At 38.5% G+C, this 57,671-nt stretch carries 44 protein-coding genes (1 of these 44 only partly in view); 15 read left to right on the top strand and 29 right to left on the bottom strand.

All coding sequences use genetic code 11. The features are described from left to right. Positions 1-100: 100 nt before the first annotated feature. Positions 101-1,015 (top strand): bile acid:sodium symporter family protein, encoded by a 915-nt coding sequence (locus JR347_RS03875; protein WP_317192620.1) that lies wholly within the window; start codon positions 101-103, stop codon positions 1,013-1,015. Continuing rightward, positions 1,015-2,040, top strand: coding sequence for a lysophospholipid acyltransferase family protein (locus tag JR347_RS03870; protein ID WP_205722735.1), 1,026 nt, complete (start codon positions 1,015-1,017; stop codon positions 2,038-2,040). The genes JR347_RS03875 and JR347_RS03870 overlap by 1 nt, the downstream gene beginning before the upstream one ends. Before the next feature lie 6 nt (positions 2,041-2,046). On the opposite strand, the gene JR347_RS03865 is transcribed toward JR347_RS03870, so the two are convergent. The 3 genes from JR347_RS03865 to JR347_RS03855 all read right to left on the bottom strand — a co-directional run bounded on the left by JR347_RS03865 (position 2,047) and on the right by JR347_RS03855 (position 7,106). After that, complete coding sequence (locus JR347_RS03865) at positions 2,047-5,190, bottom strand: AsmA-like C-terminal region-containing protein (RefSeq protein ID WP_205722734.1); 3,144 nt, start codon at positions 5,188-5,190, stop codon at positions 2,047-2,049. Between the two features lie 91 nt (positions 5,191-5,281). After that, on the bottom strand, positions 5,282-5,641 hold the full coding sequence (locus tag JR347_RS03860; protein WP_205722733.1) for a hypothetical protein: 360 nt from the start codon (positions 5,639-5,641) through the stop codon (positions 5,282-5,284). Positions 5,642-5,678: 37 nt separating this feature from the next. Continuing rightward, the gene (locus tag JR347_RS03855) at positions 5,679-7,106 is read right to left on the bottom strand and encodes an aldehyde dehydrogenase family protein (RefSeq protein ID WP_205722732.1); all 1,428 of its coding nucleotides are present in this window, start codon (positions 7,104-7,106) and stop codon (positions 5,679-5,681) included. Positions 7,107-7,235: 129 nt separating this feature from the next. Here JR347_RS03855 and JR347_RS03850 point away from each other — a divergent pair, with 129 nt between their 5' ends. Then, a complete protein-coding gene (locus tag JR347_RS03850; protein ID WP_205722731.1) occupies positions 7,236-8,123 on the top strand; it encodes a hypothetical protein in 888 nt (295 codons plus the stop codon). Between the two features lie 3 nt (positions 8,124-8,126). On the opposite strand, the gene JR347_RS03845 is transcribed toward JR347_RS03850, so the two are convergent. From JR347_RS03845 to JR347_RS03830, 4 genes are all read right to left on the bottom strand, one after another. Continuing rightward, positions 8,127-8,813, bottom strand: a complete 687-nt coding sequence (locus JR347_RS03845) for an OmpA family protein (protein ID WP_205722730.1) — start codon at positions 8,811-8,813, stop codon at positions 8,127-8,129. A gap of 11 nt (positions 8,814-8,824) precedes the next feature. Next, a complete protein-coding gene (locus JR347_RS03840) occupies positions 8,825-10,840 on the bottom strand; it encodes an OmpA family protein (RefSeq protein WP_205722729.1) in 2,016 nt (671 codons plus the stop codon). A 109-nt stretch (positions 10,841-10,949) separates the two neighbouring features. Further along, complete coding sequence (locus tag JR347_RS03835; RefSeq protein WP_205722728.1) at positions 10,950-13,211, bottom strand: patatin-like phospholipase family protein; 2,262 nt, start codon at positions 13,209-13,211, stop codon at positions 10,950-10,952. 127 nt (positions 13,212-13,338) lie between these two features. Further along, positions 13,339-14,628: a peptidoglycan DD-metalloendopeptidase family protein gene (locus JR347_RS03830; RefSeq protein ID WP_205722727.1), complete on the bottom strand. Its 1,290-nt coding sequence runs from the start codon at positions 14,626-14,628 to the stop codon at positions 13,339-13,341. Between the two features lie 153 nt (positions 14,629-14,781). Between JR347_RS03830 and JR347_RS03825 the strand changes: the two genes are divergently transcribed. Continuing rightward, the gene (locus tag JR347_RS03825) at positions 14,782-15,579 is read left to right on the top strand and encodes an NAD(P)-binding domain-containing protein (protein ID WP_205722726.1); all 798 of its coding nucleotides are present in this window, start codon (positions 14,782-14,784) and stop codon (positions 15,577-15,579) included. On the opposite strand, the gene JR347_RS03820 is transcribed toward JR347_RS03825, so the two are convergent. The 8 genes from JR347_RS03820 to JR347_RS03785 all read right to left on the bottom strand — a co-directional run bounded on the left by JR347_RS03820 (position 15,571) and on the right by JR347_RS03785 (position 26,829). Then, a complete protein-coding gene (locus JR347_RS03820) occupies positions 15,571-17,676 on the bottom strand; it encodes a protein-disulfide reductase DsbD family protein (protein ID WP_205722725.1) in 2,106 nt (701 codons plus the stop codon). The genes JR347_RS03825 and JR347_RS03820 overlap by 9 nt on opposite strands. Positions 17,677-17,679: 3 nt before the next feature. Then, positions 17,680-18,933 (bottom strand): DUF3570 domain-containing protein, encoded by a 1,254-nt coding sequence (locus JR347_RS03815; protein ID WP_205722724.1) that lies wholly within the window; start codon positions 18,931-18,933, stop codon positions 17,680-17,682. Continuing rightward, entirely contained in the window at positions 18,918-19,139 is a 222-nt protein-coding gene (locus JR347_RS03810; RefSeq protein ID WP_205722723.1) for a DUF4266 domain-containing protein, read from the bottom strand. Before JR347_RS03810 ends, JR347_RS03815 begins: the two co-directional genes overlap by 16 nt. Then, entirely contained in the window at positions 19,126-20,166 is a 1,041-nt protein-coding gene (locus tag JR347_RS03805; RefSeq protein WP_205722722.1) for an FAD:protein FMN transferase, read from the bottom strand. Before JR347_RS03805 ends, JR347_RS03810 begins: the two co-directional genes overlap by 14 nt. A 12-nt stretch (positions 20,167-20,178) precedes the next feature. Continuing rightward, positions 20,179-20,622 (bottom strand): thioredoxin family protein, encoded by a 444-nt coding sequence (locus tag JR347_RS03800; RefSeq protein WP_235689750.1) that lies wholly within the window; start codon positions 20,620-20,622, stop codon positions 20,179-20,181. 605 nt (positions 20,623-21,227) lie between these two features. Next, on the bottom strand, positions 21,228-22,127 hold the full coding sequence (locus tag JR347_RS03795) for an efflux RND transporter periplasmic adaptor subunit (RefSeq protein WP_205722721.1): 900 nt from the start codon (positions 22,125-22,127) through the stop codon (positions 21,228-21,230). Between the two features lie 4 nt (positions 22,128-22,131). Then, the gene (locus tag JR347_RS03790; protein ID WP_205722720.1) at positions 22,132-26,463 is read right to left on the bottom strand and encodes a CusA/CzcA family heavy metal efflux RND transporter; all 4,332 of its coding nucleotides are present in this window, start codon (positions 26,461-26,463) and stop codon (positions 22,132-22,134) included. Between the two features lie 42 nt (positions 26,464-26,505). Further along, entirely contained in the window at positions 26,506-26,829 is a 324-nt protein-coding gene (locus JR347_RS03785) for a hypothetical protein (RefSeq protein WP_205722719.1), read from the bottom strand. A 16-nt stretch (positions 26,830-26,845) separates the two neighbouring features. Here JR347_RS03785 and JR347_RS18400 point away from each other — a divergent pair, with 16 nt between their 5' ends. The 7 genes from JR347_RS18400 (at position 26,846) to JR347_RS03755 (ending at position 37,592) form a co-directional block, all read left to right on the top strand. Further along, on the top strand, positions 26,846-26,971 hold the full coding sequence (locus JR347_RS18400; protein ID WP_262897030.1) for a hypothetical protein: 126 nt from the start codon (positions 26,846-26,848) through the stop codon (positions 26,969-26,971). A gap of 126 nt (positions 26,972-27,097) precedes the next feature. Next, entirely contained in the window at positions 27,098-28,768 is a 1,671-nt protein-coding gene (locus JR347_RS03780; RefSeq protein WP_205722718.1) for a proton-conducting transporter transmembrane domain-containing protein, read from the top strand. A 19-nt stretch (positions 28,769-28,787) separates the two neighbouring features. Next, complete coding sequence (locus JR347_RS03775) at positions 28,788-31,244, top strand: YbcC family protein (protein WP_205722717.1); 2,457 nt, start codon at positions 28,788-28,790, stop codon at positions 31,242-31,244. Positions 31,245-31,383: 139 nt separating this feature from the next. Continuing rightward, a complete protein-coding gene (locus JR347_RS03770) occupies positions 31,384-31,719 on the top strand; it encodes a hypothetical protein (RefSeq protein WP_205722716.1) in 336 nt (111 codons plus the stop codon). A gap of 105 nt (positions 31,720-31,824) precedes the next feature. Next, positions 31,825-32,910, top strand: coding sequence for an efflux RND transporter periplasmic adaptor subunit (locus JR347_RS03765; RefSeq protein ID WP_205722715.1), 1,086 nt, complete (start codon positions 31,825-31,827; stop codon positions 32,908-32,910). A 25-nt stretch (positions 32,911-32,935) separates the two neighbouring features. After that, a complete protein-coding gene (locus JR347_RS03760) occupies positions 32,936-36,181 on the top strand; it encodes an efflux RND transporter permease subunit (protein WP_205722714.1) in 3,246 nt (1,081 codons plus the stop codon). Beyond that, positions 36,171-37,592: a TolC family protein gene (locus JR347_RS03755; RefSeq protein ID WP_205722713.1), complete on the top strand. Its 1,422-nt coding sequence runs from the start codon at positions 36,171-36,173 to the stop codon at positions 37,590-37,592. The genes JR347_RS03760 and JR347_RS03755 overlap by 11 nt, the downstream gene beginning before the upstream one ends. Positions 37,593-37,740: 148 nt before the next feature. Here JR347_RS03755 and JR347_RS03750 read toward each other — a convergent pair whose 3' ends face one another. From JR347_RS03750 to JR347_RS03710, 9 genes are all read right to left on the bottom strand, one after another. Next, a complete protein-coding gene (locus JR347_RS03750; protein WP_205722712.1) occupies positions 37,741-39,111 on the bottom strand; it encodes a dipeptidase in 1,371 nt (456 codons plus the stop codon). 70 nt (positions 39,112-39,181) lie between these two features. Next, entirely contained in the window at positions 39,182-41,086 is a 1,905-nt protein-coding gene (locus tag JR347_RS03745) for a PAS domain-containing sensor histidine kinase (protein ID WP_205722711.1), read from the bottom strand. A gap of 35 nt (positions 41,087-41,121) precedes the next feature. Then, positions 41,122-42,219 (bottom strand): acyloxyacyl hydrolase, encoded by a 1,098-nt coding sequence (locus tag JR347_RS03740; protein ID WP_205722710.1) that lies wholly within the window; start codon positions 42,217-42,219, stop codon positions 41,122-41,124. Next, on the bottom strand, positions 42,216-43,394 hold the full coding sequence (locus tag JR347_RS03735; RefSeq protein WP_205722709.1) for an aminotransferase class V-fold PLP-dependent enzyme: 1,179 nt from the start codon (positions 43,392-43,394) through the stop codon (positions 42,216-42,218). The genes JR347_RS03740 and JR347_RS03735 overlap by 4 nt, the downstream gene beginning before the upstream one ends. 3 nt (positions 43,395-43,397) lie before the next feature. After that, on the bottom strand, positions 43,398-44,228 hold the full coding sequence (locus tag JR347_RS03730; protein WP_235689794.1) for a hypothetical protein: 831 nt from the start codon (positions 44,226-44,228) through the stop codon (positions 43,398-43,400). Further along, entirely contained in the window at positions 44,179-46,836 is a 2,658-nt protein-coding gene (locus JR347_RS03725; protein ID WP_205722708.1) for a triple tyrosine motif-containing protein, read from the bottom strand. Before JR347_RS03725 ends, JR347_RS03730 begins: the two co-directional genes overlap by 50 nt. Positions 46,837-46,918: 82 nt before the next feature. Then, the gene (gdhA, locus tag JR347_RS03720) at positions 46,919-48,268 is read right to left on the bottom strand and encodes an NADP-specific glutamate dehydrogenase (RefSeq protein WP_205722707.1); all 1,350 of its coding nucleotides are present in this window, start codon (positions 48,266-48,268) and stop codon (positions 46,919-46,921) included. 65 nt (positions 48,269-48,333) lie between these two features. Continuing rightward, positions 48,334-51,150: an excinuclease ABC subunit UvrA gene (gene uvrA / locus JR347_RS03715; RefSeq protein ID WP_205722706.1), complete on the bottom strand. Its 2,817-nt coding sequence runs from the start codon at positions 51,148-51,150 to the stop codon at positions 48,334-48,336. A 47-nt stretch (positions 51,151-51,197) separates the two neighbouring features. After that, the gene (locus tag JR347_RS03710) at positions 51,198-51,494 is read right to left on the bottom strand and encodes a hypothetical protein (protein WP_205722705.1); all 297 of its coding nucleotides are present in this window, start codon (positions 51,492-51,494) and stop codon (positions 51,198-51,200) included. A gap of 280 nt (positions 51,495-51,774) precedes the next feature. Between JR347_RS03710 and JR347_RS03705 the strand changes: the two genes are divergently transcribed. From JR347_RS03705 to JR347_RS03690, 4 genes are read left to right on the top strand one after another with little or no spacing between them, the layout of a single operon-like run. Beyond that, positions 51,775-52,374 (top strand): RNA polymerase sigma factor, encoded by a 600-nt coding sequence (locus tag JR347_RS03705; protein ID WP_205722704.1) that lies wholly within the window; start codon positions 51,775-51,777, stop codon positions 52,372-52,374. Continuing rightward, entirely contained in the window at positions 52,349-52,585 is a 237-nt protein-coding gene (locus JR347_RS03700; RefSeq protein ID WP_205722703.1) for a hypothetical protein, read from the top strand. The genes JR347_RS03705 and JR347_RS03700 overlap by 26 nt, the downstream gene beginning before the upstream one ends. Positions 52,586-52,588: 3 nt before the next feature. Then, positions 52,589-53,242, top strand: coding sequence for an endonuclease III (gene nth, locus JR347_RS03695; RefSeq protein ID WP_205722702.1), 654 nt, complete (start codon positions 52,589-52,591; stop codon positions 53,240-53,242). Then, complete coding sequence (locus tag JR347_RS03690) at positions 53,239-54,393, top strand: glycosyltransferase family 4 protein (protein ID WP_205722701.1); 1,155 nt, start codon at positions 53,239-53,241, stop codon at positions 54,391-54,393. Before nth ends, JR347_RS03690 begins: the two co-directional genes overlap by 4 nt. Here JR347_RS03690 and JR347_RS03685 read toward each other — a convergent pair. The 5 genes from JR347_RS03685 to JR347_RS03665 all read right to left on the bottom strand — a co-directional run. Beyond that, positions 54,382-54,909 carry a DsrE family protein gene (locus tag JR347_RS03685; protein WP_205722700.1) on the bottom strand — a complete coding sequence of 176 codons (528 nt, stop codon included), beginning with the start codon at positions 54,907-54,909 and terminating at the stop codon, positions 54,382-54,384. The two genes, JR347_RS03690 and JR347_RS03685, sit on opposite strands and share 12 nt — an antisense overlap. A 128-nt stretch (positions 54,910-55,037) precedes the next feature. Next, on the bottom strand, positions 55,038-55,220 hold the full coding sequence (locus tag JR347_RS03680) for a hypothetical protein (RefSeq protein ID WP_205722699.1): 183 nt from the start codon (positions 55,218-55,220) through the stop codon (positions 55,038-55,040). A gap of 105 nt (positions 55,221-55,325) precedes the next feature. Continuing rightward, a complete protein-coding gene (locus JR347_RS03675) occupies positions 55,326-56,813 on the bottom strand; it encodes a Do family serine endopeptidase (protein ID WP_205722698.1) in 1,488 nt (495 codons plus the stop codon). A 157-nt stretch (positions 56,814-56,970) separates the two neighbouring features. Beyond that, complete coding sequence (locus tag JR347_RS03670; RefSeq protein WP_205722697.1) at positions 56,971-57,399, bottom strand: Hsp20/alpha crystallin family protein; 429 nt, start codon at positions 57,397-57,399, stop codon at positions 56,971-56,973. 134 nt (positions 57,400-57,533) lie between these two features. After that, positions 57,534-57,671, bottom strand: partial view of a toxin-antitoxin system YwqK family antitoxin gene (locus JR347_RS03665; protein ID WP_205723833.1) — the end only. Its footprint extends 441 nt past the window's final position; 138 of the gene's 579 nt are visible here — the last part of the coding sequence; its start codon lies beyond the right edge, outside the window — the gene reads right to left on this strand; the stop codon is at positions 57,534-57,536.

The raw sequence follows: 57,671 nt of genomic DNA, 5'->3' as shown, positions 1-57,671 counted from the left end.
AAAAGAAACCCCGTTTTAGAGGAAAAAGTTGCTTTAGGCTTCATTCTAAGCGAAACGAGACTACTTTTTGAAATATTAAAATGTATCTTGGCTAGCTGAAATTACAATTCTGTCACTCGACTCCGTACATATCGCTTTTGATGAAGACTCGCTCTGGCTGCTAAACATTTGTCTGGCCATTATCATGTTTGGGGTTGCTTTAGACATCCGGCTAGCTGACTTCAAGGCTTTGTTCAAAAGTCCAAAACCTATTATTGTTGGGCTTTCATCACAGCTTATTTTACTTCCGGTACTCACATTAATTCTCATTTATATTGCAGAACCTTTGCCCAGTTTGGCATTGGGAATGATGCTGGTAGCAGCCTGCCCGGGAGGAAATATTTCCAACTTTATGTCGTCAATGGCCAAAGGTAATATAGCTCTATCAGTAAGTTTAACTGCCTGTACCACCATTTCAGCAATTATTTTCACTCCATTAATATTTACATTGTTGGGCACTTCCTATGCGCCCACCAAAGAGTTATTGAAAACCTTTAGTGTCTCGATTAGCGAGGTAGCTTTTACAGTCACATTTATACTTGGTATTCCGCTAATATCGGGCATAATGTTTAATCACTATTTACTAAAATGGACGAAAAAACTGAGGGTTGTAATTAAACCTTTGTCAATAGCAATTTTTGTTGCCTTTGTAGGTGTAGCATTTTATAAAAACAAAGAAATATTCCTTAATTACTTTCAATACATTGTATACCTGGTGTTTGCCCATAATGCTATCGCTTTTCTTGGTGCCTATCTTTACTCGGGATTATTCCAACTTTCATTATATGATCGAAGATCTATTACGATAGAAACAGGTATTCAAAATTCAGGCTTGGGGCTTATATTAATTTTTTCTTTTTTTGATGGATTGGGTGGAATGGCAATGATTGCCGCCTGGTGGGGAATCTGGCACATTCTTTCCGGCTTAACATTAGCTACTTTTTGGTCTTACAAACCCGTTAGCCTTACTACATAATGCTTTATAATTTACTCAAGGCATATATTACCTTAGGGCTTAATACGTTCTTTAAAAAGCTTAAAGTATTTAATCAGGAGAACATTCCTGATAGTGGCCCCATCCTTTTTGTAGCTAATCATCAGAATGCATTGATTGACGCCTTACTTATTGTTACTCACAACAGGCGCAAAACCTATTTTCTAACTCGTGCGGATGCCTTTAAAAGTAATCTTGCAAAACCTTTTTTGAAATCGTTGAAGATGCTTCCGGTCTATCGTATGAGGGATGGCATTGCTACTGTGAATCAAAATAATGAAATATTCGAGCGGTGCTACGATTTGCTAAATAATGGCGATTGCTTGGGCATTTTCCCCGAAGGAAACCATGATTTAAGAAGAAGGCTTAGACCGTTAAGTAAAGGGTTTACGCGTGTTGCTCTAGGAACTGTAGAAAGATTCCAAACCCAATTGCACATTGTGCCTGTAGGAATAAACTATTCAGATCATCAAAAATTCCGGGGAAGTGTAAGCGTGTATTTTGGCAAGCCCATTAGAGTGAATGATTATTATTCAGGGGACTTTAACTCTGACAGTGTTAAGCTCAAAGAAGCAGTTAGTGAGAAACTTAAAAACCTGATTATACACATTGAAGACTTGGAAAAGTATGATGAAAGAGTTTCGGGGCTCAAAGCAGCAGGTGCAGACTTGCTAAATCCATTTGAATCAAATTTACGCTTAAAGAATCTTGCTGATTCGAAGCCTGTGGCAAGAACTAATGAAAGTGGCAATAGCTTTATTGCCAATATAGTCAGCATCAATAACCTGTTTCCTTTGTTGTTCTGGAAGTTAGTGCATAAAAAAATAAAAGACCCTGTTATGATTGCAACTTATAAGTTTTGCATCGGGGTCTTTATATTTCCAGTATTTTATTTATTCCAAGCCCTTACTCTCACTTTTTTTGTGAACGAATGGATTGGACTTATTTACCTAATTTTGAGTGTTTTCTCCGCCCCATTGTTAACGAGCAGAACTTTACTCAAATAATTTAAGTTATACAGCGTCTGCCTTTTTCCTGGCTTCAGCCATCAAATCATCTGCCTTCTTTTTGCTCTCTGCCTCAATTTTAGCGGCTTTTTCATCTGTTTCTTTTCTCAATTTTTTAGCAGCCTCTTCAGCAATCTTTTTCTTAATTGGATTACTACCTGCTTCTTTCACAAGATTATCAGCTTGTGCGTACCCTTCTTTACGAACCTTCTCAGCTGCCGATTTTCCCTCTGCAACAATCTTATCTGCCTTTTCTTGCGCTTCCGCCATTATTTTAGCACGCTGCTTTTCTTTTTCTTCTTCTACGCTGTTGCCAAGTTGCTTCTCAACCTGATCTTTAACCACCGCACCGGCTACATCTGTGGCTTTTACTGTTCCTCCAGTTGGTGCCATTAGCTTGTATTTCGGGTCATCATAGGTACCGCCAACACCAATAGGTAAGTTAATAGTAGAAGAACCAGCCGAGCCAGCACCATACTGACTAAGTAAGCTGTTTACCTGAGTACCTATTGCACCTGCTGGTAATTGCATATTCAATTTATAGTCCAATTTACCATCAACCGTTGTGGTACCTGAAACATTCGTAGTATAACTACCAATGTTAATGTCAAAAGGCTTTACTGTTAAGTTACCATTTTCAATGGTTGCGGATGTGGCTACATCTTTTAAGGTTACTTTATCACCACCGCTTTTAACCTTAGTAAGGCTACTGATTTCAGATACAAATTTTGGCTTATCCATCGCTGCTTGAGCCACCTCCAATAATCCGCCACCATTAATTGACTCGTACACTGGCATCATATCCTCACCTAACAATCCGGCAATTTTAAAATCTGTTGAGACGTTGCCACTCATGTTTTTAGCCAACGGCACATAGTTTTGAATCACGCTAAATGCCTCATAAGATTGACTAATGGACATGTCTTTAATGCCGAGTTTAAAATCATACATTGGCTTCGTAACATCTTTAGCATTATATGAACCACTCACGGCAAATTTTCCCCCTAGCGTATTAAATTTCAAATCGGAAAGATTGGCTACTCCATCTCTAATGATTACATCTCCTGATGCATTTGTTAAGGTTAAGTCCATAACCTTTACCGTTTGTATTTTGGTGTTCAATGTGAAATCAATGTTCTCAGGTATTTGTACTACTTCCATGGTTGAACTATCAGATTCGCTCACTGGTTCCGCTGCTTCTTCAGAAGTAGCACCCTCTTCCTCAGCCATAAATTCGTCTAGGTCAAGAAGGTTAGAAGTAAAATTCAAATTACCTTTTAACACCTCATTTTCATTTAATACATAACCTAAGTAATTGGATAGTGATCCTGACATAACCATATCACTCTTGCCAACAGTACCTACGTATTTATCTAATGATACTCTTTGCGGATTAAATGAGGCTGTGGCACTAGATATGGTAACATTGTAGGGTAATTCTGCGTCCTCATATCTGAAATCCGCAATAGTAAGCTGTCCACTAGTTGGCAAATTAGCATAGCGCTCCGCTTCCACATCGGCCATATTACCCTCCGTACTTATATTAGCTCTTATTTTACCAGCAAGTGTCATCCCTTCTAAAGGAAATACTTTAGTAATTTTTTTAAGGTCAATACCACCAGAGGCATCTGCTTTCCAGGTATAATTATCCAGGTTAGAGAAGGCTAGATTTGCACCAAACTTTTCGCCATCCATTGTCATGGTAAAGTCTTTGACGTTGGCTTTAAAATCTTTCATTACACCTGTTGGACTATTAACATCTGCCCTGAATCCCATTGCTTCCAATGCATAAGGGAGATCAGCCGATTTGATATACCCATCTTTTAACTCCATCAGAGCAGTTATGGCTGGTGTTTTACCACTAATGCTGTCATATACACCCCTGGCAGTAAGGTCAATAGTAAACACCCCTTTCATTGATAATCCTTCTACAGGAAACATGGTACTTAGTTGATCAAGATAGAGTGCGCCTTTAACCATCGCATCCATGTCGTAATCAACTAGATTAGCTACATATAATTTGGCATCAAAAGGGTTCTTACCGAAGTCAATGTGGAATTGCTTTAAATTGATACTGGTATTTTCGATTACTCCATCTTTATTATCCACTAATAAATCCATACTTATATTTGATACAGAGGTAGGTAAGTCTGGATATTGAAACATACCATCACTTACCTGAAGGCCTAAACTAAATGCAGGCAATGAAAGGCTGTCATATTTGCCTTTTACTGTACCATCAAACGACAAATTTCCTTCCGTTTTTATCGATCCAAAATCTTCAGTGTAAACTCCTGGGACTAAAGACAGGAGACTTTTAAATGTTGTCTCTTTAGTAGCATACGATAAGTCCATATCCATGCTTCCATCTTCATTTAGTGCGAGAAAACCATTAAATCCAAGACTGAAATCATTTACAGAAACTGTATTTTCTTTGAATGTATACCTGCCGTAGTTTTCACTGATATTTAATGTAATATCAGCATTAAGCTGCTTTTCTGACATATATTCGATGCCATCAAAAGTAACGGAGACAGATTCTGCCTGTGTTAATGTAGAAAGGTCAAATTGGTCTTGATTGAAATCGCCACTACCGCTGTGGTTGAAGTTTTTAATGTCTAATTTGAAAGGTAAGGTAGCATCATCATAAATAATGTTAGCCTCAACGATAGCCCAATGGTTAATGCCCACATTAAATTTTGAGGGTTCAGCAGACTCTGGCTCTGGTTCTGGAGTTTCCGTTTCTTCAGAAGGAACTGCTATATCATAATTGGCCGTTCCATCCTCCAATACTTTAATGTCAATCTGCGGTTTAATTAGCTCTATGCCATTCACTACAATTTGTTCCCCGAATAGGCTGAAAATATCAATCTCCACTTCAAACGACTCCACAGCAAACAATACGTGACCTTCGAAAGGAGCCCGGTTTACAACACCAAAATTTGATAGCTGTGCCGTGGCATTTGGAAAGTTGGTAAACAAGGAAATGCTAAAATCTTCGGGCGCCCATTTAATATCTGCATTCACTGATTCAGCCAGCACATCGTCAATCGCCTTTTTAATATCGTCTTTGTATATTATTGGAATTGCGACAGCTGCTCCCAGGATTAGAACTATAACTACACCGAGGATGATTACTAGCTTTTTCATCTATTTATTATTTACCATTAAATTGAATTATTCTCTTACCAAATTTAGCAAACTATTTAGTACTTATTAAGTGGCGTGAGAGTGGAAAGTTTTAGCGAGCCAAAATTATGGTGATGTCATCAAGATAACGTAGCTCTATTCGATCTGATGACTGATTAACAATGCTATAATTTAACACAAAGTTATTGTCGAGTCGCTCTAGAATTAATTCGGATGGAGTGATTTTCCAAGTTAAAGTAACATTTTCATTGCCGGGCAAGATTTCTGAATTAGCATCTGCATAGAACTTCAGTAACCCGGTATTATCACTATTAAATTGTATAGTGCCTGATCGTGCCTCCTCAAAAGCCTCAAAAGTAATGTGCCAATCGCCTTGAATAGAAGTCACCTCATCAGAGGACTCACAAGAAGAAAGAATCAGAATTGCTAAGGTAAATGTGTGCCATCGCATGCATCCATTAACGTACCCATTACAACCACATTGTGCGTTATAAATATTTTTTCAAAATTCGAATTACGAGTTTTTTAAAGTTTGAATAGGGTGGGTATATAGATTTAGTAGAAGTTAATCCAATACGCTGCTTCAATACACCCTTTTCATTAGAGAAAGCCAGGAACCCGTAGTAACCATGAGCCTTACCTATCCCACTATTATTTACACCACCAAAAGGTAAGTTCGCATGCCCGAAGTGAATCACACAGTCATTAATACAAACATTACCAGAAGAAGTCTCTTTGAGTACCTTCTTTCTATTCTTACTACTTCTACCAAAATAATATAGTGCTAGCGGTTTGGGCTTACTATTAATAATACCAATGGCCTCTTCGAGATTATTATAGGAAATAATGGGTAACACCGGTCCGAATATTTCCTCTTCCATCATTCTTGAGTTCATTGACACATTGGTGAGTGCCATAGGTGGAATGAAATTATCATCGGAATTGGCATCTCCGCCAAACAATATTTCGGCTCCTGTAGATACTGCTTCATCAATTAATGATGTTAAACGTGCATAATGTTTGGCATTTACGATTCTTCCATAATCTGGAGAGTCTTGAATCTTAGTTTCATCAGCCGAAAAAAGTTCTTTCACCTTTGTGGTTAACTTCTCCTCGAATTTATCTTTGATATTTTCATGTACTAAAGCATAGTCGGGAGCTATGCAGGTCTGACCATTATTCAAATATTTACCCCAAGCTATCTTCTCAGCGGCATCAGAGATATCCGTGCGTTCGTCAACAATTACCGGTGACTTGCCACCTAATTCCAACGTTACGGATGTCAAATTCTCTGCGGCTGCCTTCATTACTACTTTCCCCACCTGAGGGCTTCCAGTAAAGAATATATGATCAAAAGGTAAGGCAAGCAGTTCTTGTGAAACTTCTACACCTCCGTTAATCACCGAAACAATCTCTTTATCAAAAAGGTCGCTGATCATTTCTTCAATAAGTATTGAAGTGTTGGGCGTCATTTCGGAAGGTTTGATCACTGCGGTATTACCTGCAGCCAGACACGAGACCAATGGTCCTATTGCGAGGCTAAATGGGTAATTCCACGGAGCGATGATTAAGCAGGCTCCTTTGGGTTCGTATTGTATATGGGAGGTAGTTCCTAATAGGCTTAGAGGTGCATCAATTTTCTTCGGCTTGGCCCACGATGTAAGACTTTCTAAAGCATGTTTTATTTCACTGGTAACAGGATAAATCTCACTTATATCTACTTCACTTGCCGGTTTTTTAAAATCCTGATAAACAGCAGCTTTAATTTTGCTCTCATTCTTACTGATCCATTGAAGCATCAGTTTTAATCGTTTCTTTCTTTCACCTATTGGCTCTTTCCTTGTTTTAATCGCTCCTGATTTAACAAAATCGAAAGATTGTTGGACACTTTGCTGTTGTATGGGTTGCTCAATCATAATACTATGAATATACGAACTTCAGCTGAAGTCTTAATGAAATATTATGGTTGTGTGAACAGAATGTTACGATAGTTTGTTTATTTGTTATCTTAATGTTACCTTAATGTTAACAAATGGGTTGAGGCTATGAAGAAGGCACTATTTTTTATCTTACTTACTGCATGTTGCTACACGCTTAACGCTCAAACAAACTTCAATTATCATAATGAGTTTGAGCAAAAAGTATTTACAGGATTTTTAAAGAACGATATATCTCTTGGTTTAGAACTACAGTTAATTGCTGATCCTTCGATGAGTTTGGATCGTTTTGAGTACATAAAAGACAATTACTCAGGTTTACTAACTACTTTGAGATCTAAGAAAGAATCATTCAAAAATGACGGAAGGTTTTTGTCATGGATGTTTTACAAAGTACATCGTAAAGCCTTAAAGAATTACCAACAATATACTTCTTTAGCCTCTACCATTGAAAGTGGTCATTACGATTGTCTCTCTGCCACTTCTCTGTACGCACTATTATTAAAAGATTTGGGTTACAGCCCCAAATTGGTAGAAACAACTTATCACATTTTTTTAATGGTTGAAGTGGATAGTAAGCAGTTCTTGTTTGAATCAACTGATCCTATTAACGGCTTTGTAGAAAGCGACAATGAAATAAAGAAAAGGTTGGAAGATTACTCTGATGAAAATAATGGCCAATTAGCTAATAGCAAGAAAAGTTATTACCAATACAACACTTCAGTTAATGAAAAAATTGGAATGGTTAAATTAGTTGGCTTGCAGTACTACAATGAGGCCGTTTCACATTATAACGCTCAACAACTTATTCCTACAATCGATTTGTTAGAAAAGGCTAGCTTCTTTTATCACTCCGACAGAATCACAGAATTTGGTTTGGTATTAGCTCAGGCCATTGTAAATGATGATACCTTAGAAGAAAAGGCAAAGCAGGAATCTATTAATAGAGTCAGTGGCTTTCTGAAATCAACCAAAGCCTCTCTTGCGGTTCGATAAGTATTAATTGGTTAGAATTCGAACTTCAACTCTTCTATTTGCCGCTCTTGATTCCGCATCTCCTTCTCGCGAAAGTGGCTGAGAACCACCAAAGGCTTTTGTTTTAATTCTTTTTTTATCAATTCCTTGCTTTACGAGATAATCCCGCACAGACTCCACTCGTTCTTCAGATAATTTAAAATTCTGCTTTTCATTACCTCTAAAGTCAGTATGCCCTTCCAGCTGTATGGTCATGGTTTCACTGTCGTTTAGCATGGCTACTATTTGATTTAACTCTTCATAAGATTCTGCTGAAATATCCGCTTTACCCAAGGCAAAGATTAACTTATCCAACCTTATAAGTCTATTCACTCCATTAGGCACTAACTCAATAACTTGTTCAATCTTTCCATCTACGCTTTCATCATTCTTTATGGTAGAACTATGTGTAGCATAGCCATCAGCACGAACTACTAAAGCATAATCATTACCTTCTTCCAAATTAAAGGTGAAGGTGCTGCCTGAAAACACCCCAATTTTGCTGCCGTAAGGTAGACTTTCATACTTCACTTTTGAATCAACTGCCTCTTTGCTATCAGCATCAATTACCTTTGCACTGTAAGTGATAATCTTGGGCTCCTGATCTTGCGCATAAAGACCTAAAACTCCAATATGCAACAAGCAGATAAATAATGAAATATGCTTTTTCATGTTTTTATCGTTTATTCATTCTTCAAAATCTTAAACTCAACCCTTCTATTTTTCTCACGACCTTCTCTGGAACCATTGTCTGCTGCCGGTTGAGTTTCGCCAAAGAATTTAACTGAAATTCTTTCCTTAGCAATACCTTTTTTAGTGATGTAAGAAGCAACAGCATTAGCCCTTCGCTCAGACAGCCCTAAATTGTATGACTCCGGTCCAGTCGCGTCTGTATGACCTGCTACTTCAATTTTTATACCAGACTTCGTATTTAATAATTCAACCACTCTGTCTAGCTCAGGGTATGACTCAGATTTAAGTTCTGCTTTGTCAAAATCAAAGAACACATTGTTAAGCACAACAACTGCCTCTTCTTCAATAGGAACAAGTTTCAAATCTTTATGGTCTACTTCATGCACATCATCCGGATCATAATTTCTCAAATCAATGTTGGCGCTTTCAGCCACGAAGCCTTCAGCCTCAGCCCTAATACCATAAACTTCACCTGCCGGCAGCAATAATTCATACTCACCGGTTTCAGCATTTGAAGTGGTGATTCCCATTTCTTTACCGTCAGATAATCTCTCGTATATAATTTTGGCATAAATAGGTTCACCTGTTTTTGCATCTGTCAGTTTACCCTTCACAAGAATAACTGGCTCCGGCCTCTTAAGCACGGGAAGTGCAACTCTGAAAATATCCAAGTCATCTTCACTCACACCTTGTGAATAATAGGCGTATTCACTGTTTCCCGGAATGTTAAAAAACAAATCTTCATATTGTGAATTGATGGTTGGTCCTAAATTTTCCGGCTCTGACCAGTTAGTCCAGGTATCATCCAATCTCTTTGTCATATAGATATCGCTGGAGCCGAAGCCACTGTAGCCATCTGATGAGAAGTAAAGAGTCTTATCATCAGAGGCCAAGAATGGAGATGATTCTTCTCCTGCCGTATTTACTTTATTAGACAGATTTAATGGCTCAGACCATGTGCTGTCTGAATCCAAAAAGCTTACGTATAAATCTCGACCCCCTTCTGTATCTTCTCGCATCACCGAGAGAACCAATGCTTTTCTTGATTGTGATAAGAAGAAATTAGCTTTTTCTGAATAGTTGTAATCGTTTTTAATTTGAATAGGAGCGGGTTTCGACCAGCTTCCACTTGAATTGCTACTTATACTCACACCGGCAGCCATTCTACCATTTTCTAGATACTGATTGCCTAAAACAAGCAATACTGATTTTCCATCAGGAGTAACTGAGCTCACGAAGTTGGGGCCAGCATTATTTAAGCCTTCACCCATATTTTTAGCCAGTTGCCAATTACCTGCTGAATCCAATTCAGAATACCATATATCTTCACTGTCTTTCTCCCCACCAACATTGCCTGGGTGATTCTTCCTTGAGAAATATAATGTCTTACCATCAGGGCTCAATAAAGGCTTATATTCTTTGTATTTACTATTTACGTTTTCACTTAATCGTTCTTTATCTATATCCGGATTGATAAATTCAGGGATGTCTATGCTTGCCACAATTGGTATATCAGAATCTGAAATGGCAACCGCGTCAATACTAAAATATTCTGGAAGAGCCGCGCCATCAAACTCCAACTTCACTGCTGCAACTTTGTAGGCAGTTTCTTCCATAAATACGTTAATCATTCTTCCTTTCAAAGGAATAGTTCTAGGACTAAAGGTCGTAACCAAATACTCATTACCTGCTTCATCATAAGCAAACACCTTAAACAAGGCGCTTGGGTTGTACGATTCTGCAATGGCTATTTGCCTTATCTTAATTGGATTGGCATAACCAATTTTAATGAATTCTTTTCTGTTAGGTCTTTCTGGAGTCCAGGCACTAGGGTTCTCACCACCAGCAGGAAGAACATTGGGCTTGCCCAATATTTGTCTTGCAGAATATTGAATTGGTGTTAATTCAGAAGAATACTCAATAACTTCAGAGGCCCACTGAACAACCTGTGCGTTTGAATATCCAATAAGAAATACTGCCAAAAACGCGAGTACAGCTTTTTTCATTAATAAGTGAGATTTGGTTAGACGTAATCAAGGTAAACATAGAAAAAAAAACACATTCAATCCAACGAATTGCGTTAATATAAACAGTAATTGATGCTCTGTTGGTCAGTTAGTTACCTAATGAATTGTTATTATAAAGCAGAAAGCCTACATGAAGTAGTGCTCCCCACTGATTTTCAGCATCATCATAGTAGTTCACGCTAACGCTAATTGGCCCAATTGGGCTTTTTAAAACCAAGCCTGATGTGCCTGCTAAATAAATTTGCTCCAAATCTTCTGTACTTCTCCCTAATCGACCACTTTCGATGTTTAGTCGTTCAAATGGTTTGAAAACATATCCTTCCAGTCTGAAATCTAAGTTGGATGTGATGGCTAACACATTTCTAATTCCTAAAGCTCCATAGCTGTAGGCTCTAAAATTTTGTAAAAGGAGCGTTCGGCTATCTTGCAATGGATTAAATGATGGCAAGTTGATGAGTGTTCCAAGATAGTTGGATAAATACTTCTGACTAGAGTAAGCCCCTTCAACTATATATCCGGTACTGAATTTTCCTGCTTTAAAATATTGTTCCCATCTACCCGATACTCTAAACCACTCATGATAATCCTTTACAAAGCCATTTACACTTGTTGTTCCAGGGATGTATTCCTCATCCAATGCAAAAAAGTCTGCTGAGATCTTCAATGATTTCCCTTGTTTTGGATATTGCTTTTCATCGAAGTTGTCCCTTCCAAAACTAACGCCTCCTCTAAAGCCGGTAAGACCCAAAACATCTAGTGTATCTGTTGAAGTAATACCAAGGTTATTGCCATATTCATCATCATTGTTTATGAATGCTCCACTGAACACAGCTTTAAACCTATTTCCGACAGGTATGCCTAAATTAAGGGCATACCTTCGATCGGCTCTGTCCAAAATTGTAGGAGCGTCATCGTCAATAAATATATCATCTGAGTTTAAGTAGTCCCAACTGTTATATACAAACTCCGGTTCCAAATAAAATGGAAATGCTTTTGTGGTTAAATAGAGTCTACTCCTTAATTGTGCAGATTTGTAGAAGCCTCCAGCATAAAAACTAACACTGTTTTTAAGTAGATAATTGTCAAAATAATAGAATTCTGAACCAAAGTAAATTTGGCTGATATTACGGGTAGCAATAGCTCCTCCAATCTGGACATTTAAATTATTTTTGGGTCGTCCATAAAGTTCGAGTGAGTAATTCTTTGTTGTTTTATCAAATTTAACATCCGGGAAAACAGAACTGAAGTAGTCTTCTGACACCATCTTGAAATAACCACGTTTAATATCTTCTAACGTTAGTTCCTGCCCTTCTTCAAACCTAAATAATTTCCTTATATACTTTCTTTGTTTTGAATTATAGCCATGAAAGTTTATCTGATTGAATGAGAAAGGGGTTTCCCTTTCGTGAAATTGTTCACGCTCTTTCTTTCTTGCTTCTTTATAAACTCGCTTTTCTATCCTTTTTTTAATGGAATCCATTTGGTTGATTGTAGCATTATAGCCACTATCTATTAGGGCTTTGGCTTTAGAAAAATCAAATGCGGTATAATCTGTAAGGTCTGGTTCTATATAAACCCCATCTTCCGGAATGCGTGTAGGATCCGACTTATCCAACAGCATAAAAAGCAAGGAGTTGTTTATTAGCTTATCGTCATCTTCATACGGGTATTTGTTAAATATTTTTGATGCTACATTGCTTCCAATAATAACATCGGGGTGAAACTCTCTTTGGGCTACATCTACCGGGAAGTTGTTGTAAATCCCTCCATCGAATAGATATTTATCATCAATTTTAATTGGCTTATAGAAAAATGGAACTGAGAGGGTAGTACGGAGCGCAAGTGGCAAACTGGCATTCTTTAGAGCCATCTCTGTTTGGGTGAATACATCAGCGGCAATTATTCTGGCCGGTACAAAAAGACTATCGAAATTATTGCCCGCTACAGCTGAGGCCCGTGATAAGTACTCCGGGAGTGCAAAGTTTAAAGTAATGTCACTTGCCAGGCTAGAGTTAACTGTTGCGTTAAATGTGGAGTCTAACGAAAGCTTTAAAGAAACAAATGAAGAATTTGGCTTGTCCTGATAAAGGTAATATTTATAGCCAGGTTCGAACTCACCATTTACCCATTTTAGAAATGAAGGTGAAAGCATGATATTCTCCACCTGAGCTGCTGAATACCCGGCAGCATAAATACCAGCCACAACGCCTCCCATCGAGGTGCCAACAACATAATCGATAGGTATATTATGCTCTTCCAGTGCTTTTATGACCCCTACATGAGCAATTCCCTTCGCTCCACCGCCACTCATTACCAACGCTACTTTTTGCGACTGCGCAACAGTTGCCATTAGCATAAGTAGTGTATAAATAAAAGTGCAAATGAATCTCATTGAGCTGCTTTTCTTTGACGGCTAAAACTAAACAAAAAATGGCAGGACAAAATTGCCCTGCCATTTCATTTTTATTAAGTTCTGATCATTTTGCACTTGCATAAAGAGGTTCTGTTTCCTCTTTAAATTCGATAGAAGCTAGTTGCGCCATCATAGACTGTATGCTAGCATTAAAATCTACCTTATTTTCTTCTTTAATTGGAGCCGAAGGAGGAAGGTCCACCTTAAGTGCATCTATTTGCACTCCATTTTTCCAGAATCTGTAGCATAAGTGATTTCCAGTAGCTAGACCAGTGCTTCCTACATAACCAATAATTTCACCCTGTCTTACTTTCTTTCCGGGTTTAACTCCAGATTTTATCGCTGACATGTGTAAATACTGGGTGGTGTAAGTAGCGTTATGCTTCAACTTCACATAATTGCCATTGTATTTTTGATATCGAGCCTCCAATATAATTCCATCGCCAACAGCTCTAATAGGAGTTCCTCTTGGTGCTGCAAAATCAGTGCCTCTGTGTGCTTTCCACCTCTTTTGTACTGGATGGTATCTGTTTCCAGAATAACGAGAACTAATTCTCGTAAAATCTAACGGGTATTTTAATAAAGCCTTTCTTAAGCTGTTACCATTCTCATCGAAGTAGTCGATGCCATCTCCCTGATCATAGTGGAACGCATAAAAGTCATTGCCAAAATGCTCGAAATAAATGGATTTAATTTTTCCTGTACCAATTGGCTGGCCTTCTACTAAATGATCTTCATAGATCAGTTTGAACTTGTCGCCTTTTTGAAGTCTGAAGAAATCGATTTGCCAGGCAAACACATCTACAAAAGCATCCGTTAATTGGGCAGAAAGACCAAGTTCACTCATGGTTGTTGCTAAATTGTATTCAATGATACCTGAGATACCTTTTTCAACTATTTCAATCTCTTTTTGCTTTTTCTCTACACTAATTGTGTCTTTCAAATTAAAGACTACATATTCAACAGGGTTATGTTCGTAAACAAATGCCTTGGCTGTTTTTAAGGAATCTCTCTCACAGATGAGAGTATATTTTTTGTTAGCTACCAACTTGCGCACATCAAATACTGATTTTGATGCCTTGGCCAATTTAAAAATTGCTTCGTTAGTTACATTATGAGCTGTTAGTATTTCGGCAATGTTTTGATTTCGCTTGATTTTATCTTCAATGATTACAAGCGAATCTACCACCATGCCATAAAGAATTTTTGGCTCGTATTTAGGTGCCACTTCTACTGAATCAATTTTTTCAACGATTGGTGGTTCTGGAACGGAATGATCAAACCTCGGCAAAATGAAATATAAAGCCGCAGTAATCAATAGCAATAAGAGAATGCTCAGATTTCTTTTAGACATGATTTTTGTAGTTTAAAAAATAGCTTTGATCAAAATTTGATGCAAAGTAGAACAAACAAAGGCTAATTATAGTCATTACGTAAGAAAAAAGCTAAAATTAAAGAGTATTTCATCAATAACTCTAAGTTTAAGAAGGTAACCCGCTGATTATATATGACTTACCAAAGAAAGAAAATATCTGTTATTGGACTCGGATGGCTGGGAAAAGCATTGGCAAAGCAATTTATAATCGATGGCGATACTGTGAGTGGTACTGTTTCCTCTCAAGAAAAGTGCGACAAAATGATCGATGAAGGGCTGAATTGCTTTGTTTATCAGCTGGGAGAAACACTAAACCAAAACCTAGTTGATTGCGATGTTTTGATTTATACAATACCACCAAGAGGTGAGGATTACCTCCAACTTCTTGAAAATTTTGTTAGGCAACTATCAGATAAACAACAGGTTATATTTGTAAGCTCTACATCTGTTTATCCTGATTTAAATAGAGTTGTGAACGAAGATGATGCTGTTGATCAGCCTTCTCCGCATACCGGTATTTCCATTTTGAAAGCTGAAGAAATCTTTCCGAAACAAGGTATTTCAGCTACTATCTTACGATTTTCAGGTTTATTTGGGCCAGGGAGAAATCCCGGAAAATTTCTTGCAGGCAAGGAGAATATTAAAGGAGCTAATACGCCTGTTAACTTAATTCATTTAGATGATTGCATCGGGCTAATTAAGGCAATAGTCAAAAATGAGATAGTAGGCGCAGCCATTAACGGTTGTGCAGATAATCATCCAACAAAAAAGGAGTTCTACACTTTGGCAGCAAAAAAGGCTGGTCTTAAGCCTCCTCAGTTTTCAGATGAAGAATCTGATTATAAGATTGTTGATAATACAAAGTCTAAAGAACTATTGAATTATCGCTATAAACATTCTGATGTGCTCTTAGCTTTGGACTCAATATAATTCTTTATACCGCTCTATACCTGTATTTAAGAACTCAATAAATTTTTGTGGGTCTTTATCATAGGCAACAGGCGATACCATTACCTGCTCATCTGCTCCTAGCAAAATATAAAATGGCTGTGCATTATTATTGAGCCTGCGTATTTGCAGATCGGCATTTTGTTTACCGATGGTCTTTTTTACCTTGTTATCGTACTCAGAAGTATACCATTGTTCTTCAGGTAGAACCGTTTTATCATCCACATACAAAGCCACAATCACATATTCTTCTTTAAGTATTTGAAGCACTTCAGGATGCGACCAAACAACTGCTTCCATCTCACGGCAATTAGTACAACCGTGGCCAGTAAAATCAATAAACAACGGCTTGTTCTGAGCTCTGGCGCAAGCTAATGCCTGATCATAATCAAAATAACCTTTGAGCCCATGAGGTAAATGCAGAAAATCGGCATACATAGGCTCATCACAAGTTTCGTAATTATCATCATCAATTTTCTCAGAAACGATATCGAAATCATGGGTATACATTGGTGGTAGATACCCCGCCAAAGCTTTCAATGGAGCGCCCCACAATCCTGGAATCAAATAGATTACAAAGGTAAATGTTCCAATAGCCATGATTAAGCGCGGCACACTAATTACCTCCATTGGGCTGTCGTGAGGTAGCCTAATTTTACCTAGGAGATAGAAGCCCATCAAACCAAAAATAACCACCCAAATGGCAATGTTAATGTCTCTATCTAAAATTCCCCAGTGAAACGCCTGATCGGCAATACTTAAGAATTTGAATGCCAAGGCTAATTCGATAAAGCCAAGAACAACCTTTACCGTATTCAACCAACCGCCTGACTTTGGCAACGTGCTTAACCAGCCAGGGAAGAACGCAAAAAGTGTAAACGGTATAGCAAAGGCTAATGAAAATGCGAACATACCAGCAATAGGCTTCACAAATTCACCGCCAGCAGAGCTCACTAAAATGCTTCCTACAATTGGACCCGTGCATGAAAATGAAACCAAAACAAGTGTAAAGGCCATGAAAAATACACCAATCATTCCACCTCTATCTGCCTTTTTATCCATGGTGTTTACCAATGAACTCGGCAAGGTGATGTCAAATAAACCGAAGAACGAGAGTGCAAAAACCACAAAAACAAGGAAGAATATTAAGTTTGGAATCCATTCAGTAGATAAGTGATTGGCCGTTTCCGGCCCCATAAGTGGCGCAATGGCGGAGCCTATGATGGTATAGATCAGGATAATTGACAGCCCATAAAGCAGTGCCTGAAACTTCCCTTTACCCTGACCTGTAAAAAAGCTTACCGTCATTGGAATGAGAGGAAACACACATGGCGTTAATAAAGCCGCAAGACCTGCTACAAAAGCAAATATCATAAACCAAATAATCGACTTATCCCTTTCTGTTTCTACAATAAGATTTGGATCGAGAATTGGGCCTTCGTTGGAAGTGTATTTTTCAATTTTTGATGACTTAGCCTGATCAGTTGAATCAAGGGTAGTTTCTACTTTTTCAACCTGCTCTTCCTGTTTTTCCTCCTTTACTGGATCGTTGATTTCTTCCTTTACTATTGGTTTAGCTTCTGATTTAGCATTTGCAGATGCAATTATTTTCAAAGAACTAAAATCAAACTCATCATCAAACGGTATGCATTTGCCATCTACATCTGAGCATACCTGATAATTGTATTCACCTATTAGTTTTAAATTATTACTTAAAACTTTAACCGCCTGCCTAAACTCACCGTGCTTTTTAAATATTCGTACATCACATTCAAAAACATCATCGTATTTGTCGATAGGGTTAATAGCACGAAGACCTCCAACAAGTTCATAGCTAGGGTCTGGCACAAAATCGAAGGTTGTAACTGTAGGGCCACAATCGGGATCAAAATCCGAAGAGTATAAATACCAGTCTTTATCAATAGTAGCTTGAAAAATTAATTCTACTTCTTCACCTACTTTAACTTCTTGCTTCGAAGTGGAAGTAGACCAAGTAGCTGGTTGCAGTACCTGTGCATTTGCCAAACCAGCCACTAATAAAATTGAGCTTGTTACGGATAGTCTTATTAAAAAATTCATTTCTTAAAATGTAAATGTCATATTAAAACTGAGTGAATATGCGTCCAAATCACCTCCGCCCGGATCATTGGCATTATTCCCTTCGCGGGTATAATCAGCATATCTCACTTCCACAGATTTAAACTTAGTTACTTTGCCCGTCTTTTTACTAAAAGGCCCCTTAAACCTTGCTAATCCGTAGATTGGTGAGTACTTAAATCCAAAACCTAAAGAGGTAGTATTTATTTCCGATAAATCATAATCAGAGGTGTAAAATTCATCGGTTAGCTCATGTTGACCAAAGGGCTTGAAATAATCAGCTGCTGTTTGAATATGGTACCGATAAAACGGATAGATCGTGAGCGTGCTGTGAATTTTAATAGGAGTTTCTATTTCAAAGGTATTGGCAGTAATACCAAAGTCATCGTAGTAATACCTGTAATAACCCCTAAGTACTACATAATCATTTAGGTAATAATTGAGTCTTAGACCCAATGGTATTTTAAAGCGAGTGTCAGGCAATTTCTCCGTTCTTCTTTCCTTTAAGAAAATGTTCGATTCACCATCATTAAAAAAAACTCGATGGAATGGTGTTGAGAGTCTACCCGTTTGGTAAACAAGCTCCCCCGAAATAGAAGCCTGGAGCTTTTTATTAATCACTTGCGAAAGGGTAGAAGTGAAATTAAATGATTGACGTTGTTTTTCATTGTTCAAGCCATCAGTACCTCTCAATTCAGTTGGAAAAATTAACTGCCAGGTATCGAAATAAGCCATACCACTCAGGCTCAATTCCCTGTTCTGATCTTTCGATTCCTTTGCAAAACCATACCCTGCCGAAATGGAAGTATAGTCATACTCCACAGAAACCCCAGCTTTATAGCTCTGGGTAACTTTAGCGGCATTATTCTTTCGTTGGTAGGTGATATTTGTATAAAATCTGGTGTCTGAGCTCGATGCTGTTGATAAGTTAATGTTTTCCAAGTATGGATCATCGATTCTATCGGTGCTGGCTGATGAATAATTATCAAAACCGATATAGGCAATCAAGTTTTTGACTGTATCTAAAGGTATATTCACTATTAATGAGGGTGCCACGTTCGACAATTCTTCTGTTCCTCGACCGCCTTGCACCGCTCCATTATCACCATCTTGTTCATAGTAGTTGAAAAGAAAATTAATTTCCGTTTCATCCAGTTCTTTAAACGTTTCCTGCGCACTAGTCATGCTGGTTAACCCTGCCAGCACAAGTACTAACCAATATTTCAGTTGCATCCGCATCCGCCTCCTGTTTTACCTCCATTGGCACCAGATGCACCTTCTCGGTATGCCTGAAAATTTGTTTCGTATACCGCCACTTTTCTGGCGTTTAGCTCCATATTCTCATCATTGAGATATATTTTTTGGTAAGCCTCTACCGATACACAGCTTTGAAAAGCCATTCCGGCTAGGATTACTATACCTATAATTAGACTATTTCTTTTCATGCCCTATTGTTAAATTATGAGCTGTTTGATTAATTGATTCTTCTTCGTAATAGTTCAGTTTTAATGCACTACTTGTATGAATTTCGTCTTTATCATCTACTAAAAATGCCTCAACGCCTTTCAGCTGATTCACCAGACTGAGCCCTTTTTCTTTACCCAGAATAAATACGCTTGTAGCCAGTGCATCCGCTAATTCTGCATCAGGACAAAAGATGGTTACACTTTTTAAACCTTTTACCGGCCAGCCGGTTGTTGGATCTATAATATGTGAATAATTCTCACCATTGATTTTGATCACTTTTTCGTAATTACCAGAGGTAACTACAGCTAGTTCTCCAACCGTAACCCATGCCAATACCTGACCTTTATTCTTAGGGTCGCCAATGCCAATGCTCCACTCCTTACCGTTTGCTTCTTTACCCCAGGTAATTAAATCACCACTTGCATTTACGATGCCGTTTTCAATTCCCATGGTTTGCATTATTTGCTTACCGCGATTAGCAGCATATCCTTTACCTATGGCTCCAAAACCAATTTTCATTCCTTCTTCTTTCAGAAAAACAGTCGAGTTTTCCTTGTCGAGTATGATATTATTGTAATTGATTTTTGAAACTGAGGCTTGTACTTGCTCCTCGGTGGGTAGCTGTGTTACCGAACCATCGAACTTCCATATTTTATCCATCGAGGCATAAGATATGTCAAAGGCGCCATTGGTAAGCTTAGAAATTTTCTTTGCTCTGCTAATCAAATCGAACAGCTCTCTATCAACCTTTACGGGCTGAATGCCTGCATTGCGAATTACTTCACTGGTTTGAGAGTTCGGGTCCCAGGAACTTATCAACTTTTCAATTCTTGTCACCTCGCTAATGCATGCTTCTACGGCTTGAGTTGCTAGGGTTTCATCATTATGAATAGCTGTAATTTCAAACCGAGAGCCCATTAATAGCAGAACTTTTTTAACAGGCTTAGGCGCTGAAAAACTCTGAATATTTATAAGGAGTACAATAGCGAACAAACAGTTGCGCATAAGTTTCATGGATTATAATACTGACTCTAAATACTGAATGAAATTGTCCGCTCCACCTTTCTGATAACCTGTTTTAGCTATCACTTTTCCATCACCATTTATTAAAACGACCAACGGAAATTCTCCAGTGGTGTTATACTGAGCAGCTAACTTTTCATTGTGCTGGGTTTGTTCATCACTCAATTTATTCTTTTTCAATCTTGGAAAATCGAGCAACAACAAAACAAGGTTTTCCTGAGCATATGCTTTGAATTTTTCATCTTCAAATACCTCTTTGGTAAGCATGATACACGGTCGGCACCAATCGGAGCCGGCAAAACTCATGAGTATGGGTTTCCCTTTTTCTTTGGCTAGAGTTTTAGCATCCTCAACATTGTTTAGCCAAAGTTGGCTGTCTTGTGCCGAAGCAGATATTGCTACAGCCATTAGCAAAGCCATTGAAATAAATTTTTTCATGATATTAAATTAACCTTCGAATACCGATTTATTGTAAATATTGTCTTTCAATTTAAGTCTGATAAGTAAAATCATAGACTTACAAGGAACTGAATTCCTTTTCATTGAAAGATTTGTGAGATTATACGAAGGCAGGCGGACCGCGAAAGGTTAGTAGTGAAATTTGATTGTTAAACGTGGGACTGAAAAAATCAGGAATCCACATTTTTTCAGGTTGAGAGATGTCAACTTGGGATAAGGAGTAATCGTCAGCTGTAATTGTTGCGAGGAGTAGTTTTGGAAAACTGGTGTCTTCGATTTCCAGATCCTCCAAATGATTTTCTCGCTCGTCCGATTCGAAGGCATGCCTAAGAAAGGCCAATATGCCTGACTCCGGTTGGCTACAGCTTTGAATGTACAAGCTGCCGTCATTCATGTTCACATGTTGGTGCTGAACCAGTGAGTGCAGCAACAACAGTGTTACAGGAATCGTGAGCAATATTTTAGCGAGCCTTTTCAACGAGTTAAATGTACCAAGTAATCATTTATTAAAAACTGACTTTGATCAGAGTTTAGACAAATTATTAACAGAATTAGTTCCTGTTTATTATTCGTTTAAGTATCAATTAATCTAAAATAATCTCGGCCTCCACAAACATGCCGGGCATAAGCTGAAGCGAATCAATTGAAGATTCAATATGAGCGTGTATGCTGGCTGTACGCCTTTCAGAGTCGATAATGCTGTTGATCAAATAAACTGAAGCCTGTAATGAGGCAGAAGAATACTCAGGAACTGCAAAGTTAATTGACTGTCCTTTTTTTAGTTTAGCGATGTCTCGCTCATATACTTCCAATTCCAGGTGTAAATGACCGGTATTTACAATTTCTACAGCAGGAACTTTTTCGTCTAAATACTGTCCGGAATTAATATTGATCTTCGAAATCATACCGCTAATGGGCGAGTAAATATTAACTGTTGGAAAAAAATCCCCTTCTTCCAACTTGTTGATATTGACGTTCAGAAGCTTCATTTGCTCCCTTACTGCTTGATATTTTGACTTTGCTGATCGAAAATCGGCCTCAACTTTGCTGAAGCTCTTGCCTGATGCTATGTTTTCATTAGCCAACTCTTTTTGCCTGTTATAATCACTCTGCAGAAATTCAAAATTCTCTTTTGCAGCCAAATACTCTTGTTGCATTTTGAGATACTCAGGATTAGTAAGTGAAAACAAATAATCGCCTTTTTTTACATGTTGCCCATTTAGTAGTGACAGCGATTTGACATAACCTCCATAATAAGCACTAATGATCGCTCTGTTCTCAGGGGGCACTTCAATAAAACCTCTCACCTGAATCCTTTTCTCTTCAACATTTTCTAAAGGCTCTATATTTGCCTTTGATCCCTCTGAGACCTTCGCTATTGATGAATCGACTTGATCCATCTGATCCGGTTGAGTTTGTTTGTCGGCACAACTGATAAAATAGACTGCCAGACTGCTTATGATAATTATATTAAGTGATTTCATTTCTTTAGTTCATTAAGTAGTTAAGTGATAATACTGTCATGTTATACTCCATCAGAGCATCAATCTTTCCTGTCCTGATTTCTATGACTCGCTCTAAAATTTGAATGTATTGCAAGTAGTCAATCTCGCCTTTTTGGTAAGATAGATCTGCTGTTTTTAGGAGTGTTTCAGCCAATTGACTTCCTGTATTTTCATAATATTCAATTGATTTTTTGTCGCTTTCTAATTCAGCTAGTAGGCTTCTTTTTTTCGCATTCAATTGTATGCTAAGGTCTTCTTTCTCTTTGTTTACAATCTCAGATCTAATTTTTGATTGTGATAATCTGGCCTTTTGAGCACCATAGAAGAGAGGAATTCCTATGCCCACACTAAAACCCGTGTATACTTCAGCCATTGGAGCACTGTTGGTTCCTCTGAAGTATTCAAGATTCACATCCGGAAGAAATTTGGATTGCTGCCATTTCGTTTCCTGACCAATCAACTTTTCCCTTTGATTATAAACCATTACTTGTGGGTTATTTAAAGAATCGATGATAATTAATGGCAGTTTTTTAAGTGACTCATCAGCAACAGAAAAGGCTTCATCCACTTGCACCTGTGCATAGAGTAACTCATAAGCACCTTTCAATTGTTGCCTTATTTCATTCATCTTTAAACTCACCTGATATTGTTTACTCTGGGCTGTCAGACTTTCCAAAGCGTTAGATTCACCTAGCTCATATTTTCTTTCAGCTGCTTTACCAAACTCAACATATATAGTGTCCAACTTTTTATATTCGTTAAGTAAGCTTGCCAGATAAACCACTTGCATGTATGACCTTGAAACTTGCTCTTCCAGCTTGTATAGCTCAAGATTATATTGCTGCTCTTCTAAATCTGTATATGCTTTATTGAGTTTGAGCTTGTTAGAGAAAACCGTTGGGAATTCGAAAGACTGCTGCACACCCCAAACACGTAGTGGATCACCATTTGGTGCAATGTTGTTTTCATCATAACTATAGTAAACCCCCGTTTTGTTGATTTCGAAAGCCGTCTTTTCCATTGCTTTTTGCTCTTCTACTTGCAGTGAGGCCCGCTGAGCATTGGCATTGTGTTCTCTGGCCAACTGAATAGTTTCTTCTAGTGAATAAACCTTTTCTTGTGCATGAGAATTGGCAGTAACTGACAGCATCAAGCTGATTAAAACGAACACAACAATGGGCTTAGGAGCTTTGATTGACTTCAATTCAAAAAACATTCTGTAAACGGCCGGTAAAACAAATAATGTAAGAAGGGTGGCCGTGATAAGTCCGCCAATTACTACTGTAGCAAGTGGCCTTTGAACTTCTGCTCCTACCGATGTAGATATGGCCATAGGTAAGAATCCCAGAGCTGCTGCACTTGCTGTTAATAATACCGGTCGAAGTCTGGATAATGTTCCGTGAATAATCAACTCGTCAACAGATTGGTATTTACCGGATTGTTGCAATTCCTTGTAATGCTCGATAAGCACAATACCATTGAGTACTGCAATGCCGAATAAAGCTATGAACCCAACTCCAGCGGAAATACTGAATGGAATATCTCTAATCCACAAAAACAATACTCCGCCTACGGCCGCTAAAGGGATGGCAGTGTAAATCAAAAAGGCATCTTTCAACGATTTGAAGGCAAAGTGTAACAGAATAAATATTAAGAACAATGCCACAGGAACTGCAATGTACAATCGCTTTCGGGCGCTTTGTAAATTTTCAAACTGACCACCATATTCCACATAATACCCGGAAGGTAGCGCCAATTTTTGATCAATAATTTTTGAAACATCATCAACCACTGACTCTAAATCCCTACCTCTGACATTTACGCTCACCACTATCCTCCTTTTTGCATTGTCACGCGAGATTTTTGCGGGACCGGTTGTATAGTTAATGTCAGCAAGCTGATCCAATGGTATCTGTTGCCCATCGGGGCTGGTAACAAAGGAATTTTTTAGATTATCAATATCCTTGCGATGTGCTTGATCATACCTGACGACCAAATCAAACCTTTTTTCTCCTTCATAAATACTACCTGCGACCTTACCTGCAAAACCTGCACTTATCACCTGATTTACGTCACTGATATTAAGGCCGTATCGGGCAATTTGTGAACGCCTATATTTCACCAACATTTGAGGCAAGCCATCAATTTTTTCCACGATGATATCGGAGGCGCCATCAACTTCAGAAATGATAGATTTAACGGCATCTCCTTTGGCAGCCAGTGTATCTAGATTTTCGCCAAATATTTTAATGGCAAGGTCTGCTCTCACTCCTGTAATCAGCTCATTAAATCGCATTTCAATGGGTTGGGTAAACTCGTAATCAACCCCTTCAATTTCACTTAAGAGTGCCGTTTTAATGCTATTTGCAAGTTGATCCTTCGATGTAGCATTTTTCCACTCTGATGGAGGTTTCAGAGTTATAATAACATCCGTTTCTTCCATGGACATTGGGTCTGTTGGAACTTCGGCAGCACCTATACGTGTGACCACTTGTTCAACTTCATCAAACCGACCCACCACCTTTTCAATGTGCGTGATTATTTTAATTGTTTCGCTAAGAGAAGTGCCTGACGGAAGCACAGGTTGTATCACGAAGTCACCTTCATCCAATGTCGGAACAAATTCACCTCCCAACCGAGAAAAAAGAATCCCTGCCATGACCAAAATTAAACTGGCTACAACCACAACTAATTTTCTTGCCATCAGCGCTTTTCTTAATAAGGGTTCGTAAATTTTCTTAAGTGTTTCAATCAAACGCATTGAAAATCTGAATTGCTTACCAGAGGGTTTCAAGAATAAGGCTGAGGCAACCGGCACATAGGTGAAACACAAAATCATCGCACCCACCAGTGCAAAACAAAAGGTGAGGGCCATGGGCTTAAACATTTTGCCCTCTACATTTGAAAGTGATAGGATAGGAATAAAAACTATCAATATGATCAATTGCCCGAATACGGCAGAATGCATCATTCTTGAAGCTCCGTTTAAAACTACTTTATCAATCTCTACCTTTCTGTTAGCTTTTGTTAAGGTCTGCAGCTCCATGCTTCGAGAGGTTATCTGAAATGCGATAAACTCTACTATAATCACTGCCCCATCGATGATGATACCGAAATCGATAGCTCCAAGGCTCATAAGATTCGCATCGACACCAAAAATGTACATGCAGGAAAGCGCAAAAAGAAGCGAAAGGGGAATCACAGAAGCGATGACCAAACCTGTTCTAAGGTTGCCTAATAAAAGCACTACTACGAATACAACAATCAGACAACCTAGAATTAAATTTTCAGAAATGGTAAAGGTGGTTTTCGCGATAAGACCACTTCGCTCCAAAAATGGGTTGATAGAAACTCCCGGAGGTAAGTTTTGCTGAATTTGATCGACTCTTTCTTTTACAGCTTCAATCACGGCTTTGGAATTGGCATCTTTCAGCATCATTACCTGACCCAAAACTTTCTCTCCTTCTCCATTGCCTGTAACAGCACCAAAGCGAGTAGCATGTCCAAGACCTACCTCAGCAATATCTTTGATATACACTGGAATGCCCCCACGCTGAGTAACTACAATGTTTTTGATGTCATCAATATTCTTCGTTAGTCCCTCACCACGAATGAAATAGACCCGGCTTGCTTTTTCAATATATCCACCTCCTGCAATATTATTGTTGGTGTTGAGCGCAGTATAAACACTATGAAGATCGAGGTTCAAGCTTCTTAATCTTAATGGGTCGATTTGCACCTCATATTGCTTTAAAAAACCACCCCATGTATTTATTTCAACCACACCTTCAATACCTGAAAGCTGGCGTTTTATTACCCAATCCTGCAATGTCCGAAGATCCATCGTGGAGTATTTATCCTTATAGGCAGGATCGACCTCCAACACATACTGATAGATTTCTCCCAGCCCTGTTGTAATTGGTCCCATTTGAGGAACCCCAAATCCATCAGGAATTTTTTCTGAGGCCGATTTGAGTTTTTCAGCAATTAATTGCCGGGGCAGGTAGGTGCCCATGTCATCTTCAAAAACCACAGTAACGACAGACAACCCAAATTTTGAAACGGATCTGAGCTCTTTCACTCCAGAAATATTCACCAGTTCCATTTCAATCTGACTGGTAATAAACTGCTCTACATCCTGTGTAGAGAGGTCTCTGGATGTTGTGATTACCTGCACTTGGTTGTTGGTTACATCCGGTACAGCACCTATTGGTATTTTTGACAATGAAAAACTGCCAAATACGATTAGAAAAAGTACAAATAGGAGTACGATTAATTTATTGGCCAGACTAAGGCCAATGATTTTATTTAACATGTGAGTAAGATTTAAGCTTTAATTAATCAACTAATGGCGAGATTAGGATTGCGTGGGCGGACCACGGAAGCTTAAATTAGGAATGTAAAAATCTGTTGGTAAAGACACGCTGTATTCAGGCCATGCTTTGATATAATCTGAAGAAACATTAACAATGGAAAATAATGCTATGACTACTGCCGCATTTTCAAATTGTATATTTTCGAACTGAGCTACTTCAAATTCTTCTAAATGATTTTGACGTTCGTCAATTTCAAAGGCATGTCTTATTAAACCAAAAAAATCTACTTCATGCTGGCAGCTTTGAATGTAAGGACTACCATCATTAACTACCACATGCTTATGCTGAACCAACGTATGCAGCATAAGAAGCATAACAGGTATGAAGAGCAATATCTTAGCGAGCCTTTTCAACGAGTTAAATGTACCAAGTTATCATTTATTAAAAACTGACTTTGATCAGCTTAAGTACGAATTCAGAGCAGGATTAGTTCCTGATATTGATTAGAGTCTAGCTCTAAAATTCCTTAAACGAATATTATAACATAAACAATATTTATGTTTATCATATAAATTATTAATTTTCATTTATGAATTGAGATTAGTTGCTTTGCATTAAAATATTCACAATATCATGCAAACGAACTTAATATCTCTGTTTCCAGCTCTTGCTCCACTAATTCTCTATGCCCTTTCATTGATACTCCTACTTAAAGTAGCCAAGCCAAAGCGTGGTGTTATTGAATCATTTGGATGGTTGGGCATTGTAATTGCGGTTACCAGTGCTTGCCTAACCTGGTATCTTGGAACAACACAAAGTGTTTTGCTCGGGTTTTCTGACCTGGGATTTTCCCTCAGGCTGGATGCTTTAAGTATGACTCTATTTGTCATGATTGCGTTGCTAGCCTTTGTCATATTGAAGTTTAGCATCAACTACCTCGATGGGGATAGCAGACATCACATATTCGTCAGCCGATTGGCAGCAACCATTGCTTCAGTAGAGTTATTGGTTCTTTCAGGAAACTTGTTTCAGCTTTTCATTTTCTGGATCATAACCAGCGTTTGCCTACACTACTTACTCACCTTTTACAGAACTCGCCCGCAAGCAATTGCTGCGGCTAGAAAAAAATACATAGTAGCCAGAATTGGAGATATCTGTCTAGGAATTGCATTCGCCCTTATCTTCTTTCAATTTGGCACTGGAGATTTGCAGTCAATCTTCGACCAGTTAGCAACATTTACCACGCTTAATTCTACCCTCACAACCGCAGCAGTTTTATTGGTGATCGCTGCGGTACTAAAATCGGCACAGTTCCCAACACACGGCTGGTTAATTGAGGTAGTAGAAACACCAACACCTGTTTCGGCCCTGTTGCATGCCGGTCTTTTAAATGCCGGTCCGTTTTTAATGGTACGATTTGCCTTCTTAATGCAATTATCTGAGGCCGCTTCTTTGGTGTTGATCATCATCGCAGGGTTTACGGCCTTGTTTGCTTCTGTGGTGTATCTGACGCAGCCAACCATTAAAGTTTCGTTAGGATATTCCAGTGTTGCGCATATGGGCTTTAGTTTGTTGATGTGTGGGTTTGGAGTTTATAGCGCAGCAATTTTGCACTTGGTAGCGCACTCTTTTTATAAGGCGAATTCTTTCCTTTCATCAGGCAGTGTTGTAGAGGTAGTAAAGGCAAAAAAGGTAGTTACGCCTAATCGCTTGGGAAGTATTCCAAGAATTTTACTTGGAGTTATATTTTCACTTGGCATCTATGCCTTGTTCTGCTACTGGTGGGGTCTTGATCCTGTTAATGAGTTTTCGTTAATGGCAGTAGGTGCAATCATCGCCTTAGGCGTTTCTCAGCTGATTGTAACAACCATTGATTCTAAAGGCAGTCTATCGGCCATCCTTCAATCAGGAGTAATGGTGTTTATTGTATCACTGGCATTCTTTAGTCTGGAAAAAGGGGCTCACGTATTACTCGCCTCACAGGTACCGGTATATACTGCACCTTCCTTATTAATTAAAGGAGTAATCATTACCACCTTGGTTCTTTTCGGATCGGTTGTATTCATTCAACTAATATCACCGGCACTAAAGTCGGGAAGTTTTGGCTACCGCTTGGGTGTGCACCTAAGAAATGGATTGTATGCCAATGTTATTTTCGACAGGATGATTGGTGCCTTGAAAAACGACAAATTCAAATGGGCGAACCTTACAGTTGAGGCAGAAGAAAACAACGAGGGAGTAAATGAGTATGCTCAAGAGAATGGAGAACTCATTTACAAGTCACAAACAATATCAAATCAATAAGCTTAATTCGATTATTATAATGCAATTAGCAGAAAAACAAAACATCAAAGAAGTAGAATCACTTCTTAAGAACACTTCAGCGAAAATTGCCCCGCTTTGGTCGTTGGAGAATTTCGTTGCGGTTAACCCTTATCTGGGCATGGCAAACCGCCCTTTTGGTGAAGTGATGCAGCAGCTAAAAATTACCGCTGATGCAGAGCCAACATTACCCATATCATTTTACCTGAAAGCTCTGGAAGAAGGTAGAATTTCAAAAGAGGATATCGCAAATGCTCTGAACAAGCATAAACAGGGAATAAATGCCGATGAATTTCTGGCTCAACTATTTGAGCAGACTGATGATCAAGCATTTAAGGTAAAGACAGTCGGTGACCTTGCCAGCAACCTGAAAGGTAAAGACTGGAAGAGGTTCATGATCGATCGAATATCACACTGGGCAGCAGCTTATTTCGATCAAAATCAGGCCACATGGAAAACAGCAAAGAAGCAAGACTCCTTATACACTGCCTGGAAAGAGGAAGCTGAAGTTGATTACAGCACTGAACTTATGGGACTTTCCGGATTTAAAAATCTGGTAAAAACCCTTCCTGAAAACTCACTGGAAGCAGCAAAGACAATTCTTGAAAAACTTAAGGTACCGGAAAATGCGTTAGAACTGTACTTGCAAAGACTGGCCATGACAATGAGCGGTTGGGCAGGTTTTTGTGCCAGAATTGATTTTGAAGCGAATCTGGCCGGAAACAAAGAAAGTAGAGCCACTTCAGAATTCATCACCATCTTGTTGAGTTGGGAATATTGCCTGCTAGAGCTCATTAAATCCGATGAGCTTAAAAGCGAATGGTCTGTCAACAAAAGCATAATTGTAACTTACAACCATGTTGAGGGCGCAGATAAGCAAGTGTTAAATCAGCTGGTTCTGCAAGATGCTTTTGACCTTGCAAACCAACGCACTATTATCAATAAAATCGCGAAAGATGGCAAAAGTGCTATTGAAGCCAAAACACCCAGAGCACAGGCTATCTTCTGCATTGATGTGCGATCAGAGCTGTACAGAAGAAATCTGGAAGCACTGGATCCTGACATTGCCACTATGGGCTTTGCAGGTTTCTTTGCCTTCCCTGTTAAGTATACACAAATGGGCCACGAGCATGGAAGTAACAACTGCCCTGTGTTGCTCAATACGTCACACACCATTAAAGAGACCACAGGTGATGCACAAGTTGATGCTAAAATAATTGCCAATAGAAGCTTGAAACAGCATGTTCAAAAAGCGTGGAGTACTTTTAAATCAGGGGCCGTCAGCTGTTTCAGCTTTGTTTCCCCGATAGGACTTTCTTTCTTACCTAAGTTGTTCACCAACTCATTTGGTTTAACGCGTCCTGTTATACATCCGGATCAGGTAGGTCTTGATGACAAAACAGTGGAGAAGAAAAGGGTGAGTCTCGAGGCCAACAAAGATGTAACTGGAGCTTATGGAATTCCTTTGGAAGAACGTATTAAAATGGCAGAAAACACACTGCGAGCCATGTCGCTCACAGAGAATTTTTCGAAGTCTGTGCTGATTGTCGGGCACGGGTCATCTACAGTAAATAATCCACACGCAACAGGCCTTGATTGTGGTGCTTGTGGTGGGAACACCGGTGAAGCCAATGCCAAAGTTGCAGCTACTGTTCTCAATGATTCAGATGTTCGTAAGGCACTAATAAATGTAGGGATTGAAATTCCTGAGACTACTGTGTTCATTGCCTGCAAGCATGATACTACTACAGATGAGGTAACATTATTTAACATCGATCTTATACCTGCATCACATAATGAGGAGATTTCGCACTTGAAGAAATATCTTCGAATGGCAGCAATTGCGGCTAGAAGTGAGCGTGGGCAACGAATGAATCTGAAAGAAGGCAATGTGGAACAACAAGTATTTGCAAGAAGCAAAGACTGGTCGCAAGTAAGACCGGAATGGGGTCTTGCAGGTTGCTCTTCTTTTATTGTGGCACCCAGAGAACGTACTCAGGGCGTAGATTTTGGAGGAAAAGCATTCCTACACAGTTATGATTGGAAGAAAGACAAAACGTTTGGTGTACTTGAATTGATCATGACTGCCCCGATGGTGGTAACTAGCTGGATCAATTTGCAGTACTACGCTTCAACGGTTGACAATAAAGTCTTCGGGTCAGGTAACAAAACGTTGCACAACGTGGTAGGCGGACTTGGTGTGTTTGAAGGGTTTGCAGGCGACTTGCGAGTAGGTCTGCCACTACAGTCAGTTTTTGATGGACAGAAATATCAGCACGAGCCACAGCGATTGAATGTAATTATTGAAGCTCCGGTGGATGAGATGAGTAAAATTCTGGAGAAACATCAATCGATCAGAGATTTATGTGACAACGAGTGGATTTACCTATTCGCTATGAATGCAGAGGGTAAAGTGGCCTATAAGTATATTGGTGATTTGCAGTGGGAGGTAGTCTAGAAGGGTAGTCTGATCATTTTGACGATTATATGAGGCAGGAGGCATTGTATCTCTTCTGCTTTTTTATTTGAAATTCAGGTGACTTTTTAAAAATCCTGCGTATATAGTGTGAGTTATAATTAATTATAACTTTGCATTAGTGAAGAAAAACATCTTTCATATCATATTATCGCTACTGCTCACGCTGGCAGTTACAGATTATATATGGTATGATCTTTTGCAGGATGATAAACTGGCAATTGAGCTAGAAACTGAATCCAAAGAAAAGACTGGTGAAGAATCAATTGAGGATAAACTCACCGAATCGAAAGAAGTTGATTCTGACAACCACTGGCCCTTACATCATGCTTCTTTTTCAGAGAAATTTTCGCTGCACTCAGGTTTAGTAAAAAGAGGTAACTCTTTTAGCCCACTTTCAAAATTTGACAGTCCTAAATTATTCTTACTCAACTGTCAACTTCGAATACATTGTTAATGCACCAGCTATCATAAAAAGATAGCTCACACCTTACTTGCATTTCACTATTGGTTTCATCCAAAGTGAATTGAGAAAATAATTCTCATTAACAATAATTTCAAAATGAATAACAAGAATATCATTCTTGCAGTCATTACAATGGTGATCATTGGATTTGGCTGCAACTCCCATAAAGAAAATCACCATCTGGAATCTACTTATTTAGTGACCAGTCCGATAAGAAAAGATACACTTATCACTAAAACCTATGTTTGTCAAATTCACTCTACTCAACACATCGAGCTTCGAGCGCTGGAAAAAGGCTATCTGGAGAAGATATTTGTGGATGAAGGACAGTTTGTCAAGAAGGGACAGTTGATGTTCCAAATCATGCCTCGATTGTATCAGGCAGAATTACAGCGAGCCAAAGCCGAGGCAAACTTCGCGGATATCGAATACCAAAACACGAAGCGGCTAGCAGAAACTAATGTAGTGGCTCCGAATGAGCTGGCACTAGCTAAAGCCAAATTGGACAAAGCTAAAGCCGAGCTGGCATTGGCTCAGGTTCACCTCGATTTCACTCAAATTCGTGCACCATTTGATGGCATCATGGACCACTTTCATGTTAGACAAGGAAGTTTGGTTGAAGAAGGCGAATTGCTGACCACCTTATCAGATAACCATGAAATGTGGGTTTACTTCAATGTGCCTGAGGCAGAATACCTTGATTATCGCCAAAAGGTAACAAAAGACAGCGTTATATCAGCCAGGTTAATGATGGCTAACAACAAGTTTTTCGATTATGAAGGTAAAGTCACAACTATTGAAGCTGACTTTGATAATGCAACCGGAAACATCTCTTTCCGAGCCACATTTCCAAATCCGAAAGGGCTCTTAAGGCATGGCGAAACAGGTAATGTGTTAATCGATGCACCTTTAAAAGAGGCATTGTTAATCCCACAAAAAGCAACGTTTGAAATCTTAGATAAACGCTATGTCTTTGTAGTTGGTGATGATGATGTTATTCATTCCAAAGAAATTGAAATTGGTGCCGAGCTTACCCATCTCTATGTGGTCAAAAGCGGGTTGAAAGAATCTGACAAAATTCTACTTGAAGGATTACGCAAAGTGAAAGATGGCGAACATATAGCTGCCAATTTCATGGAACCGGAGGAGGTTTTAGCAAAGCTGGAACTCCATGCTGAGTAATTTTTTCATCTAAAACTTATTAGAAATGAACTTAAGTAGAATTATTCACAGACCTGTTCTGGCGATTGTTACCTCCATCATATTGCTTTTTACGGGTGGACTAGCGATCAATTATTTGCCGATATCACAATTTCCGCAAATTGCACCAACCACAGTAAATATATTTATTGCCTACCCCGGTTCTAGCGCTGAGGTGTTGGTTAACTCCACGCTAATTCCACTAGAAAGAGCAATTAATGGTGTGCAGGGTATGCGCTACATCTCTTCGGATGCAACCAGTGCAGGTGAAGCAACCATTCGCGTTATTTTCGAGCCCGGTACAGATCCAAATCAGGCAGTAGTTCAGGTAAAAACCAGAGTTGATCAGGTAATGCCACTATTGCCGCCATTGGTACAACGTGAGGGTGTTATTATCACACCGATACAGCCAAGTATGTTGATGTATGTTAACCTCTACAGCACCGATAAAAATGCCGATGAGAAGTTTTTGTACAACTACGCCAACGTTAACCTGATCCCCGAAATTGAACGGATTAAAGGGATTGCCAGAGCGCAGATTTTAGGCAGTAGGCAGTACGCCATGCGTATCTGGTTGAAGCCCGATCGCATGCGGGCTTACAAAATATCGGCTGAAGAGGTGATGGAAGCTATGGAAGAGCAAAGCATCATCGGTAGACCGGGTCGCTTGGGTCAAGCTTCCGGAAAGCAAGCTCAATCACTGGAATACGTACTCTTCTACAAAGAGCGATATAACAAGCCAGAGCAATACGAAGATATTATTATCCGAGCCAATGAAGAAGGGCAAAGTATTCATCTCAGAGACATAGCTGAAGTTGAATTGGGCAGTGAATTTTTTGATATCTATTCCAATTTGGATGGCTATCCGGCAGCGGCTATTGTTTTAAAACAAACTGTTGGTAGTAACGCTACCGAAGTTATCGACAATGTAAAAGCAAAGTTGTCGGAAATGGAAGAATACTTCCCCCCCGGCATGGATTACAAGATAAGCTATGACGTGTCCAACTTCCTCGATGCATCTATCGAGCAGGTGACACACACTTTAAGAGATGCATTTATTCTGGTGGCACTTGTTGTATTCGTTTTTCTGGGCGATTGGCGATCAACACTCATTCCAATCATTGCGGTTCCTGTTTCACTCATTGGTACTTTCTTTATCCTGCAGGTTTTTGGCCTATCCATAAACCTGATCACCTTATTCGCCATGGTGTTGGCTATCGGTATTGTGGTTGACGATGCCATCGTGGTGGTTGAGGCAGTGCATGCCAAAATGGAAGAGAAAAACATCTCACCATACAAAGCAGTGAAACAGGTTATGGGCGAAATCAGCGGTGCAATCATTGCTATCACATTGGTGATGGTTTCTGTGTTTCTGCCTATCACATTTATGCCGGGACCGGTGGGCACTTTCTATCGTCAGTTTTCAATAACAATGGGTAGCTCCATCATACTTTCAGCCATAGTTGCGCTAACCCTTACACCAGTATTGTGCGCTATGTTGTTGAAAAACAATCATGGCAAACCAAAGAAAAAATCGTTGATGACAAGGGCCTTGTCCGGCTTTAATTCAGGTTTTGATAAGTTGACAGGCAAGTATGTTGGCTTACTGAAGGTAATCGTCAATCGCAAGGTCGTGACGTTTGCTGTATTGGGTGTTTTTTGTTTAGGAATATTCTTTGAAAATCAGGTGCTACCTTCCGGCTTCATTCCTAACGAGGATCAGGGAACCATTTATGCGATTATTCAGACACCTCCCGGTGCAACATTGGAAAGAACCAACAAAGTAGCCTTGGAGCTTCAGCGCATCTGTGAAGAAATTGAAGGAGTAGAATCTGTTTCAGCTCTTGCGGGCTATGAAATTATGACTGAAGGTCGTGGGTCCAACGCAGGCACTTGTCTGATCAACCTGAAGAATTGGTCGGATCGTGATGAGTCCGTGCATGAGATCATGGAGGAATTGGAGGAGAAAACGCGGGACCTGGGAGCCATTGTTGAGTTCTTTGAGCCTCCGGCAGTGCCGGGTTTTGGATCGTCTGGTGGGTTTTCCATGCGCATGATTGATAAAACTAACTCGACTGACTATCAGGAGTTTGAAAAGATCAATAACAACTTTATGGCCGCTTTGAAGGAACGGAAAGAAATAACCGGACTCTTCACATTTTTTGCTGCCAATTATCCCCAATATGAGCTGGAGATTGACAATCAAGTTGCCATGCAAAAGGGTGTTTCTATTGGTAAAGCCATGGAAAACCTGAATATCATGATCGGCAGTACTTACGAACAGGGCTTCATACGTTTTGGTCGGTTCTTCAAAGTATATGTGCAGTCCGGACCGGAATACAGAAGGTATCCTTCCGATCTCAACGAGCTGTTTGTGAAAAACGAACATGGAGAGATGGTACCCTACAGTTCATTCATGAAGTTGGTGAAGAGACAAGGGCCTAATGAGATCACAAGATACAACCTGTATAATTCAGCCTCTATCCGGGGCTTGCCGGCAGAAGGTTATACCACAGGAGACGCCATCAATGCGATCAAAGAAGTAGCAGCTTCAACATTACCTCGTGGTTACGATATCGCGTGGGAAGATTTGTCATTTGATGAAGCCCAGCGAGGCAATGAAGCTTTATTTATTTTTATTGTAGTACTCATTTTCGTATACCTCGTGCTAGCAGCGCAATACGAAAGTTTTATTCTGCCGCTGGCTGTAATCTTTTCATTACCTGTCGGGATATTTGGTTCATTCATGCTTTTGAAAGCTATGGGGCTGGCTAATGATGTCTACGCTCAGGTAGGTCTCATCATGCTGGTGGGTTTGTTGGGTAAAAACGCAGTATTGATTGTAGAGTTTGCAGTTCAAAAAAACCGTCAGGGAGCAACCATCTTTGAAGCAGCAGTAGAAGGAGCCAAGGTTCGATTCAGACCTATTTTAATGACCTCTTTTGCCTTTATTGCCGGATTAATTCCACTTGTTTTATCTACCGGTGCAGGTGCGGTCGGTAATCGTACGATCGGATCATCGGCCATGGGTGGTATGCTTATCGGTACCATTTTCGGGGTGATCATCATCCCCGGTCTGTACTACATCTTTGGTAAAATGGCTGAAGGTAGAGACTTCATCAAGGATCAGGATCACGAACCACTTTCTGAAGAATATATCCGAACCATTCAGGAACAGGAAAAGCTAAGCAAAGCCTCTTATTGGAAAGGGCAGGAAGTATTAACAAAAAATGTAGAAGACAATGGGAAATAAAATATTTGGTATCGTGGTGCTTGCTGTTTTTGTTAGTGGCTGTGTACCTGAATTAACAAAACGGGAAGTAAATACAACTACTCCAGAAAGTTATATCAAAGCAAGTAGCGATACGCTGAACTCTGCCAGAACAAGTTGGAGGACATATTTCGATGATCCTTTGCTGGCTGGTTTGATTGATGAAGCACTAGTTAATAATCAGGAGTTGAATATTGTCCTTCAGGAAGTTGAAATGACCCGCAATGAAGTGAAAGCAAGAAAAGGGGAATATTTGCCTTTTGTTGATATTGGCGCTGGAGGTGGAGTTGATAAAGTAGGTAGATATACCAGAAATGGAGCTTTAGAAGCTACCACTGAAATCAAGCCGGGGAAGGAGTTTCCAGAGCCTTTGGGCGATATGTATCTCGGAGCTTATGCTTCATGGGAAATTGACGTATGGAAGAAGCTGCGGAATGCAAAAGCTGCCACATATAAACGCTATCTGGCTTCGATGGAAGGTCGTAATTTTTTGGTTACTAACCTCATTGCTGAAATAGCCTCTAACTATTATGAACTGCTTGCTTTAAACAAGCAGCTAGATATCGTTAAACAGAACATTCAAATTCAATCTGATGCATTGACTGTGGTGAAACTGCAAAAAGAGTCAGCCAGAGTTACTGAATTAGCAGTAAAACGGTTTGAAGCTCAGGTTGCCAAGACTAAAAGTCTGCAATTTGAAATTCAGCAAAACATTATTGAAGTGGAGAATGAGATTAATTTCCTTGTGGGCAGGTACCCGCAGCGTATTACCATTAATGTTGATAATTTCGATGAGTTATCGCCTGACGGAATTCGCTATGGATTACCAGCTCAGCTTCTGGATAACCGCCCTGATATTAGACAGGCTGAGCTAGAGCTACAAGCTTCTAAACTTGATATCAAATCTGCTAAAGCAAAGTTTTATCCTTCTGTAGGTCTACAAGCCGGCATAGGGTTTCAAGCTTTCAATCCATCTTATTTTGTAAAGACTCCGGAGTCATTGATGTATGCTTTAGTAGGTGATCTGGCTTCACCCTTGATTAACAGAAATGCGATAAAGGCTGAATATCAGAATGCGAATGCCCGTCAGATACAAGCGATTATTAGATACGAGCAAACCATCTTGAATGCCTATATCGAAGTGGTTAATCAACTATCGAATGTTGAGAACCTACAAAACAGCTACGATCTAATCGTAAGTCAGGTACAGGCATTAGAAGAGTCGGTAATTATCTCCAATAACCTGTTCCGTTCCGCCCGGGCAGATTATATGGAGGTATTGCTGACTCAAAGAGAGGCATTGGAATCACGTTTTGATCTGATTGAAACGAAAATGCAACAAATGCAGGCGAGAGTAAATATCTACCGCGCTCTTGGTGGTGGGTGGAATTAGAATGGTTTAGAAGATGGAGCTGTTTCAAAACATATAATCACGTCATCGCGAGGTTACGAAGCGATCTCAACGTCAATTCAGATGCTATTATCAAGATTGCTTCACTCCGTTCGCAATGACGACAGTCTTTTGAAACAGCTCCTTTTAATTAATTCTTACTCTTAGCAGCGAAATGCTTGTAGAAGAGCGTAATAGTCTCAATCCCCTTCATAAAATTGGTCACTCCATAATGCTCATTTGGTGAGTGGATGGCATCTGAATCCAGACCAAAGCCCATAAGCACCGTATCTAAACCTAACTCCTCTTTAAAAAGGGAAACAATTGGAATACTACCTCCATCTCTCGTAGGAATTGGTTCTTTACCCCAAGCCTCAACAAATGCATCGCTTGCTGCTGCGTATGCCACTGAATCAGTAGGAGTAACAGCTGGTTCACCACCGTGATGCGGTGTTACTTTCACTTTTACCGATTTTGGTGCAATGCTTTTGAAATGCTTCTCGAAAAGTTCTGTTATTTCATCTGAAACCTGATTAGGGACTAATCGCATAGAAATTTTTGCATAAGCCTTTGATGGAAGAACAGTTTTCGCACCTTCACCAATGTAACCACCCCAAATTCCGTTGACATCTAATGTCGGTCTGATACCAGATCTTTCTAAAGTAGTATAACCATCTTCACCACTGATATCTTCAATATTCAAGTCTTTTTTGTATTCATCCAGATCGAACGGAGCTTCGTTCAATGCCTTTCTCTCATCAGCAGTTAATTCTGCTACTTTATCATAGAAACCAGGTATGGTGATTCTATTCTTATCATCTTTAAGAGAGGCAATCATTTTGCACAACTCATTAATTGGATTTGCTACAGCTCCGCCATATACTCCTGAATGAAGGTCTCTGTTAGGACCAGTCACTTCTACTTGTAAATAACTTAGCCCTCTTAAACCAACTGTAATAGATGGTGTGTCCAAAGAGATCATTGATGTATCTGAAATAAGAATTACATCAGCGGCAAGCTTTTCTCTATTTTCTTTTACGAATATTTCAAGATTTTCAGATCCAACTTCCTCTTCACCTTCAATCATAAATTTAACGTTGCAAGCTACACCACCAGTATTCATCATGGCTTCAAAGGCTTTCACATGCATATACATCTGGCCTTTGTCGTCACAAGCGCCACGTGCATAGATTTTATCATTCTTAATTACTGGTTCAAAAGCAGGGGAGTCCCACAGTTCCAATGGGTCTGCTGGCTGAACATCGTAATGACCATACACCAACACTGTTGGCAAGTTAGGGTCAACCATTTTTTCACCATAAACTATAGGATAACCTGCCGTTTTACAGATTTCTGCTTTATCTACACCTGCTTTCTCAAGGCTCTCTTTTACAAATTCTGCTGTTTTTAACACATCATTTTTGTAAGCAGGATCTGCACTTACTGATGGGATTCTTAATAAATCGAAAAGTTCGTCTAAAAATTTTTGTTTGTTATCCTTAATGTAATCTACTGCACTCATAGTTTATGTTTATTTATTTGCGAGGCCACAAAGGTACTCTGATCTTATGAAAAGGCCAACTTGCCTTATTCTATCGGATGGGTATGGTAATAGTAAAAGTAGTACCATGCCCTGGTGTACTTTCAATAGAAATTTTCCCTTCCAACTTATCAATGGATTGTTTCACTATGTACATGCCGAGACCCGAGCCCTGTGATTTTTCAGTGCCTCGGTAAAACATATCGAAGATCTTTGGAAGATGCTCCTCATCTATACCGATACCGTTATCTTGAATTGAGATTTTCAATGTCTTTTTCAGATGACTCACCGATACTTTAAGGAAGTTCGCCTCTTTGTCAAGATCCATGTATTTGTAAGCATTGGAAATAATATTACTCAGTATAATCTTTAATTTCAGTTTGTCTGAGTTTACTTTTTCTTCGCCCTTAATATCAACTTCAACTGATACCTTATCGAAATTCTCAAGATACTCCAGGTCGTTGATGCTGGAATCAATGAGCTCTCTGATATTTAACTCCTCATTTTTAACTTCTACTCTACTGGCTTTGGCATAGTTCAACATCGATTTGACAAAATCATCTAATCGATGAATACTTGCTCCAATTTTATCGATGTATTCAGTTTTGCTTTCCGAGGAATCATCGAGTTTTGCCACGTGAACCAATCCTAATATGGAACTCAATGGTGAGCGTAAATCGTGAGACGTTTTATACACCAACTGATCCAATTCAAAATTTCTGTCAGAAAGCTCTTGCAATGCTTTATTTAACTCGTTTTCGCGCTTTTCAAGTTTTTTATTCTGGCTTTTAAGCGTTTCATTGAGCACTATTAGCTTATGCTCAGTTTTCTTTAGCTCTGTTATGTCTCTAATGGCACCATCAAAATAATATTCCCCTGCATTACTTTTGTTCAGATAACTACTCATCAATCCCCAAAAAACTTCACCCGACTTCCTTCTGAACTGTATCTCTTTATTTCTTATTGAACCCTTTTCTCTTAGCTCTTTCACAATTTCTTTTCTCGATTCAAGGTGGTAGTAAAGATCTTCTACATCCGTTTCCAAAATTGCCTTGGCAGATGAATATCCAAAAATCTCGGCAAAAGCATCATTTACATACACCATGCCCTTATTTAAAGTACTTCTGTAAAGCCCTTCTTTAATATTCCTGTTGATCGAGGTTAGAAATTCTTCACTACGTTTAAGTTTTTCTTCTGCCTGTTTTTGGCTCGTGATATCTCGTATGGCACCATCAAAATATTCTGTACCGTCTGGTGCAGTAATGAGTGTACTACTGATAAGACCCCAAAAGGTAGTTCCATCCTTACGTTTGAACTCCGCTTCAATGTTATTAATCGCCTTCTTTTCTAAAAGCTCCTTTTTGACAAACTGCCGAATATCTGGATCAACATAAAGAGAAGATGATGTGACTTTATTGAGTTCATCCAGCGACTCAAACCTAAACATCTCTAAAAAAGCCTGGTTCACGTACTCAAAAGAACGGTCGGGTAAATTCCGATAGATGGCTTCTTTAATATTTTGATTGATGCTTTCAAGCAATGTTTTGCTCTCCATTAACTCATCTTCGGCAAGTTTTTGAGAAGTAATGTCACGAAAGTTTGAAATTACTCCGCCTACATCAGGATCATGTAAAAAATTGGATAGTGTTGTTTCAGCCCAGATATAGTGCTTGTTTTTATGGAGAAGTCTTTGTCTAAACGTGATACTGCTTTTAGGTACGCTAAGAACGCTGGCTAAATTTCTTGACGAAATCTCTACTTCATCGGGATGAACGAAATCAACCCCTGATTTACCTAAAACTTCCTCTACCTCAAATCCAAGTATATTTTGGGATGACGCTGTGGCATATGTTATTCTGCCCTGAACGTCATAAAGCACAATTCCCTCATGTGCCTTAGCCATCAGGGCTCTGAATTTCTTGTCTGTACTGGTATTATTGCCCTTTTCAGGATTCATAATAATACAAATTACAAAATAATACCTTTAAAAGTTTATAATGTAACCCCTAAACCGAACTCAACCATATCGGCAGTGCGGCCGTGAGACTTTAAACTTATTTGGCTAAAGAGATGCTTGTTGAAGTTATATTTGATGCCATACCTCTGATACCAGCCCGAATAAAATTCTTGTGGCTTGTAAACATAAATACCTCCCTGAACTACGACTGAAACTTTACTAATCCAAAGTTCAGTACCTACTGTAACAGCCACCTGACCAGTGCCGTTATTCAATTCCTGTTCTGAAGGAATCGCTTCTTTTTCTCTGTAAACTACATTTGCTCTGTCTACAGAGAGTTGATCATAATTAAATGCATCTACTCCCACGAGTATGGTATTGTATTTTGATACTTGTTTGCTTCCGTAAACGCTTAAACTATAGGCTTTATGTTTAATGTCTTCCTGCCACACTTCCCTCCATGACATTGATCCACGCACTGAATAATGTACTTTTCTATCAAGTTCCTTAGCCTCCCATTCAATATCTTTTTGCTTAAAAGGTTTGGGTACATACCTCAAACCAACACCTACAATAGGGTAGTTCATACCATTGTTCGGCATGTTCAATTTGCCATTAGAATAGTGCCTGAAGGCGATATTAACATTAAAAAAATAGTTCTCACTTAATTGAAATTCTTTGTGAATGGTGCCTCGCAATACATAGCTAATTTTGCTGCTTATAGCCTTATTTTCTTCATTGGTGAGTGAATCAAATCTACCTGTTGAATAGACAATACCGGTTCCGATATTTAATCGCCACTTATGCTTTTTCTTGCCGGCTGTCATGTCTAGGTAAGTGGTCAGTGAGCCTACTTCTCCCAATTCACCAGGCACGTTGTAATTAAAATAAGAAGCTGCAATTCCCCATTGAGGGTAGTTGTAAAGTTTGTGCCAATATTTACTGCCTTCAGTAAGCATAGCTGCATACAACTCTACACCGTGTAAATTGGTGTACTCGAGCTGCTTCATGTTCTTTTTGTATTTAAGAACCGCTCCATAGTAAGGATTTACACCATAAGACCATTGAGACTGGCCGTGTGTATAGAAATAAGAAGCAAGAAGTAAAAAAATAAGAGTTAGTAACCGCTTCATTCAGAATGTAAGTAATTCCTTAAACAGCTGACAAAGCTATCAATTTCTGAATTTGTATTGTAATAATGTATCGATGCCCGAATTACAGAATCTAAATTTCTGCTCGACATATCTATTAAAGTTCCACTCTTGACAGCAATTACTGTATTGAATTTGTGGCGAGATAAGTGCGCCTTAATCTCCTCATGTGATTTATCAGGAACTTGAAAAGTAACAATCCCACTTTTTAAACTTCCTGTGTCGGTTACTTCAATGCCCTCTAATTGACTTAACTCTACCCTTAGGTAAGTAGCAACGTCAACCACTCTGTCCCAAATGTTTGAAATTCCCAATTCATTTATCTGTCGTGTTGCTTCTGTTAGCCCTAATTTACCGGCAATACTATGTTCCCAGGTCTCAAATTTTTTGGCGTCTGATCGTGCTTTGAATGTGGTTTTATCTATCCATTCCGCTGAATGCAAGTCCAGGTTTAACGGATTGAATCTCTCAATGACCTCTTGCTTCACATAAAGAAAACCTGTACCTCTAGGCCCTCGCATATATTTTCTGCCAGTAGCAGAAAGAAAATCACACTTCAACTTTTTTACATCTAATGGATATTGCCCTGCCGACTGACAAGCATCTAACTGGTATAAAATTCCTTTCTCACTTGCCAGGTCACCAATATTTTCAGCCGGATTAACTAGGCCATTGTTGGTAGGAATATGTGTTATGGAAATTAGTTTTGTTTTGTCAGAAATCAGCTTTTCGATATCATCTAAAGATACCTCACCTTCCTTCCCTTCTGAGGCTATTTTGATTTTTACCCCAAACTTATTCTGAGCGTTTAAAAATGCTATGTAATTGCTGGCATATGAGCTTTGGTCACAAATTATTTCATCCCCTTCTTTAAAACCTATGGCGTAAAATGAACGAAGCCATGCTACTGTTGCACTTTCAGTAAACGCAATCTCATTAGGGCTCGCATTGATAAGTGTTGCAACCTCATTATAAAATTCAGATAGCTGTTCTGAATAGTTGGCAGCCGTTTCATAACTACCATAATTGGCTTCTTCCTTTAAGCAATTAATCTGAGCCTGAAGTGTTCTTTTTGATACTAATGCTGCCCCTGCATTATTGAAATGTATGACTTGACTACATCCGGGAGTTTCATTTCTAAGAAGATCAATGTCCATAAACTATTCCGTCATTTTCCAATCAAAATCGGTAAAAGCCTCTTCACTCAAAGATTCATACACCTGAACATCATGTGGCCCCAAGCCATCTGAGCGATCGGCTGAAAGAAGTAACCCATTATAATTTTGGTAATTGTCCCACGGCCAAATGGCAGAGGCACTATCTTGAGCTGCATTACCAAAGAAAGCCCATTGCTTTACAAGAGAATCAGATTTGGTGATATATATTTCATAACCATTATTGGGAGTATCGCCCACCTCGTTAAAGGTTAGGCCCAATACATGGGACTGTGCACCAATTAAAGTAGTGTCCTCTCTTAAATAGTTAAGCGTTACACCAGAATCTTTTAGTTTAAAAGGCATTACGAGCCAGTAGGAATCATTAATCCAGATACTCTTTGCTCGTTTCATCAAATTCTTGATACTATCTGATTCTTGAACTTGCCTTCCCTTTATTCTTACTTTGCCTGTGTTATCATTTATATTCGTTAGGTAGATGATCGAATCCTGCGGCACTTCAATTCTAACATTTCCAGTATATTTGTCCCAAATCAGATCTCTTCTATCAAAGAAATTCCAGGCTAAATAGCGCGTATTATCCCACTTCTTTCTGCCGCCCATTGCTTTCATTGTTGCATCTGCCCAGGCTATGGCTTTAGGGTCTGAATTAATTGAGTCGAATCCTGAAGCAGGGGGGTTGATATCAGAAATTTCAGATAATGACTCCTTTTTGTCTTGACCGTTTTCACAGCCAACAGCTATCAAAGAAATGACTAAAATTATACTATTCAGATTTTTTGCCTTTAAGGCTAACGAAATCAAGTAATTGAACATCTTTTTCACGGAATATATATTTACGTATTAAACTTTCTACAGGCAGCACTATAATGGCTATTGTAACCTGAATCAAGAAATCAAACACAGGCGAGCTTTCATTCGCGAATTCATTCTCTGCTACAGTCTGAATGAATTCAATGATAATAATTAATGTAATTAAAGCTAACAATCTACTTGCTAGCCTATACTTAAACCCCAGCTTTTTTAAACGCACGGATACTATAAGTAAGATAGCCAGTCCGCTGACTTCAAAGGCATAGAACCAAGGCCTTTTCCAATAAGGTGGCACTATCTCAAACTTAATTGGCCCTACTTCTTTAATATCTCCAAGAATATTTTTTGAGCGCACCCGTAACGTATAATTTCCTTCTGGCAAGTAAGGAAAACTAATGATGTTGTGATTACCGGACCAGTCCGACCAATTTTCATCAAGCCCTTCGAGCATGTATTGATATTTAACATCCAATATGCCCGAAAATTCGGGTTGAGCGAATTCAAAAAGTAAAGAACTACTGGTTTGTTCAAACTTTAGCTGGTCTTTTGGCAATAAGGTTTTATCTGAGTTTTTGATATGCTTCAGATACAAATCATAAGGTGTGGTGAAACTAATATTTGAGCCAAGGATTTTAAAAAGCTCATTGTTTTCGGTAACCACCCAATAATAGTCCTCCCCTTCTGATGAAATATATTGTATGTTTTTAAACAAACTCAATAGATTCAGTCGCTCATTATTTGAGCTGTCCGAAAGTTTATTCCATAAATCGTTGTTATATACCCACACCTCACCATTTACACCAGATAAGTATTTCAAGTTTTTTGCGCTATCTGTATAATTGATCGATTTCTTTTTCAAATCGACAAAGAACTCACCGGACTCATTCACAAATTTTGGTGCACCACCTACAGTATTGCCAAGCGTTTTGTACATGTAAGGATTAGTGATTGGAAAATTCTCAGAAAGGCCTATTTCGCCATCACTTATTTTAACATAGTAAACTTCGTCTGAAGATGACAACCAAATACGACCTTCGTTGTCTTCAAAAATATTATCAACGTTGTCTTTAAAATCATAAAACAAATCTATGCTTTGATGTGGCTCAGTTAACGCAAATGAAATAATTTGATTGTCGTAAGTTGAGGCGAGAATAAGATTATTTTTCTTTGCTACAGTAAAATAATGGATGGGAATTTTTGTAATGTCCTTTGCTTCTGATCCGACTATTTTAAAAATTCCATCTAGCCCTCCACAATAAAGATCCTCTCCGTGGTTATAAAATTGTAATACTTTGGATTGGATGTTTGCCACCTTGATATATTCAAAGTCTACTGACTTTAATTCTTTTACTGTTCGCGATCGAACGATGGTGCTTTTTTGTCTTCTTATTTGCGGTTCTTTTTCCTGCTCTTTCTTTTTACCAAAAAGGCCTAGAAACCCTTTCTTTTCATTCTCGTCACTTTGCTGTTCAACGGGCACATTTTTAAAAACAGTTTTCTTCTCTACAATCTCTGTTTCCTCGTAATTCTCAACTTTTTTTAAATAGTACAACCCCTCACTTGTGCCTACATAAAGACTATTATTATGGTTTATAACAGCAAGTAACGCGCCTTTCAGGCCTGGGTATTTGTGAAAACTTCTAAATGGTAAGTTCGGGGATATTCGGGTAAAACCTCCGCTATGTGCCACCCAAACCCCACCATGAGTGTCTTTTGAAAATGCATACACTTCGTTATCAGGCAAACCAGTCTGATAATTTATTATTTGAGCTATTTCATTTTTTAAGTGATTAACAAAAATTACCCCTCCTTTAAGTGTAGCTATTGCAAATAAGGAATCATTAACCCAGGTGCCATCTACAAAACCACTTTTCCTGATGTAACCGTCATTATCAATAATTGCAACTCGACTGAGTTTTTCATTTTTCAGAAGGAAAAGTTCATTATCAAATGTGCCAATTAAGGTGCCTTTCCCATTTGGGTGCGTTGAAAGAAACTGAACATCCAACTTATCAAACTCTTTTAGCGAGGGTTCTGCTAAATCTGAATTCGATAGCAATTGTAAACCGCTTTTCTCGGTACTTACATATACTTGATTATCAACAATATGTAACTCGTACAATTCTCCTGAGTACTTCGATGCTATTTCTTTGGTCTGTTCAGTCTCTAAATTTGTTATGAAAACGGAATTAGAACTTAAGGCTATTAACTCATTGTCATTTAAAATAATATCATAGATCTGTTTATTGAGTATGGTGGAATCTCCAATACTTTCATACATTAACTCACGATTATCATTATAAGAAAGCTTACCAATTCCTGAATAACCACCCATGTAAATGGTATTCTTACTATCTAAGGCTAGAGAAAAAACGGCTGCAGGCGTTCTTACAAACTCCCACGAGTGCCCGTCAAAACGAATAACACCTGCCCTGTTAGCGATACAAATAACACCTTTATTATCTTGAAGAATGTCAAAATTGGTATTGTCAATGGCCTCACTATTATGGCTATAGTGGGTCATAAAATAATTTCCCTCCTGAGCTAAAAGATTAGATTGCCCTAAAAAAAATAGACTTAGAGTCAGGCAAAAAAATGTGAGTTTTCGCATTGCCCGACTAATCTAGCAATAATTAACAAAAAAGCCCCGCATTAATATGCGGGGCTTTTACACTGAAATATTCTTAACTTATTTAAACGATACCTTGCGCAAGCATGGCATCAGCTACTTTTACAAAACCCGCAATGTTAGCGCCAGCTTGATAATTGCCTTCCATTCCATATTCTTTGGCTGCTTTCAGACAAGAATCATGAATTTCTTTCATAATCTCTTTTAGCTTGGAATCAACCTCCTCTCGAGTCCAATAAATACCGCTGTAATTTTGAACCATCTCTAAACCAGATGTTCCAACTCCACCGGCATTGGAAGCCTTTCCAGGTGCGTAATTCACTCCACCTTTCATTAGTTCAACAATGGCATCAGACATTGTAGGCATATTTGCTCCTTCAGCCAAAAGCTTAACTCCTGCCTTTATAAGGTTAGCTGCATCTTTTTTATTGATCTCATTTTGAGTAGCACAAGGGAAAGCGCAATCTGCTTTATGAGCCCATAGTGGATTATGATCTGCTTTTCTGTCTGTATCAAAATACTTAGCTGATTTAAATTTCTTAGCATATTCAGAAATCCTGCCTCGCTTTTCATTTTTGAGTTTCATGATAAACTCAATTTTTTCTTGAGTGATACCATCTTCATCGTATATGTAGCCTGAAGAATCTGAACATGTTACAGGTTTTGCTCCTAGTATACACAACTTCTTCATGGCATATTGTGCTACGTTTCCAGACCCTGATATCAAACAAACTTTACCTTTGAGGCTGTCGTTTTGTTCAGCTAGCATATTTTGAGCAAAATAAACCAATCCGTAGCCAGTAGCCTCAGGCCTGATCAAACTTCCTCCCCAACCCTGGCCTTTGCCAGTAAGAACTCCGGTAAATTCGTTTTGAATCTTTTTGTATTGCCCAAACATGTACCCTATTTCTCTTCCGCCAACACCAATATCGCCAGCAGGAACATCCAATCTATGGCCAATGTGTCTTGATAATTCAGTCATAAAGGCCTGACAAAAACGCATAATCTCCGCATCTGATTTTCCTTTAGGATCAAAATCAGAACCTCCTTTACCTCCGCCCATAGGCAAGCCTGTAAGTGCATTTTTAAATATCTGCTCAAATGCTAAAAATTTTAATACACTTGGTGTTACAGTAGGATGAAATCTCAAGCCTCCTTTGTAAGGTCCAATAGCACTATTCATTTGAACGCGATAACCTTTATTTATCTGAACCTCTCCTTTATCATCTACCCAAGTTACCCTGAAACTTATGAGTCTTTCAGGCTCAGTCATACGTTCAAAAAGTTTCGCCTTTTGGTATTTAGGGTTCTTTTTAAGAACTGCTTCTACTGTTTCATAAACCTCATCTACCGCCTGGTGAAATTCCGGTTCATTTGGATTTCTATCGAAAATAGATTTTAATAAATTGGACATACGACTAAATTTTTTGCTAAATATAGTTAGAAATATAGGATTGCAAACGATTTAAACGGCAAATCTCAAAGCTTCTCTTTAAGAAATTTGGCCGTGTAATTATCAGTTAACTTAACCATTTCTTCAGGTGTTCCTTCAAACGTAACACTTCCTCCATTTTCACCGCCTTCAGGCCCTAAATCTATAACCCAATCTGCCGATTTAATAACTTCCATATTATGCTCTATCACTACCACAGAATTTCCCTGATCTACCAAGGCATTCATAGATGTTAAAAGCTTTGAAATGTCATGAAAATGCAGTCCTGTTGTTGGCTCATCAAAAATGAAAAGGATGTGTTCTTTCTTATCTCTTGTATGTTTTCCCAGAAAAAAGGCCAGTTTCACCCGTTGCGCTTCACCGCCACTTAGGCTATTTGATGACTGCCCCAAGCCGATGTAGCCTAATCCCACATCGAACAGTGGCTGAAGCTTATTCGTGATGGTTGTTTTATCCTCAAAAAACTCTAAGCTTTCTTCAACGGTTAATTCTAGAACATCAGCAATATTTTTCCCTTGATATTCAACGTCCAAAACCTCCTGCTTAAACCGTTTCCCCTTGCAGCTTTCGCATGTCAAATAAATATCAGCCATAAACTGCATTTCTATTTTCACTACTCCTTCACCCTGGCATGTTTCACATCGTCCGCCATCTACATTAAATGAGAAGTGCGCAGGCTTATAGCCTCTCTGCTTGGACAATGGTAAATCTGCGAATAGCTGACGAATAGCATCATAGGCTTTCACATAAGTAACCGGGTTAGATCTTGATGACTTACCTATTGGGTTTTGATCTACAAACTCTATTTGGGTAATCTTTTCATAGTCACCTGCCAGTTTATCAAACTTGCCTGTTGACTCAGAAACTGTTCCTAATATTTTACCTACAGAAGGATATAGTATTTTCTTTATAAGTGTTGATTTACCAGAGCCACTTACACCAGTAACAGCAGTGAATATTCCCAATGGAAAGCTCACATTTATATTCTTTAGATTGTTTTCAGTTGCTCCGCTTATTTTAATGGCATCTTCTTTCCATTTTCTTCTGGATGTTGGCACTTCAATTCTATCCTTACCGGTCAAAAAATCTGAAGTATAGCCAGTGCCTGTATCAAGTTCTTGCAAATTACCCTGAAAAATCAACTCTCCGCCATGTACTCCCGCATCTGGTCCTATATCAATTATCTGATCTGCTGATCGCATAACATCCTCCTCATGCTCAACAACAATAACTGTGTTACCTAAATCTCTTAATGTCTTAAGCACGCTAACAAGTCTTTCTGTATCTCTTGGATGTAAACCAATACTTGGTTCGTCCAGAATATACATTGAACCTACTAACGCACTACCCAAAGAGGTTGCCAACTTAATTCGCTGAAATTCCCCTCCAGAAAGGGTAGATGTCATTCGATTTAAAGTGAGATAGCCAAGCCCTACTTTCTGTATAAACTCCAGTCTGTGCCTGATTTCCTTAAGAAGTCGTTTAGATACTTTGAAACTGTGTTCATCCAACTCTAAGTTTTCAAAAAATATGGCCGATTTGTCGATTGGCATTAACACCAAGTCTGTTATTGACTTGCCATCAATTTTTACATAGCTGGCGTCTTTGCGCAACCGGGTGCCACGGCAATCGGGGCAAACTGTTCTACCCCTGTATCTGGAAAGAAGAACTCTATATTGAATCTTATGGGTTTTACTTTCAAGATGTTTAAAAAAGGCATTGAGTCCTTTAAAATACTCATTACCTTGCCATAATAATTCTTTTTCTGCCTCAGTAAGCTCATGGTAAGAACGGTGAATTGGGAAGTCAAATCGAATACCGTCTTTCAGCAATGGAGTTAACCATTTTTTCATGGTTTCACTGCGCCATGGTGCTATGGCTCCTTCATAAACCGAAAGGCTTTTGTCAGGAATAACCAAATCTCGATCGATCCCTAAAACATTGCCAAATCCTTCACACGTTCTACAAGCACCATACGGATTATTAAAACTGAAAAAGTTTACTGATGGCTCCTCAAATTTAATTCCATCTTCTTCAAACCTATCGGAAAAGCTACGAACTTCCTTACCAACAATATGTACGATACAATCACCAATTCCTTCAAAAAACGCAGTTTGAACTGAGTCTGATAGTCGAAATGTCGTGTCTTCATCATCAGGATTCACAACAGCCCTGTCAATAAGTATTTCAACCTGATCAGTCTTTTTTATCTTTTCTTTGGATTCGATAAAGTCCTCAATGAAAACCGCTTCTTCATTAATAAGAATTCTAGTGTACCCTTTACTTAATAGTATTTGTAATTCCTTTTCAGCAGAACGATCATTATGCGGCTTTAAGGGACAGGCAACCATTACTTTCGTACCCTCAGCGTGGGAATTAATGTAGTTAACCACATCAGAAACTGAGTCTTTCGAAACCTCTTTCCCACTTACTGGAGAATAAGTCTTTCCAATTCTCGCAAATAAAAGCTTCAGATAATCGAATATTTCAGTAGTGGTACCTACAGTAGACCTTGGGTTTCTGGTATTCACTTTTTGTTCAATAGCAATTGCAGGAGATACGCCTTTGATGTAATCCACCTCCGGTTTTTCCATCCTTCCGAGAAATTGCCTGGCATAAGAGCTTAGACTTTCTACATACATCCTTTGCCCTTCTGCAAAAAGTGTGTCGAATGCTAATGAAGATTTACCAGAACCTGATAAGCCTGTAATTACTACCAGCTTATTTCTGGGGATAGCAAGGCTAATATTTTTTAAATTATTTACCCTCGCACCCTTAACAATGATGAATTCTTTTGGGTCGAGGGCTTCTAAATTTTTAGGTAGGGTTGCTGTATTTGCCATAGAATTTGGCAAAGATACAAGACAATTATCCGTTTTGCTACGATGGTTTAATCATCGTCAAAATCCTCGTCATAAGACTGGTTGCTCATGTTGTCATCATCGTCTCCCATATCGTTCTCCTCCTCGTCAATATCATATTCTCCATCACTGTTTTTAGTTACAGCAATCTTCACAAGATACATGGTATCGGAGGTTTCTAGAGGAACTACAAAAAATGGTTCGTTTTTTGCATTCTGTAACCTCATTAGGTGGCCTTCAAAGCCATCCGGATAATGTTTTTTGAGCAATGCCTTTAGATCAGAATCTAAATTTTCAAGGCTTTTTATAACTCGTTTCTTTTCCATGAAATCAAATAATAGAAAGTAGTTTAAATGTATTTAAGGGTTTTGTTTAATTAAATTTTCAGCGCCAATGTATAAAATAAAGCGACTATTACACGCAATATATTCGAATAAGTTTTAATGAAGTGAATAATTTTTTAAATCAAAAATAATTTCAAAATGTTTTGCATGTTCGATTTATATTTTTTTACATTTGAGACCTTGTGTTAATATTTTTTTCAATTAAACCCCTGGGAGCAACAATATGATATAGACCTCTACGTTAACTAAATTGTAAACCTTAATGGAGAAATATAAGATCAGTGATAGTCAGTTGGTATCACTTTACAAGAACGGTAGCGAAGAGGCTTTCGAAGAGTTGCTCAAAAGGCACAAGTCCCGAGTTTTTACTACCATTTTTTTAATTGTAAAGGATAAATATGTAGCAGAAGATCTGTTACAGGAGGTATTTATCAAAGCTATTCGCACGATCAAAGGGGGTCGGTATAATGAAGAAGGTAAATTTTTGCCGTGGATATTGAGAATTGCTCATAATCTGGCAATTGATAACTTTAGAAAAGATAAGCGCTATCCCACAATTGTGATGGAAGATGGTAGCCCGGTGTTTAATACAATGGAGTTTGCTGAGGGGTCGTTCGAATCTGCCCAAATTAGAAAGGAAACCCATGTTAAGTTAAGGGAGTTGATTAATGAACTACCTGAAGCTCAAAAAGAAGTGTTAGTGATGCGTCATTACATGGATATGAGTTTTCAGGATATTGCAGAGTCAACAGGGGTAAGTATAAACACGGCATTAGGCAGAATGAGATACGCGCTGATTAATCTCAGGAAAAAAATGAAACAATATAATATTGCCTATGATCAGAACTTTTACCCAAGATGATTTAATCAGGTACGCATATCACGAAACAACAGAAGAAGAGAATAGTGAGATAGAAAAAGCATTGCTTTGTGATTCTGAGCTTGAAGCTAGATTCAAAGAAATTAGCGTTGTTAAGCAACGTTTAGATACAGTTCTTGAGTCTCCTTCAAGCAAAGCAACCAATAATATTCTCAATTATTCAAAATCTCTAAATTTGCTTTCCAACAAATAGGAAATGCAAAGAAAAGAGCGCTACGAACATTTAATAGAATATTTTAACGAGCACCAACCTGAGGCTGAAACGGAGTTGCACTACAACAATCCGTACGAGCTTTTAGTGGCAGTGATTCTTAGTGCCCAATGCACAGATAAAAGAATAAATGCCATTACGCCTGCACTTTTCGAAAAATTTCCAACCGCTGAGCATTTAGCTGCCAGTCATTTCGATGAGGTTTTTCCACTCATTAAATCAGTATCCTATCCTAACAACAAATCGAAGCATTTAATTGGCATGGCCAAAATGCTTACAGAAGAATTTGATTCTACGGTGCCTTCAGATATTAAAGACTTGCAGAAGCTGCCCGGTGTTGGTAGAAAAACTGCCAATGTAATTGCTTCCGTTATTTACGATCAGCCTGCCATGGCAGTAGATACACATGTATTTAGAGTTTCTAAAAGGCTTGGCCTTGTAAATCAGAATGCAAAAACTCCTTTGGAGGTAGAAAAACAATTAGTTAAACATATTCCAAAAGAATTTATACCTAAAGCACATCATTGGTTAATTCTACACGGAAGGTATACTTGCCTGGCCAGAAAACCAAAGTGTATGGATTGCAAAATCAGCCAGTATTGTAAGTATTTCGAGAAGAATTTTGGGACTAAGGCATGAAAATTTGCCTAATTCATCAATACTTTAAGACGCCTGAAACAGGTGGTGCTATACGCTCTTATTACATTGCCAATTATTTAAAGAGTAAAGGACATACCGTTACGGTAATTACTGCAAGAAATAATCGGGCTTACTCTGTTGATAAATCTTTAGGTTATGATGTTCATTACCTGCCGGTATATTATGAAAACCATTTGAGCTTTTTAAGTAGAATACATGCATTTTTCATTTTTGTGTGGAAAGCGAATCGGTTAATTAAAAAGCTCCAGCCATTCGATTTAAACTATGTAATTACTACTCCACTTACCACTGGCTTTATTGCCACCAGAGCACTTAAAAGGTTTGGCACTCCATATATTTTTGAGGTGGGGGATTTATGGCCAGAAGCACCGATACAATTAGGTGTAATTAATAATCCATTACTTAAATGGATCACGCGAAACTGGGAAATGTCTTTTTATTCGAAGGCGAAATCTATTGTAGCGTTGTCACCAGACATTAAAGATTACATTCAATCTAAATGCCCCAATTGTACTATCGAAGTGATTACAAATTTTGCAGACATTGATTTATTTAAAAATGCCGAAGTAAATGAGTCATTATCTCACCTTGAAAACAAATTTGTTATTTCTTACCTGGGTACAGTTGGGTTGGCGAACCAACTCGAATACCTGATCAGCTTTGCTGAAAAACTTACGAGTGAGAATGTTCACATTGTGGTAGCTGGTGGCGGTGCACAATTCAATAAAATTAAGATAATAGCTATAAATAAAGGACTGAAAAACATCACCTTCTTAGACCAAACTGATAAGAAAGGAGTGGCTTCTATTCTATCAATAACTGATGCTATTTACATTTCCTTTAAAAATGTGCCCGTACTTGGCACCGGTAGCCCAAACAAATTTTTTGACGGCTTGGCCAGCGGTAAAATGATTGTCATCAACTTTCAGGGTTGGCTAAAATCTTTGGTAGAAAAGCACGATGTGGGTGTTTACTATCATCCTGAAAAACCAGAAGAGTTGGTAGAAAAACTGACGCCCTATTTTGAGCAGTCGAGACTGATAAAAGTGAAAGAAAATTCTCTAGCACTAGCAGAAAAGTTTACTCCAAAAAATCAACTTTCTAGACTAGATACTATTTTAAAATTTTAAATAGGCATATCCCTTAAGCTGACAGGTTGTAACAGTTGTGAGCATTGAAGTTGCTATTTCAACATTTTCATTTACTTCATCAACACTAATTTTTCTCGAAATCAATGATTGCCCACACACAGTAAGTAATACCCCAGCATCTTTCAACGCCTTAATTAGTTGATTGTTTGGATTATTTACTCCGTATTTCTTTTTGTAAATAGAATCTTTCGCAATTGCATAGGTCGCTCCACCATGTATTGCCAAAACCACATTTATCTTCTTTGGGTCAGCGCCAGAAACAACATGTAAATTGAGAAGCCTGGCTACATTATTCAATGACCAATTAAATTCTTCTGGGTTTTCATTTTCGGTCACAATATCAATTACAATCTTATAATCAATATTGGGATCCGCTTTAACCGCTGCCTCTGGTATATCATATATTCCTCCATAAGGAGAAATTATTGGGTTTTGTCTTTCTTGGGCTAGTAGTTCAGAGCTTATTAAAAAGAGTAGGAGGGTTAGATATTTCATTTTGGATTAGGATTTTCAACTCAATTTAATAAATGTGATTAAATAAATATAGTTGCCTTAATCAATAACTACTCCTGATATATTTATGGACATTAAAAAAGCCCCTCGATTGATTCGAGAGGCTCTTTTTAACTCGCTTTTAAAAGTTTATCTTGTTTTAATTTTAGTGTCCTGACTTCCTTTTTCTCTAAATCGAACCAGGCACATTCCACTACATAGGAGCTCTTGTCTTTAATGTACTTTAACACTTCCATCACTTTTCCGTCTCGCACATTTCTCACCCGCTCACCTTTCTTAAAGAGTCTTTTCATAGGCTTTACTTATCAAAATTAATTCAAAGATCTTGTCGTCTTTAAGTATACGAATTTTTTTATTATGAGTATGAAAATTCTTTAAAATTTTACACTCTCATTACTTTACATACCTAATCCGTAATAGAAAGTTTCAGAGTTCTTATCGTAAATTCCTTCGATCAAAATTCCACCTTCTTTGCTACTTAATATAGATACTACCTCGTCTTTAGAAGAAACCGAATTACCATCAATTTTTGTGATTATAAAGCCTTCTCGCATATCCGTAAAACGGCTCACTTTTCCAGCTCTAATAGACTTTACTTTCACTCCTGCGTCTATATCGAGCTCCTTTAACTCTTTATTCGATAAATCTTCAAGATCAATGCCTAGTGAAAGAAGTAATTCACTTTTCTCCTCACGCACAATCTTGGTATTCCCTTCTCTATTTTTTAGAACCACATCAAAGTTCATCTCTTTACCTGCACGATTAACCTTCAAATTCACTTTATCGCCTGGTCGCTTACTTCCTACATAACCAATTAGGTTTGAAGTAGTTACAATTTCTCTTCCATCCACGGCAACTATTACGTCACCTTCTTTGATACCTGCTTTTTTAGCTCCACTTTCTTCTGCAAAACCGGCTACAAAAGCACCTACGTTTACATCCAAATCGTTTTGTTTAGCAAGAGCACTATTTACATTTTGGATAGTTATACCTAACCAACCTCTTTGTACTGCTCCATAGGTAATTAAATCTTCCACTACTTTGCTTACGATATTCGATGGCACCGCAAAAGAGTAACCAGAATATGCCCTCGTTGGACTGGCAATAGCTGTGTTAATACCCACTAAGTCGCCATTTAAATTCACTAACGCCCCTCCGCTATTTCCAGGATTAACAGCTGCATCAGTCTGTATGAATGATTCTATCGAAGTGCTGTCACCGATAATACCTATGTTTCTACCTTTTGCACTTATAATCCCTGCAGTAACTGTACTATTTAAATTAAATGGATTACCTACAGCAAGAACCCATTCACCTACTTTAGCTTCATCTGAGTTTGTAAGCGCCAGAAATGGCAAGCTTTCATCATCAATTTTAATGAGCGCTAAATCTGTGGTAGGATCTGTTCCAATTACAGTTGCCTTGAAACTCTTATTATTATGCAGTGTCACTTCTAAATCATCCGCATTATCAATTACATGATTATTGGTAACAATATAACCCTCTTTGCTAATAATCACTCCTGAACCTGAACCTACTCTAGGACCTTGTCTGTAACCACGATCATCTCTAAAGAATGGTCCGAAAAAATCTCTGAATTGTTCTGGTATTTGATTATACTCGTTTCCTCTAGCACTTTGTCTCGCGTTTTGAGTTGATCTGATGTGAACTACGGCATCCATTACCTTTTCTGCAGCATCAGTAAAATTTGCTGGTACTTCAACTACCTTTGTATCAGTATTGTATTTTGCTTGTATAGCTGGCGTGCTGTTTACATGCTCTATTTGAACAGCATCATTCGGATTCATAATTTGATATGAACCCACCGTAATAGCACTACCCATAATTGCCGCTAAAACCAGCGACCCAAAATTCTTACTATTCATAATTTGACCTTTTTTGTTGTACATAATGAACGTCTTTCAAAAAGCACGCCATTTAAATCTGAAATACGCCCAATAATAGCGGGCGTTAACTTTTTTAACATTTTTTAATAAAAATGCCGATAGCAGAATGCCATCGGCATACATTGTTAATTTAACCTTAAGAAATACTTATCAATCTGGAAGCCTTTTGTTTAGCCTCTTCCTTTTTAGGAATTTGAATCATTAAAAGGCCGTTGTCATATTTGGCTTTTATTTTATCACTTTCTACCGTTTGAGGCAGTGTAAATGATCTTTTGAATGATTGATAGTAAAATTCTCTTTTCGAATAATTTACATCCTTATTCTCGTTAGAATCTTCTTTCTCATAAGAGATGGTCAGTAACTGATTATCAAGCTCTATTTTAAAATCTTTCTTATTCATGCCTGGAGCTACCATTTCAACTAAGTAGTTATCCGCATTTTCTGCAATGTTAACTGCAGGCATTGTGTTAGTTGTATTTTGATCGTTACTCATAAACCAGTCTCTTCCGAAGAAATCATCAAAGAATGTCGGAAATAAATCATTTGATCTTCTAATAAGTGTCATAATTCCTCCTTTTTAATGGTTTTAATTAATTCACTTTATCGGCTTCAAATGAAATGCCACTCAAATTTTGGGCTCAAAAAAGGCCAACTTGTCATAAGTTGGCCTGTAAATACGTAAAATTCGGACAGATTGTCTTATTTATTCACCAATTCTCCATTACTATATTCATACTCAATAGTAACATTACCTTCTTGGTCATACCATTTAGAAACGCCATCTCGAACACCGTTGGCATAATTGCCTTCCTCCATTATCGCGCCTGTATCATAAAA

This window comes from Fulvivirga lutea (genome assembly GCF_017068455.1).
In the GTDB taxonomy this organism is placed as follows: Bacteria; Bacteroidota; Bacteroidia; order Cytophagales; family Cyclobacteriaceae; genus Fulvivirga; species Fulvivirga lutea.
This window is presented reverse-complemented; position numbering and strand designations above follow the sequence as displayed.

Excerpts from the sequence above, each read along its gene's own strand:
- JR347_RS03870 (WP_205722735.1), top strand. The coding sequence starts at position 1,015 with ATGCTTTATAATTTACTCAAGGCATATATTACCTTAGGGCTTAATACG.
- JR347_RS03865 (WP_205722734.1), bottom strand. The coding sequence starts at position 5,190 with ATGAAAAAGCTAGTAATCATCCTCGGTGTAGTTATAGTTCTAATCCTG.
- JR347_RS03860 (WP_205722733.1), bottom strand. The coding sequence starts at position 5,641 with ATGCGATGGCACACATTTACCTTAGCAATTCTGATTCTTTCTTCTTGT.
- JR347_RS03855 (WP_205722732.1), bottom strand. The coding sequence starts at position 7,106 with ATGATTGAGCAACCCATACAACAGCAAAGTGTCCAACAATCTTTCGAT.
- JR347_RS03850 (WP_205722731.1), top strand. The coding sequence starts at position 7,236 with ATGAAGAAGGCACTATTTTTTATCTTACTTACTGCATGTTGCTACACG.
- JR347_RS03845 (WP_205722730.1), bottom strand. The coding sequence starts at position 8,813 with ATGAAAAAGCATATTTCATTATTTATCTGCTTGTTGCATATTGGAGTT.
- JR347_RS03840 (WP_205722729.1), bottom strand. The coding sequence starts at position 10,840 with ATGAAAAAAGCTGTACTCGCGTTTTTGGCAGTATTTCTTATTGGATAT.
- JR347_RS03835 (WP_205722728.1), bottom strand. The coding sequence starts at position 13,211 with ATGGCAACTGTTGCGCAGTCGCAAAAAGTAGCGTTGGTAATGAGTGGC.
- JR347_RS03830 (WP_205722727.1), bottom strand. The coding sequence starts at position 14,628 with ATGTCTAAAAGAAATCTGAGCATTCTCTTATTGCTATTGATTACTGCG.
- JR347_RS03825 (WP_205722726.1), top strand. The coding sequence starts at position 14,782 with ATGACTTACCAAAGAAAGAAAATATCTGTTATTGGACTCGGATGGCTG.
- JR347_RS03820 (WP_205722725.1), bottom strand. The coding sequence starts at position 17,676 with ATGAATTTTTTAATAAGACTATCCGTAACAAGCTCAATTTTATTAGTG.
- JR347_RS03815 (WP_205722724.1), bottom strand. The coding sequence starts at position 18,933 with ATGCGGATGCAACTGAAATATTGGTTAGTACTTGTGCTGGCAGGGTTA.
- JR347_RS03810 (WP_205722723.1), bottom strand. The coding sequence starts at position 19,139 with ATGAAAAGAAATAGTCTAATTATAGGTATAGTAATCCTAGCCGGAATG.
- JR347_RS03805 (WP_205722722.1), bottom strand. The coding sequence starts at position 20,166 with ATGCGCAACTGTTTGTTCGCTATTGTACTCCTTATAAATATTCAGAGT.
- JR347_RS03800 (WP_235689750.1), bottom strand. The coding sequence starts at position 20,622 with ATGAAAAAATTTATTTCAATGGCTTTGCTAATGGCTGTAGCAATATCT.
- JR347_RS03795 (WP_205722721.1), bottom strand. The coding sequence starts at position 22,127 with ATGAAATCACTTAATATAATTATCATAAGCAGTCTGGCAGTCTATTTT.
- JR347_RS03790 (WP_205722720.1), bottom strand. The coding sequence starts at position 26,463 with ATGTTAAATAAAATCATTGGCCTTAGTCTGGCCAATAAATTAATCGTA.
- JR347_RS03785 (WP_205722719.1), bottom strand. The coding sequence starts at position 26,829 with ATGCTGCATACGTTGGTTCAGCATAAGCATGTGGTAGTTAATGATGGT.
- JR347_RS18400 (WP_262897030.1), top strand. The coding sequence starts at position 26,846 with ATGAAGAGCAATATCTTAGCGAGCCTTTTCAACGAGTTAAATGTACCA.
- JR347_RS03780 (WP_205722718.1), top strand. The coding sequence starts at position 27,098 with ATGCAAACGAACTTAATATCTCTGTTTCCAGCTCTTGCTCCACTAATT.
- JR347_RS03775 (WP_205722717.1), top strand. The coding sequence starts at position 28,788 with ATGCAATTAGCAGAAAAACAAAACATCAAAGAAGTAGAATCACTTCTT.
- JR347_RS03765 (WP_205722715.1), top strand. The coding sequence starts at position 31,825 with ATGAATAACAAGAATATCATTCTTGCAGTCATTACAATGGTGATCATT.
- JR347_RS03760 (WP_205722714.1), top strand. The coding sequence starts at position 32,936 with ATGAACTTAAGTAGAATTATTCACAGACCTGTTCTGGCGATTGTTACC.
- JR347_RS03755 (WP_205722713.1), top strand. The coding sequence starts at position 36,171 with ATGGGAAATAAAATATTTGGTATCGTGGTGCTTGCTGTTTTTGTTAGT.
- JR347_RS03750 (WP_205722712.1), bottom strand. The coding sequence starts at position 39,111 with ATGAGTGCAGTAGATTACATTAAGGATAACAAACAAAAATTTTTAGAC.
- JR347_RS03745 (WP_205722711.1), bottom strand. The coding sequence starts at position 41,086 with ATGAATCCTGAAAAGGGCAATAATACCAGTACAGACAAGAAATTCAGA.
- JR347_RS03740 (WP_205722710.1), bottom strand. The coding sequence starts at position 42,219 with ATGAAGCGGTTACTAACTCTTATTTTTTTACTTCTTGCTTCTTATTTC.
- JR347_RS03735 (WP_205722709.1), bottom strand. The coding sequence starts at position 43,394 with ATGGACATTGATCTTCTTAGAAATGAAACTCCCGGATGTAGTCAAGTC.
- JR347_RS03730 (WP_235689794.1), bottom strand. The coding sequence starts at position 44,228 with ATGTTCAATTACTTGATTTCGTTAGCCTTAAAGGCAAAAAATCTGAAT.
- JR347_RS03725 (WP_205722708.1), bottom strand. The coding sequence starts at position 46,836 with ATGCGAAAACTCACATTTTTTTGCCTGACTCTAAGTCTATTTTTTTTA.
- gdhA (WP_205722707.1), bottom strand. The coding sequence starts at position 48,268 with ATGTCCAATTTATTAAAATCTATTTTCGATAGAAATCCAAATGAACCG.
- uvrA (WP_205722706.1), bottom strand. The coding sequence starts at position 51,150 with ATGGCAAATACAGCAACCCTACCTAAAAATTTAGAAGCCCTCGACCCA.
- JR347_RS03710 (WP_205722705.1), bottom strand. The coding sequence starts at position 51,494 with ATGGAAAAGAAACGAGTTATAAAAAGCCTTGAAAATTTAGATTCTGAT.
- JR347_RS03705 (WP_205722704.1), top strand. The coding sequence starts at position 51,775 with ATGGAGAAATATAAGATCAGTGATAGTCAGTTGGTATCACTTTACAAG.
- JR347_RS03700 (WP_205722703.1), top strand. The coding sequence starts at position 52,349 with ATGATCAGAACTTTTACCCAAGATGATTTAATCAGGTACGCATATCAC.
- nth (WP_205722702.1), top strand. The coding sequence starts at position 52,589 with ATGCAAAGAAAAGAGCGCTACGAACATTTAATAGAATATTTTAACGAG.
- JR347_RS03690 (WP_205722701.1), top strand. The coding sequence starts at position 53,239 with ATGAAAATTTGCCTAATTCATCAATACTTTAAGACGCCTGAAACAGGT.
- JR347_RS03685 (WP_205722700.1), bottom strand. The coding sequence starts at position 54,909 with ATGAAATATCTAACCCTCCTACTCTTTTTAATAAGCTCTGAACTACTA.
- JR347_RS03680 (WP_205722699.1), bottom strand. The coding sequence starts at position 55,220 with ATGAAAAGACTCTTTAAGAAAGGTGAGCGGGTGAGAAATGTGCGAGAC.
- JR347_RS03675 (WP_205722698.1), bottom strand. The coding sequence starts at position 56,813 with ATGAATAGTAAGAATTTTGGGTCGCTGGTTTTAGCGGCAATTATGGGT.
- JR347_RS03670 (WP_205722697.1), bottom strand. The coding sequence starts at position 57,399 with ATGACACTTATTAGAAGATCAAATGATTTATTTCCGACATTCTTTGAT.